Origin of the sequence: Enterococcus cecorum DSM 20682 = ATCC 43198, assembly GCF_000407565.1 — a bacterium.
GTDB lineage: Bacteria > Bacillota > Bacilli > Lactobacillales > Enterococcaceae > Enterococcus_E > Enterococcus_E cecorum.
This window is the reverse complement of record NZ_ASWI01000004.1, coordinates 851374-909044: the sequence shown is the minus strand read 5'-3', so window position 1 is coordinate 909044 and position 57671 is coordinate 851374. Positions and strand designations below refer to the sequence as shown.

Annotated in this window: 49 protein-coding genes and 1 other RNA gene (2 of these 50 only partly in view); 9 read left to right on the top strand and 41 right to left on the bottom strand. The window is 35.1% G+C overall.

Annotation, left to right across the window (positions count from 1 at the left end):
• The 5 genes from pheT to I567_RS10420 form a co-directional block, all read right to left on the bottom strand.
• Nucleotides 1-1630: the 5' portion of a phenylalanine--tRNA ligase subunit beta gene (gene pheT / locus I567_RS10440; RefSeq protein WP_016252188.1), read on the bottom strand. The gene continues 791 nt to the left of window position 1, outside the view; 1630 of the gene's 2421 nt are visible here — the first part of the coding sequence; its start codon is at nt 1628-1630; its stop codon lies beyond the left edge, outside the window.
• A gap of 4 nt (nt 1631-1634) precedes the next feature.
• Nucleotides 1635-2678, bottom strand: coding sequence for a phenylalanine--tRNA ligase subunit alpha (gene pheS, locus I567_RS10435; protein WP_016252187.1), 1044 nt, complete (start codon nt 2676-2678; stop codon nt 1635-1637).
• A 426-nt stretch (nt 2679-3104) separates the two neighbouring features.
• Nucleotides 3105-4043: a DUF1002 domain-containing protein gene (locus I567_RS10430; protein ID WP_026209967.1), complete on the bottom strand. Its 939-nt coding sequence runs from the start codon at nt 4041-4043 to the stop codon at nt 3105-3107.
• Nucleotides 4044-4131: 88 nt separating this feature from the next.
• Nucleotides 4132-7800, bottom strand: coding sequence for a helicase-exonuclease AddAB subunit AddA (gene addA, locus I567_RS10425; RefSeq protein ID WP_016252185.1), 3669 nt, complete (start codon nt 7798-7800; stop codon nt 4132-4134).
• Nucleotides 7793-11356, bottom strand: coding sequence for a PD-(D/E)XK nuclease family protein (locus I567_RS10420; protein WP_231940232.1), 3564 nt, complete (start codon nt 11354-11356; stop codon nt 7793-7795). Before I567_RS10420 ends, addA begins: the two co-directional genes overlap by 8 nt.
• 152 nt (nt 11357-11508) lie before the next feature.
• On the opposite strand from I567_RS10420, the gene I567_RS10415 reads away from it, so the two are divergent.
• Nucleotides 11509-12048: a DUF308 domain-containing protein gene (locus tag I567_RS10415; protein ID WP_016252183.1), complete on the top strand. Its 540-nt coding sequence runs from the start codon at nt 11509-11511 to the stop codon at nt 12046-12048.
• A gap of 109 nt (nt 12049-12157) precedes the next feature.
• On the top strand, nt 12158-12835 hold the full coding sequence (locus tag I567_RS10410; protein WP_016252182.1) for a YoaK family protein: 678 nt from the start codon (nt 12158-12160) through the stop codon (nt 12833-12835).
• A gap of 43 nt (nt 12836-12878) precedes the next feature.
• Here I567_RS10410 and alaS read toward each other — a convergent pair whose 3' ends face one another.
• From alaS to I567_RS10375, 8 genes are all read right to left on the bottom strand, one after another.
• Complete coding sequence (alaS, locus tag I567_RS10405; protein WP_016252181.1) at nt 12879-15515, bottom strand: alanine--tRNA ligase; 2637 nt, start codon at nt 15513-15515, stop codon at nt 12879-12881.
• 275 nt (nt 15516-15790) lie between these two features.
• Entirely contained in the window at nt 15791-16921 is a 1131-nt protein-coding gene (locus I567_RS10400; RefSeq protein WP_016252180.1) for a hypothetical protein, read from the bottom strand.
• Nucleotides 16922-17009: 88 nt separating this feature from the next.
• On the bottom strand, nt 17010-18059 hold the full coding sequence (locus I567_RS10395; protein ID WP_016252179.1) for a DUF7278 family profilin-like fold-containing protein: 1050 nt from the start codon (nt 18057-18059) through the stop codon (nt 17010-17012).
• 127 nt (nt 18060-18186) lie between these two features.
• Nucleotides 18187-19533 carry a DEAD/DEAH box helicase gene (locus tag I567_RS10390; protein ID WP_016252178.1) on the bottom strand — a complete coding sequence of 449 codons (1347 nt, stop codon included), beginning with the start codon at nt 19531-19533 and terminating at the stop codon, nt 18187-18189.
• Nucleotides 19530-20702 carry a THUMP domain-containing class I SAM-dependent RNA methyltransferase gene (locus I567_RS10385; protein WP_016252177.1) on the bottom strand — a complete coding sequence of 391 codons (1173 nt, stop codon included), beginning with the start codon at nt 20700-20702 and terminating at the stop codon, nt 19530-19532. The genes I567_RS10390 and I567_RS10385 overlap by 4 nt, the downstream gene beginning before the upstream one ends.
• 69 nt (nt 20703-20771) lie before the next feature.
• Nucleotides 20772-21129: RNase P RNA component class B (gene rnpB, locus I567_RS12515), an RNA gene on the bottom strand.
• 14 nt (nt 21130-21143) lie between these two features.
• Nucleotides 21144-21560: a cell division regulator GpsB gene (gene gpsB / locus I567_RS10380; protein ID WP_016252176.1), complete on the bottom strand. Its 417-nt coding sequence runs from the start codon at nt 21558-21560 to the stop codon at nt 21144-21146.
• A 135-nt stretch (nt 21561-21695) separates the two neighbouring features.
• Nucleotides 21696-22241, bottom strand: coding sequence for an SLOG family protein (locus I567_RS10375; RefSeq protein WP_016252175.1), 546 nt, complete (start codon nt 22239-22241; stop codon nt 21696-21698).
• Nucleotides 22242-22298: 57 nt separating this feature from the next.
• On the opposite strand from I567_RS10375, the gene recU reads away from it, so the two are divergent.
• Nucleotides 22299-22931, top strand: coding sequence for a Holliday junction resolvase RecU (recU, locus tag I567_RS10370; RefSeq protein ID WP_016252174.1), 633 nt, complete (start codon nt 22299-22301; stop codon nt 22929-22931).
• On the top strand, nt 22909-25260 hold the full coding sequence (locus I567_RS10365; RefSeq protein WP_016252173.1) for a PBP1A family penicillin-binding protein: 2352 nt from the start codon (nt 22909-22911) through the stop codon (nt 25258-25260). Before recU ends, I567_RS10365 begins: the two co-directional genes overlap by 23 nt.
• Nucleotides 25261-25303: 43 nt before the next feature.
• On the opposite strand, the gene nth is transcribed toward I567_RS10365, so the two are convergent.
• The 7 genes from nth to I567_RS10330 all read right to left on the bottom strand — a co-directional run bounded on the left by nth (nt 25304) and on the right by I567_RS10330 (nt 31118).
• Nucleotides 25304-25951 carry an endonuclease III gene (nth, locus tag I567_RS10360; protein WP_016252172.1) on the bottom strand — a complete coding sequence of 216 codons (648 nt, stop codon included), beginning with the start codon at nt 25949-25951 and terminating at the stop codon, nt 25304-25306.
• A complete protein-coding gene (locus I567_RS10355) occupies nt 25951-26646 on the bottom strand; it encodes a DnaD domain-containing protein (RefSeq protein WP_016252171.1) in 696 nt (231 codons plus the stop codon). Before I567_RS10355 ends, nth begins: the two co-directional genes overlap by 1 nt.
• Before the next feature lie 72 nt (nt 26647-26718).
• Nucleotides 26719-27093: a RidA family protein gene (locus I567_RS10350; protein ID WP_016252170.1), complete on the bottom strand. Its 375-nt coding sequence runs from the start codon at nt 27091-27093 to the stop codon at nt 26719-26721.
• A gap of 1 nt (nt 27094) precedes the next feature.
• Nucleotides 27095-27529, bottom strand: coding sequence for a Fur family transcriptional regulator (locus I567_RS10345; RefSeq protein WP_016252169.1), 435 nt, complete (start codon nt 27527-27529; stop codon nt 27095-27097).
• 135 nt (nt 27530-27664) lie between these two features.
• A complete protein-coding gene (gene cysK / locus I567_RS10340) occupies nt 27665-28594 on the bottom strand; it encodes a cysteine synthase A (protein ID WP_016252168.1) in 930 nt (309 codons plus the stop codon).
• 177 nt (nt 28595-28771) lie between these two features.
• The gene (tkt, locus tag I567_RS10335; RefSeq protein ID WP_016252167.1) at nt 28772-30766 is read right to left on the bottom strand and encodes a transketolase; all 1995 of its coding nucleotides are present in this window, start codon (nt 30764-30766) and stop codon (nt 28772-28774) included.
• A gap of 112 nt (nt 30767-30878) precedes the next feature.
• Nucleotides 30879-31118, bottom strand: coding sequence for a DUF896 family protein (locus I567_RS10330; protein WP_016252166.1), 240 nt, complete (start codon nt 31116-31118; stop codon nt 30879-30881).
• 145 nt (nt 31119-31263) lie between these two features.
• On the opposite strand from I567_RS10330, the gene lexA reads away from it, so the two are divergent.
• Together lexA and I567_RS10320 are read left to right on the top strand one after the other, a co-directional pair.
• Nucleotides 31264-31881 carry a transcriptional repressor LexA gene (gene lexA / locus I567_RS10325; RefSeq protein WP_016252165.1) on the top strand — a complete coding sequence of 206 codons (618 nt, stop codon included), beginning with the start codon at nt 31264-31266 and terminating at the stop codon, nt 31879-31881.
• A gap of 120 nt (nt 31882-32001) precedes the next feature.
• Entirely contained in the window at nt 32002-32247 is a 246-nt protein-coding gene (locus I567_RS10320; protein ID WP_016252164.1) for a hypothetical protein, read from the top strand.
• Between the two features lie 85 nt (nt 32248-32332).
• On the opposite strand, the gene ahpF is transcribed toward I567_RS10320, so the two are convergent.
• The 9 genes from ahpF to I567_RS10275 form a co-directional block, all read right to left on the bottom strand.
• Entirely contained in the window at nt 32333-33865 is a 1533-nt protein-coding gene (ahpF, locus tag I567_RS10315; RefSeq protein ID WP_016252163.1) for an alkyl hydroperoxide reductase subunit F, read from the bottom strand.
• 17 nt (nt 33866-33882) lie between these two features.
• A complete protein-coding gene (gene ahpC, locus I567_RS10310) occupies nt 33883-34443 on the bottom strand; it encodes an alkyl hydroperoxide reductase subunit C (RefSeq protein WP_016252162.1) in 561 nt (186 codons plus the stop codon).
• Nucleotides 34444-34613: 170 nt separating this feature from the next.
• The gene (locus I567_RS10305) at nt 34614-35582 is read right to left on the bottom strand and encodes a hypothetical protein (protein WP_016252161.1); all 969 of its coding nucleotides are present in this window, start codon (nt 35580-35582) and stop codon (nt 34614-34616) included.
• Entirely contained in the window at nt 35566-36420 is an 855-nt protein-coding gene (locus I567_RS10300; protein ID WP_016252160.1) for a hypothetical protein, read from the bottom strand. Before I567_RS10300 ends, I567_RS10305 begins: the two co-directional genes overlap by 17 nt.
• A gap of 118 nt (nt 36421-36538) precedes the next feature.
• Nucleotides 36539-36721, bottom strand: a complete 183-nt coding sequence (locus I567_RS10295) for a hypothetical protein (protein WP_016252159.1) — start codon at nt 36719-36721, stop codon at nt 36539-36541.
• Nucleotides 36722-36764: 43 nt separating this feature from the next.
• Complete coding sequence (locus I567_RS10290; RefSeq protein WP_016252158.1) at nt 36765-37280, bottom strand: GNAT family N-acetyltransferase; 516 nt, start codon at nt 37278-37280, stop codon at nt 36765-36767.
• A gap of 67 nt (nt 37281-37347) precedes the next feature.
• Nucleotides 37348-38727 (bottom strand): glycoside hydrolase family 32 protein, encoded by a 1380-nt coding sequence (locus I567_RS10285; RefSeq protein ID WP_016252157.1) that lies wholly within the window; start codon nt 38725-38727, stop codon nt 37348-37350.
• Nucleotides 38728-38751: 24 nt separating this feature from the next.
• Nucleotides 38752-40146, bottom strand: coding sequence for a sucrose-specific PTS transporter subunit IIBC (locus I567_RS10280; protein WP_016252156.1), 1395 nt, complete (start codon nt 40144-40146; stop codon nt 38752-38754).
• A gap of 208 nt (nt 40147-40354) precedes the next feature.
• The gene (locus tag I567_RS10275) at nt 40355-41341 is read right to left on the bottom strand and encodes a LacI family DNA-binding transcriptional regulator (RefSeq protein WP_016252155.1); all 987 of its coding nucleotides are present in this window, start codon (nt 41339-41341) and stop codon (nt 40355-40357) included.
• Between the two features lie 111 nt (nt 41342-41452).
• Between I567_RS10275 and I567_RS10270 the strand changes: the two genes are divergently transcribed.
• The 3 genes from I567_RS10270 (at nt 41453) to sdaAA (ending at nt 43827) form a co-directional block, all read left to right on the top strand.
• Nucleotides 41453-42103, top strand: coding sequence for a hypothetical protein (locus tag I567_RS10270; protein WP_016252154.1), 651 nt, complete (start codon nt 41453-41455; stop codon nt 42101-42103).
• Nucleotides 42104-42275: 172 nt separating this feature from the next.
• Complete coding sequence (gene sdaAB, locus I567_RS10265) at nt 42276-42941, top strand: L-serine ammonia-lyase, iron-sulfur-dependent subunit beta (protein WP_016252153.1); 666 nt, start codon at nt 42276-42278, stop codon at nt 42939-42941.
• A 10-nt stretch (nt 42942-42951) separates the two neighbouring features.
• Entirely contained in the window at nt 42952-43827 is an 876-nt protein-coding gene (sdaAA, locus tag I567_RS10260) for an L-serine ammonia-lyase, iron-sulfur-dependent, subunit alpha (protein ID WP_016252152.1), read from the top strand.
• A gap of 35 nt (nt 43828-43862) precedes the next feature.
• On the opposite strand, the gene argB is transcribed toward sdaAA, so the two are convergent.
• The 12 genes from argB to nrdR all read right to left on the bottom strand — a co-directional run.
• Nucleotides 43863-44597 (bottom strand): acetylglutamate kinase, encoded by a 735-nt coding sequence (gene argB / locus I567_RS10255; protein WP_016252151.1) that lies wholly within the window; start codon nt 44595-44597, stop codon nt 43863-43865.
• Nucleotides 44598-44612: 15 nt separating this feature from the next.
• Nucleotides 44613-45809, bottom strand: a complete 1197-nt coding sequence (gene argJ, locus I567_RS10250; protein ID WP_016252150.1) for a bifunctional glutamate N-acetyltransferase/amino-acid acetyltransferase ArgJ — start codon at nt 45807-45809, stop codon at nt 44613-44615.
• 32 nt (nt 45810-45841) lie between these two features.
• The gene (gene argC / locus I567_RS10245; protein ID WP_016252149.1) at nt 45842-46867 is read right to left on the bottom strand and encodes an N-acetyl-gamma-glutamyl-phosphate reductase; all 1026 of its coding nucleotides are present in this window, start codon (nt 46865-46867) and stop codon (nt 45842-45844) included.
• Nucleotides 46868-46875: 8 nt separating this feature from the next.
• On the bottom strand, nt 46876-48012 hold the full coding sequence (locus I567_RS10240) for an acetylornithine transaminase (protein ID WP_016252148.1): 1137 nt from the start codon (nt 48010-48012) through the stop codon (nt 46876-46878).
• A 190-nt stretch (nt 48013-48202) separates the two neighbouring features.
• A complete protein-coding gene (gene clpB, locus I567_RS10235; protein ID WP_016252147.1) occupies nt 48203-50809 on the bottom strand; it encodes an ATP-dependent chaperone ClpB in 2607 nt (868 codons plus the stop codon).
• Nucleotides 50810-50967: 158 nt separating this feature from the next.
• Nucleotides 50968-51972 carry an asparaginase gene (locus I567_RS10230; protein WP_016252146.1) on the bottom strand — a complete coding sequence of 335 codons (1005 nt, stop codon included), beginning with the start codon at nt 51970-51972 and terminating at the stop codon, nt 50968-50970.
• A 75-nt stretch (nt 51973-52047) separates the two neighbouring features.
• On the bottom strand, nt 52048-53277 hold the full coding sequence (pepT, locus tag I567_RS10225) for a peptidase T (RefSeq protein WP_016252145.1): 1230 nt from the start codon (nt 53275-53277) through the stop codon (nt 52048-52050).
• Between the two features lie 12 nt (nt 53278-53289).
• On the bottom strand, nt 53290-54420 hold the full coding sequence (locus I567_RS10220; protein WP_016252144.1) for a Nif3-like dinuclear metal center hexameric protein: 1131 nt from the start codon (nt 54418-54420) through the stop codon (nt 53290-53292).
• Nucleotides 54417-55112, bottom strand: coding sequence for a tRNA (adenine(22)-N(1))-methyltransferase (locus tag I567_RS10215; protein WP_016252143.1), 696 nt, complete (start codon nt 55110-55112; stop codon nt 54417-54419). Before I567_RS10215 ends, I567_RS10220 begins: the two co-directional genes overlap by 4 nt.
• A gap of 19 nt (nt 55113-55131) precedes the next feature.
• Nucleotides 55132-56058, bottom strand: a complete 927-nt coding sequence (dnaI, locus tag I567_RS10210) for a primosomal protein DnaI (RefSeq protein ID WP_016252142.1) — start codon at nt 56056-56058, stop codon at nt 55132-55134.
• Complete coding sequence (locus tag I567_RS10205) at nt 56058-57428, bottom strand: replication initiation and membrane attachment family protein (RefSeq protein WP_016252141.1); 1371 nt, start codon at nt 57426-57428, stop codon at nt 56058-56060. The genes dnaI and I567_RS10205 overlap by 1 nt, the downstream gene beginning before the upstream one ends.
• An 11-nt stretch (nt 57429-57439) precedes the next feature.
• Nucleotides 57440-57671, bottom strand: partial view of a transcriptional regulator NrdR gene (gene nrdR / locus I567_RS10200; RefSeq protein ID WP_016252140.1) — the 3' end only. The gene runs 242 nt beyond the window's last position; the window shows 232 of its 474 coding nt (coding positions 243-474); its start codon lies off the right edge, out of view; its stop codon occupies nt 57440-57442.

Genomic DNA, 57671 nt, shown 5'->3' with positions numbered 1-57671 from the left:
AGTCTAGACGTGTCACGATGCTATCCTTAAATGTAAATTGTTTAGATTTTTCTTCAGTCGTTAATGCATAACTGATTGCTTCGTTTAATCCATCGCCTTCTAATAAAGTGCGAATTTTTCGTAAAGCTTTTTGCTCAGGAGTTAAGCTTCCTGCAACTGTTTCTCCACTAGGTAGTGTTGAAGGAAGTTGATTGTAACCATATATACGCGCCACTTCTTCAATTAAATCAGCTTCAATGCTGATATCCCAACGTCTTGGTGGCACATTCACTTGATAAGCTGTTTCGTTGCGCTCAAAAGTAAAACCAAGGGCTGTAAAAATTTCATCAACTTGGTCAACTGTTAAATCAGTTCCAAGATATTGATTGATACGTTCTAATTTGACAGCTACTGTTACATCTTTCGCATCCACACTTGAGCCAACTACTGCTCCAGCTAAGACCTCTCCACCTGCTAATTGTTGAATCATCGCAGCGGCAAAGTCACAAGCTTGACTCACAGTTGCACGGTTAATACATTTTTCAAAACGCGCAGATGATTCACTACGTAGATTAAAGGCTTTAGATGCTTTACGAATCGCAATAGGTTCAAATAAAGCAGCTTCTAAGGCAACGGTTGTAGTTGATTCAATAATTTCAGAATCTCTCCCCCCCATGACCCCTGCTAAGGCTACAGGCTCTTTTCCGTTGGTAATAACGATTTGTTCTGGCGTTAGTTCACGTGTTTCGTCATCTAAAGTAACTAGGGTTTCACCAGCTTTCGCACGACGAACAACAATTTCTTGACTATTTAGACGATCGTAGTCAAAAGCATGTAAAGGTTGACCAAATAGCATGAGTACATAGTTTGTTACATCGACAACATTATTAATTGGGCGAATTCCCGCATTCATTAAACGGTTTTGTAGCCATTGAGGACTCGGCGCAATTTTCACATTTTCAATGACACGAATTTGGTAACTTGGGGCATCATTTGTATCTTCTACGCTAACTTTGATTTTATCGCTAGCTAATTGATTACTTTCGACTAACGATAGGTCTTTGAATTGTGGTGTTTGACGATAGATGGCGCCAACTTCATAAGCCACCCCACGCATACTTAAAGCATCTGCACGGTTTGGGGTAATAGATAGTTCTATTAAATCATCATCCATATCTAAATATTTAAAGACTTGATCTCCACAAATGGCGTCTTCAGGTAAGTATTGGATACCTTCAGCATACTCTTTTGGAATGACGTTGTCCGTATAGCCGATTTCTTGTAAGGAACAAATCATACCATTGGAAACTTGGCCACGCATTTTACCTTTTTTAATTTTGACATTTCCAGCAATTCTAGAGCCTGGTAAAGCAACAATCACTTTAATGCCGGCTTTGACATTTGGTGCGCCACAAACGATTTGAGATAATTCTTCTTCACCAATATCTACTTGGCAAATAGATAGATGGTCAGAATCAGGATGTGGCACGCATTCTTTTACTTCACCAACGACAATTTTTTTCAACCCATCCATTGGTCTTGTTACTGCTTCGACTTCGATACCAGTTAATGACATTTGATCGGCTAATTCTTTCGCAGTGACTTTTGATAAATCTAAATATTCGTTTAACCATTTATATGAAACTAACATTCACTTACTCCCCCTTAAACTGACTGATAAAGCGCAAATCATTAAGATAGAAGTTACGGATATCATTGACTCCATAACGTAACATGGCGATGCGGTCTGGTCCTAAACCAAAAGCAAAACCTGAGTAAACTTCAGGATCGATTCCTGACATCTTCAAGACATTTGGATGCACCATACCTGCCCCTAAAATCTCAATCCAACCGGTGTGTTTACATACGGAGCAACCTTCACCACCACATTTGAAGCAACTAACATCGACTTCAACACTTGGTTCAGTAAATGGGAAATAGCTTGGACGTAAACGAATTTTGCGATCTGCACCAAACATTTTTTGCATAACTTCTTCTAATGTTCCTTTTAAATCAGCCATTGTAACATTCTTATCAATCACTAATCCCTCAATTTGATGGAATTGATGAGAGTGAGTCGCATCATCAGTATCACGACGGAATACTTTACCTGGTGAAATCATGCGTAATGCCCCTTTAGAGAAATCGTGTTTTTCCATGGTGCGCGCTTGTACCGGTGAAGTATGGGTACGAATTAAAATTTCATCAGAGATATAAAAAGTATCCTGCATGTCACGAGCTGGGTGATCTTTTGGTAGATTCATGCGTTCAAAGTTATAGTGATCTTGTTCCACTTCGAATCCTTCGACCACTTCGTAACCCATCCCAACAAAGATATCTTCAATTTCTTCAATAATTTGCGTTAATACATGACGCGTCCCTTGTTTCATTGGTTTACCTGGTAAGGTCACATCAATTGTTTCATCTTCTAAAGCTTTTTGTAAGGCTAGTTGTTCTAATAATTCTTTCTTTGCTTCAATTTCTTTCGTGATAATATCACGAATTTCATTGGCAAAACTACCTACTTTCGGACGTTCTTCAGCAGATAAATCTTTCATACCACGTAAAACTTCAGTGATTGGTCCTTTTTTACCTAATGTTTCTACGCGAATTTGGTTCAAACCAGCTAATTCTTTTGTTTCTTCAATTTTAGCCAAAGTCTCATGTTTGAGTGCTTCTAACTTTTCTTGTAAAGACATCAAAATTCCTCCTATAAGTTGAATCTATCAAAAAATATTGATTGAAATGAATATTAGAGCGTTGATAAAAATAAAAAACTCGCTCCTATTGAAAGGAACGAGTTGTCGTGTTACCATCCTAATTCGTAAAAGCAAATATAGTCTTTTACGCACTTAATTCGTTAACGATAAAGTTTACCGACCTAGATAACCTAGATTGACTAGAAAGTGAACTTCGCTTATTCGCCCAGCCCTTGCTTTCAGTCTATGGCAAGTCTCCCTGTTTCTGCTTGAAATAAGTTACTCTTTTTCATCATTGTCTTTTTTGATATTTAACTAATGAATAGTTTACAAGAGATTCTTTTAAATTGCAAGCAAGAATCAAAGTTTAAAAATAGTTAAATTTATTTTTTGGCAAAGACTTCAATTTCTACTAAGAGTTCAGGATCAATTAGTTGTTTGCGTAGGCTCGTCATTGCCACCTTGAAAAAGTCCTGAAATTGCTGCCCAAATATTGGCAAAGAAACTCTTGATTTTTTCCCATAACCCTTGGGATTTTGCTTCAAGTTCATTCTTTAAATTAGATAGATCAATTTCTTTACTCAAGTCTTTAAAAATATTTTTTTGATTCAGCATTGTTAGTAAATCAATAATTTTATTGACCTGTTCTTTAGTTAAGATATCTTGTAACCCTTGATTTTCTAGGGCCTGATTAACAGCTTGAGTAACAGTATCCTTATCAATTTTTTGACCTTCCGAAGCTGCTTTAGCTAGTAATTCTTTAGCTTCTTCTTGGGCCGCATTTAGTTTTTCATCAGAATAACCAGAGACATTTTGATTTTCTTGGGTGATGTCATTTAAGACTTTCATTTCTTCTTGAGCTGCTTGTGTCCGTGTAGTATCAACTGTACCACCCGCTTCTTTTACAATTTTATACACACCAGCTAAGGCACCCGAACCATCGATTGGAATCACTGAAGCCACTGTAATTTTAGCATCGGTAATTCCTGCTGTTTGAGCCGCATTTTTATACTGATTGGCGGTGATTGAAGTAATATTTGCTGGCGTTGCAATTTCTACTTCAATTCCCTCACCTTTTGCTTTTGTTTCTAAATGTACGGATGAATAGACTTTCCATTGTGCATTAAAGTCAGTTTTAGAAATATAGTTCATTAAATCATTACCATCAGTTGTGTAAATGGGTACTTCTTTCACTTGCCCGAGTGAATTTAAGGTTTGCTGTTTTTGATCGTCTGTTAACGCATTTCCTAAAGCAATAGCATTGATTGAATCAGGGACATTGCTTGTATCAGCTTCTACATATTGAGGGGTAGTAAAACCAATGCCACCAATAAGCAAGGCACAACATAGTAATCTTTTATTCATCATTAAAATCATCCTTTTGCTTTTTTTTTACAATATAGCGCGTATATCATTGATTGTCAGTAAGCGAGTTGAAAAAATTACCAAAAATTTAGAAATCTAATATTTTTTGATGTGTGAGTAAAACTAATTTTCTCTCGCTAACTGGTAATTGTAAGGCTTGACTTAAGGCTTGGCTATAAAGTTTAAGCTGACCATAATAACGTTCTTTGGCGGTTTCTTCAATATTATTTTTAAAATAGTCAGTCTTAAAATCAAAAAGAATAATTTGTTCATTTTCGATAAAATAGCCATCAACTACACCGTGTACAAGCATGTGTGATTCTTTTTCATCGAAGTCTTGAAAAATTTCATTCGCTTCTTTTAACATCGCAAAAGGTACTTCTCGTTTTAAGGACTGAGCATTTTGGATGACTCTTTGTCCTAATGTTGATTGGAAAAACCATAAGATATGCTGATAAGGTATTTTTGAGACTAGTTTTTCATCAAGAATCTGATTTTCTTTTAGTCTTTGCACTAATTGGTGTAAGGAATCTGGTGTAATAGGCTGCGTGACATCAATCAATTGCAACAACTTGTGAGTCGCACTACCAATTTCAGCACCCGTAATTTTAACTTCTTGCATAAATTTAGGTATCGCTAATTCATTTGAAGTTTTACGATAGCCTTGTGTTTCTTGTTGCCAACGATTTTGCCAAACTAATTTATTCAGCTTTTCCTCATCTGGATCTTCGTATAATCGCTTCAGTTCAGAAACGGACTGATAACTAGCTGTTTTGGTCGATAATGGATAATCATAAGCTTTGGTCATTTGCTGGATATATTCATCTAAAGCTTGATGATTCGTTGTTTCTTGCTGACTTGTCTCAGCTAAACTTTCAGGTGTATTTTGTTCTGGTGCGACAAGTTGATCAGCTTGGTAAAAATGAATGCCGAATTTAGCTGGATGTTGAATGGTCATGGCTGTTGCAATTGATTCATCTACTTCTTTGGCAAATGACTCATGGCGAATTAAACAATAGCCAATCCAGTTGATAAAAGTATCTGCATTTAATCTAAGCATCGGACTTAATACGGTGTTTTCTTGCATTGCCGCCTTTTGCCACTCATTTAGCATGGATTCTTTATCTTTGACGGTTCCGACTAAATATAATTTTTGTTCAGCACGGGTCAAAGCAACATATAATTTACGCATTTCTTCAGAGAAAGCTTTTTGTTTTTTCAATTGATTAATGACTAGATAAGGTAAAGTTGGGTATTGAATCTCTTGCTCATCTAAAAATTTCGTCCCCATCCCTAATTTTTCTTCTAGAATGTATGAATTTTTGAAGTCTTGTTGATTAAATTTCTTGGCTAAATCTACCACAAAACATACTGGAAACTCCAAACCTTTACTTTGGTGGATAGTCATAATTTGTACGGCATTTTCTTTGATTTCACTAACAGGCTTTGCTAAATCATGTTCTTTTTCTTGCATGATTTGAATAAAACGAATGAATTGATAAAGGCCCTTAAAACTACTTTGTTCATAAGACTTGGCACGACTAATAAAGCTGAGCAAATTCATTTGACGTTGCACTCCAGAAGGCATACCACCGACAAAATCTAAAAAGCCCGTATCTTGATAAATGGTCCAAAGTAGGTTTTCTAATGAATCACGCTTAGATAGATTTCGCCACTTGAGTAACTGTTGATAAAAATGAGCAATCTTTTCTTGATAGTCGCTACTTATTGATAAATTCTCTAAGAAAGCATCATAAAAACGTTCTTTCTTACTATTAATTCTTATTTGAGCTAGTTGTTTTTCATTTAAACCAACGATTGGACTTCGAAGCACAGCTACAAAAGGAATATCTTGTAACGGATTATCAATGATTTTTAATACCGCTAGAATCGTTTGGACCTCTGTAGCTTGGAAATAATTTTGGGCATCGGCTAATTGGACCGGAATATTTTTTTGCGCAAATATATCCAATAAATGGAGATGGTTTTTTCGCGTTGAAGATAAGATGACGCAATCACCATAAGTAATGTCACGAAATTTCTTTTGTTTTTTATCGTAAATTTGAAATTTTTGTTCGATTAACTCTTGGATTTTATTCGTAATCACGTGAAATTCACCTTGTGTCTTATCATCAATTCCAAATTCATCTGCCATATCATCAAGTTCGGCTTGTTTTTCATATATCAGAAGCTCGGTATGAAAATCTTCACTTGATGGAAAAGCTGTGAAGCCGAATTTTAATTGAGCCGCTTCATCATATTCGATTTGTCCGACTTTTTGATCCATTAATTGTTCAAAAATTAAATTCGTAAAGTCTAATACTTCTTTTCTAGAACGGAAATTTTCAGCTAAGATAATGCGACGTCCATCCTCGTCATGCGCAAATTGTGTATATTTTTCGATAAAAAGTGTTGGATCAGCTTGACGAAAGGCGTAAATGGATTGCTTAACATCCCCTACCATAAACATATTCCCAGGATTTTCGGCTTTTCGCACATAAGAAATAATCGTTTCTTGTAGGCGATTCACATCTTGATATTCATCTACTAAGACTTCATCAAAGGTTTGGCGATAATAATCACTTGCAATACTTACACCATCGACTTCATGACGTAAAATTGCTAAAGCGAAATGTTCTAAATCATTGAAATCAAGGACACTTTTTTGCCGTTTTAATTGCGAAAATTCTACCATAAATTCTTTCGTCAGACTCACCGCAATTTTGATCATTTCTTGACTTTTAGCAATTAATTCTAGCGTTAACTCAGGATCTGTTGGCCAAGATTTTTGCGCATTTGCGAGTAATTCTTTCGCCATTTCGCGATAAGACTTCGCTAATTGTGCCTGGTCATAGTCTGCATGATCTTTTTTCACTATTGTATACCTTGCAAACTTCATATTTTGAATTTGTTCAAAAGCTTGTGTCAATTGATTTTGTTTTAGGCTTTCGATAGGTGCTTGGATCATTGCGATATCATCTTTTAATAGCTGTTCGACTTTTTCCAAACTAGTATATTCAATCATCGTTAGGGCTTGCTCAAGGTATTTGATCATATCTGCTAAAAGAGAGAGAATATATGGTTTCGTGTATTCATTAAAGATTGGATAGTCTTCTAGTGCTTCAACCGGTTCATAACTTTCAACCATATGATTTAACCATTTATCAGGGTTATCATTGGCTCGACCAAAACGATATAAATCCAAAATGAGACGCAACATGCCCTCATCTGAACGGTCATTGCCAAATTGGTGTACAAATTGATAAAAGATATCATCTTCACTCTCATAATGGCGATTAATAACATTTTCAAGGGCTTCATCCATCAACAAAGTCTGTTCCGTCTCATCGCTAAGCAAACGAAAATTAGGATCAAGGTCAATCAAATAGTAGTATTTGCGAATAACCGATAAACAAAACGAGTGTAAGGTAGAGATATGACTCGTCGGTAAGTTCATTAACTGTTGACTAAAATGGGCTCGCTTTTGTTCATCTGACTCAGCATTAATGGCATCTTGTAGCGCTACTTGGATCCGTTCTTTCATTTCATTGGCTGCAGCTTCAGTAAAAGTCACAATTAATAAACGGTCAACGTGGCTACCAAGTTTAAGCTTTTCAATTACCCGTCGTACCAAAACAGTCGTCTTACCTGAGCCAGCCGAAGCACTGACTAATATATTATCTCCACCATCAAAAATCGCTTGCCACTGGGTATCAGTAAATAATTCATTATTAGGTTTTAAAGGAATATTAGGCATTTGGAGCATCCTCTTTCGTTAATATTTCGTCACGCACTGCTTTTTCAATGATACGATAACGATTTTCTGGTAATAAAGCATCAAATTGACAAATACTCTTAAATGGACAAGTTTGACAAGCACGTTTATTGTTGTGTAACGATGGATTAATTTCAAGTTTCCCTTCATAAATGGTATTTCCAGCTTGTTGCATATTTCGATGATTGATATCAAATAGCTGTTTCATTTCATCATTTGTATAGAATTTATTTTTACTTTGGGAAACAATACCAAGCTGACCATCTTTATTTTTACGTAATGGAAAGACATAAGAATTTTCCTTGGCTTCTAATTGTGCATCCATTACTTCAAAAGCTTGTTCTTCACTAATAAAAAGTCCTTCATACTTGTATTTTTTAAGCAAATCGGTTTCTGTTGCTTCTTCAAATTTTCTTTTTGGACGGTAAACATGTAAATAATACGCGCCCAATGGTTTAATGTCATCGCGCTTTAATTCCTCTTTCACATAGTTTATAGCCACTTCTAGATAAGTAATTAACTGCATCGAAAGACCGTTGTAGAATTCAGCCAAATCAAATTGCTTGTTGCCAGATTTATAATCAACCACACTGACATAAGCTTCTTCTGGACGATTGAAAAGATCAATCCGGTCAATTTTTCCACGTAAATGTAAATGGTGTTTGTCATTTAAATCAATTGTCAGACCTTTTGCATGAGCCTCACGAGTGCCAGCTAAATGACCAAATACAAGTTCTGTTTGTTTAAATTGCATTAAGCCACGTTCTTGTTGGTTACGAATGACCCAGTACATTTGTTTAATGGTTTTTTCTAATTGTTGACGAATATAAACCATCCGTTTTGACCTTGCAAAGATTTCGTAACGACTATCACCTAATAATTTGATTAATACTTTTTCTAAGAGTTCTGCTTGCTTTTCTTGTGTTAAAGGCTCTGTTTGTGAAATAATTTGTTGCACGATTTGGTCCAAAGCATCATGAAAGTAGCTACCAGTTAATGCTGGACTTAGTATTTGTTCTTGGCGTTCTCTAACCTTCAAGCCATAATTCAAGAAATAGCGATATTGGCAAGAATAGAAAGTTTCTAAACTAGAAATCGAGCTATATAAATTGTTTTGATATAACTGCGATGGTTGTTCAGGTGCCAGCGAGGTGGCTGTATTACGATAATTTAAACTACGAAAGATTTGTTTTGCTAATGTTGCTTGATTAGACTTAAGCAAGTAATCTTTGAGTTGTTCCCAAACAGTTGGCAGCGCTTGTTTTGATTCTTGTGTGAGTCGATATAAGACATTTAATTGACGAATCAAAGCACGTGGGCTCACAAGATAATCACTTGGAGATACTTGTGGTTGAATCGCGGTATAAGTCTCAATATTTAAGTTTAATTGTTTAGCCAAACGAGAAAGGTAAAAAGATGGTTTTAAATTTTGACTATTATCATAATTCATTGGATAAGATAAATAGACCTGTTGCGAGCCACTTAACCATGCATTATAGGCAATGAAACTCTCTTTAAGGCTTTGTGACTTACTATTTGCACCTAATTGTTGCGCATGCTCTAGTTGGTTTGCTAAAATATCTCGCTCTTCATCTGATAATAATGTTTTATTCTCAAATTTTCGTGGAAAGGCTCCTTCTTTTAACCCTAAGATAAAACTTACTTTTGTCTGATTGGCGCGAATCAACTCTAAACGGTTCACTTTCAGTTGATCAATGGTTGCTGGAATTTGACTAAACTCATAATTATCAATGGCACTAAATAAAATAGCTTCGAATAAGTCCAATTCAAATGGTGTATCTTTAAAAATATCATAAAATTGGTCAAAGATATCCATTAAGGCTTGCCAAGACTGTTCATGTAATCTTGCCTTTTCTAAATGACCATTAGCTAGTTCTTCATCTCTAAAATAAAGAATTTCACGATCAATATGACAGTCGATGAACCATTGATAAAGTGTTGTGATAGCTTCTCCAAAAGTTTGGAATGATTTGAGTTTTTGGACAAAAGGTGTTACGTTTTGTTGAAAGGCTTGTCTTAACTGATTAACTTGTAATTGTAAAGATTTGATTTCTTCACTAATATCCTTTTCATCTTCGAAATTATAATGTGGGAGTACCCAATCCTCCTCTTTTACCCAGTCATTTCCTTGATAATGATAGGCTAAAACAACATTTTCTAACTCATCAATCATTCGTCGCATTTGTAAATGACCAAGTTGCAAATCTTCTTGTTCTAATAAATCATCAAGGATAAAGAGTTCCGTTTTGAAAAAGTGCAGGACATCTGTGAAACGAAAATGATATTTATGAAAAGCAAAAAGCGATTTTAAAAGATCAGTTAAAGGATGTTGATTCATCAATTGAGGCGTATCAACAAAAAATGGAATCCCCACCTCATCAAATGTATATTGTAAAAATGGTTGATAGATCGACAAATCCGGTGCAAAAATCTGGATATCTCTTAGACGCAAATTTCCTTGCTCTTGCTGTATAAGCTGTTTAATTTTGACGGCTACTCTTCTTAACTCTTCTTGTGGATTTTCTACCCGAGCAATTGAAAAAGTTTGTGCCTGAGATATATCAAATTGAGCGTTTTGATTGGCATTCATCCATATTTGATGAATGGTTTGTTGCCATTCATTCGCGGGCTCTTTCACTTTTTCATCCAGTAATATTTTACATTGATTTTCTTTCGCCATTTCAATTAAACGTTGATAAGTCTGGCTCGTTGGATAAAAGACATCTAAAGGACTCAAAGCTTTTTTGGGATTGTCGATGAGTAAATCAATACAAAGCTGTCCGTAGCCCATGAAATGTTGTAATAATTCAAATTCCTCACTGGAGAAGTCTGAAAAGCCAGTAACAATAAATAAGGTATGACCAAACTCTGCTTTGAGTTGTTGCTTTTCATTTACTGTTAATTTTGTAGACGTTTCACTTGATAATTCAGCTAATATGTTTAGAAATTGCTGATAAACAGTTTCATAATGGAAATCAAAATCTAGACATTTTTGGACAAATGCTTGATAGATGATTTGTAATTCGGCTAGTTTGTCCGCTAATTCAGCATGCTGTGTGGATTCATTTGATACTTGTAGTTGTTGCATTTGAATTCGACCATTTTCAAATTCGTTAAATAAGTCTAGTACTTGCTGAATAAACCCTTGATTCATGATTTCACCACGATAAATACGTAATTGCTCACTCGTTTCAATCAATACCTGACGTAAAATCATTTCTTTCGTTACGGATTGTAGCGGATGATGAATGGCTACAGGAAGTTTTTGGGTATAAAACCAAGCTAATCGTTGAAAACTAAAAATTTGTAAATTCGTACTTGAAAATTCACGAGTGTTTTCAAGTTGTTGATAAGCTTTTAATATTTCAATTTCGCGTTCAAATTTATTATAGTTAGGCACAATGAAAATAACTTGATGGTTAGGCTGTGCTAAATGTTGCTGTGCTTTTTGCATTAAGCTTGTTAAATGATTGCTTGTTCCATCGCCATAAATAAACTGCAAAGTCAAAAGAACCACTCCTTTTGCGATAATTACTATTTACGATTATTATACCATAATACTTAATGGAAACGTGCGTACGAGTTATACAAAATCATACTTTTGATTTATTTCTAATTATATGTTAGTTGTGTTATAATTAAATCATCAAATATATCGAGGTGGATAAAATGAATACCTTTTTTAAAACCATCCAAGTAAATCAACTATTTCTTGGACTTGCTTATATTATCTTAGGGTTACCATTAATCATTGCGCCAAAAAACTCTTTACAGTTAGTGATTACAATTTTATCACTTGTCTTATTATTCTTTGGTGCCAAAAATTGTTATAATGCCTATCGCTTTAAACAACGAATGGGCTATTATGATAGTCGCATGAGTAGTGGGGTTGGTTTGTTGATTGCAGCATTAGTGGTCTTTTTCTTATCAAAATTATTACTTTCTTTCTTACCTTTTATTATTGGTTTGGGCGTATTGATTTCTGGTATTAGTCAATTAATGATGAATATCAACATTCAACAAGCAGTCGGTCATCATATCGGCAGCATCATTTATAGTATTTTAATCATCATTGCTGGCTTAACCATTTTGTTAAATCCGTTTACAGGTGTTTTAGTGGTTATTCAATTTGGTGGTGCTATTCTAATTGTGATGGGTATTACAGCGATTATTAATCATTTTCGTTATAAAAATTCAAATATCTTTTAAGGAGAAGCCTTCTTTTTTAGAGGGCTTTTTTTGATGAAATGAACTTGAAATTTTCAAGAAACTATTCTATTCTAAAGCTAATAAGGCATGAATTGAAGGAGTTGAAAAAATGGAAACCACATTCCATGAAAACCGCTTTGTTGGCTTACTCTTGACTTTTATTGGCGGGGGCATTGATGCATTTACGTATTATCATTTCAATACTTTCGCTGCCACACAAACAGGTAATCTCGTGTTAGCGATTATCGATGCTGTTAAGGGTGAATTTACTTTAGTAGGCGAGAAATTATTGTCCACCCTCTTTTTCTTTTTAGGGATTATCTTGACGAAATTTTTAGTGAGCTATTTTCGCAAAAAAAATCATCCATTCTGGCGTCTAGGCATTCTATATTTTGAAACACTAGTCTTTTTTATGCTAAGTTTGTTTATTGTAGATTTGCCGATTACCGTGATTACCATTATTATTTCGTTTGCTACGGCGATGCAATGGTGTAGTTTTGAACGGATTAACGGTATGAGTTATACCAGTATTATGACTACCGGTAATTTAAAATCAATGGCAACTAATTTATTCGATTATCTTGAGCATGGGAAAGAACAAAATCTACGTCAATTTTTCCATTATTTATTTGTTGTCATGTCATTTTTTGCTGGGGCTTTCACCATTGCCTTACTGAGTCATCATTATCATTTTAAAGCGATTCGGTTAACTGCTTTACTATTCTTTGGTTTAGCGCTTAGTCAAACGTACCAAATGTTCAGATTAAGAAAAATCATGAATCCATAAAAAAGAAGAAGCTCTTTGTTTTCAGAGCTTCTTCTTTTGTTTATTATGCTAAGTAGTTCGCCACTTCATTTAATGCATCCGGAATACCTGCTGGATTTTTACCACCAGCTTGGGCCATATCAGGACGGCCACCACCGCCACCACCAACTTTTGGTGCAATAGCTTTAATTAAGTCACCTGCTTTAATTCCTTTTTCTAAGCCATTTGGACTTACGGCAGCTAATAGATTCACTTTATCATCATTTTCTGTCGCTAAAACTAACACATCAGAAATGGCTTTTTGCTTCCATTGGTCGGCAAGTTGACGCAATTGATTCATATCCTTCACTTGCACTTTAGCAGCAATATATTTCACATCATTAACAACTTTGACATCTTTAAAGACATCGCTCGCTTGTTGGTTTGCTAATTTGCTTGCCAGTGCTTCATTTTCTTTTTGTACTTCACGTAATTGTTGTTGAAGTTGTTCTACTTTTGTTGTAGCTTCTTTATATTGTGGTGCTTTCACTAAACTTGCAATTTGTTTTAAGATTTGCTCTTGATTTTCAAGCAATTCATAAGCTGCTTTACTTGTTACGGCTTCAATACGACGCACACCAGCTCCGATACCTGATTCAGCAACAATCTTGAAGATACCAATTTCTTCAGTATTTGACACGTGATTTCCACCACATAATTCAATAGACCAGTCAGACACATTCACCACACGTACAAATTGGCCATATTTTTCGCCGAATAAAGCCATCGCGCCCATTTGTTTAGCAGAATCAATATCTGTTTCAATGGTTACTACAGGTAAAGCTTCCCAAATTTTCTCATTCACAATGCGTTCCATGCGAATTAATTCTTCGGGGGTTACTTGACCAAAATGCGTAAAGTCAAATCGTAAATGATCCGGTGTTACAAGAGAACCCGCTTGATTGGCATGGCTTCCTAACACTTCTTTTAATGCTTTGTGTAAAAGGTGGGTTGCAGTGTGATTTTTGATAATACGGTTGTGACGCGCTTTATCGACTACTAATTGGTAAGTTTGCCCCACAGTTAATGCTTCTTTTACTTCAAGTGCATGTAAGAATTGGCCATTTGGTGCTTTCTTGACATCAGTTACATGAGCGACCACTTGTCCACTGCCATCGATAATATCTCCGGTATCAGCAATTTGTCCACCCATTTCAGCATAAAATGGTGTTTGTGCAAAAATAGCTTGGACTTCACCTTCAGATACACTGTCGACAATCGCTTCGTCTTGAATGAGGACTAATAATTCACTTTCAGCTTCTAATACTTCATAACCGACATATTCACTTTCAACTTTAATATCAGTCAATAAGGCAGACTGAACTCCCATAGATAATTCTTTGCTACGAGCATTACGCGCACGTTCTCTTTGGGCTTTCATTTCTACTTCAAATCCCGCATGATCAATCTTAAATCCTTCATCACTGGCAATTTCTTCCGTTAATTCAACAGGGAAACCATAAGTGTCATATAGACGGAAAATATCACTACCTTGTAAAGTATCTTCGTGATTTTCTTTTAATTGGGCGATGACTTGGTTTAAGATGGCTAGACCTTCATTGATTGTTTCGTGGAAGCGTTCTTCTTCGTTTTTGATAACTTTTTCAATGAAGTCTTTTTTAGCAAGAACTTCAGGATAGTAGCTTTCCATAATTTTTCCAACAACTGGGACTAATTGATATAGAAAAGCTTGCTTAATGCCTAGTTTTTGACCATGCATGACCGCACGACGTAATAAACGACGTAAAACATAGCCTCGGCCTTCATTTGACGGTAAGGCTCCATCGCCAATTGCAAAAGATAAGGCACGAATATGGTCAGCAATTACTTTAAAGGAAATATCTGTTAATGGTGATTGTCCGTATTTAACACTACCACTTAATTTTTCCACTTCTTTAATGATTGGCATAAACAGGTCAGTCTCGAAGTTAGTTGGTGCATTTTGGACGATAGAAACCATTCGTTCAAGCCCCATCCCTGTATCAATGTTTTTATGTGGAAGTGGTTCATAAGTATCATCTGGTTTATGATTGAACTCTGAAAAGACAAGATTCCAAATTTCCAAGTAACGTTCATTTTCGCCCCCAGGATAGTTTTCTGGGTCATCTTCAGCCACATTTTTAAATTCTTGACCACGGTCATAGAAAATTTCTGTATCCGGACCACTTGGACCAGCACCAATATCCCAGAAATTATCTTCAATTTCCACGATATGATCTTTAGGTAGACCAACTTCTTCATGCCAAATACGTTTAGCTTCCGTGTCTTTTGGATAGACAGTCACATAAAGTTTTTCTGGATCAAAGGCCATCCATTCAGGTGAAGTTAAAAATTCCCAAGCCCAGTGAATGGCTTCTGTTTTGAAGTAATCACCAATTGAAAAGTTTCCTAACATTTCAAACATGGTATGGTGACGGGCTGTTTTACCCACATTTTCAATATCATTGGTACGAATGGATTTTTGAGCATTGGTAATTCTTGGATTTTCAGGAACAATTGAACCATCAAAATATTTTTTTAATGTCGCAACCCCAGAGTTAATCCATAATAGTGTTGGGTCGTTAACTGGGATTAAAGATGCACTTGGTTCGATATTGTGATCTTTTGATTTAAAAAAGTCTAAAAACATTTGGCGCACTTGAGCACTAGATAATTCTTTCATAATTCTCCTACTTTCTTTAAAATTAAAAAGACATCACTGCATGCAAGGACGAAACTCGCGGTACCACCCTGCTTGCAATGATGTCTGATCATTACCTCTTTATATCTATTAACGCTAGATTCACGTTGATATTTCTACCAATGGAATAAAGGGAGCAATATTTAACGGCTGTATCTTACTTCCACCACCATAAGACTCTCTAGAACAACTATCTTAAATACCATATCCTTTACTTTTCATAGTATAGGTAATTTTGTATAAGATGTCAATGCAAATTACTCATTCCAAGTAAAATTACCGCCATTTTCACCAATAAACTCATTATCATTTTGTGGTGTTTCTGGATCTGGTGTGGATGGTGTAGGCTCTTCACTACTACCGGTACCAGTATCAGCACCAGTATCTTGATTCCCAGGTGTTTGTTGTCCTTGATTATTTTGGTTACCTGTTCCACCCGTATTAGTGCCATTTCCTGCTGATGGATTATAATTTGATGTATTATTGCCACCATAATTATAATTTGGTGTTGTATTATCATATATCGTTGTATCTTGATTCATTGTGCCATCAGTGTTTGTAGCTGAAGCAGTTGTTGTTTCTGTTTGTGTGGTTGCTTGGGCCTGGACCATTGCCTCAATTGCTTGTAAGCCTTCAGTAAAACTATCTCTGATTTTTGGATTTTTAATTTGACCAATCAATTGTTTCACCTGATCTAAGCTTGCTTGATTTGCCTGTTCAGTCACAGTTTGATCTTTATATAATTGGTTATATAGGTCTTTAGCTTGAGTCACAGCTTTGATTTGTCCTTCAGCAATATCTAACCCTTGATTTAATGCTTTTTGATAATCATCTTTGGCATCTTTCGTATAATTTGCTTTTTTCACTTGATCAAAATCAGCTTGCTTTAAAGACGCCGTAATCAATACTTCCTTATTTTGCTTATCACCTGTCAGAAATGGATGTTCAAATAAACCATTGATTGCTTTTTGACTAGCAAATTTTTTTTGTAATGATTGGAAGTTTGTTAGTAATTGATTTACTTTATCTTTTACAGCTTGAACTTGTGATTGATAAGACGCTAGATCATCAGAATTCAAACTTTTTAGATTAGCCAAAGCTGCATTATATTCATTTTCAAAATTATTGATACTTTGTTGAATATCATCTAATTTCTTTTGATCTAGATCTTTAGCCAGGAATATCTTCTCTTTGTTTAAGTAACCTGTTGCAACTTTTTTATTCACTTGATCATATTGTTGATTCACATTTTCAACAAAATTTTCAATGACATCTTTTGATTGTGTATCTGTATGACGTTGAGAATAATTATATCCGAAAATACAAATAACAGATACAGAAACCATTAGTAAAAGTGTAATAATAATTTTCAGAATTTTTTTATCCATCCTCATCCTCCTAAAAACAACAATTACTAGATAATACTAGCATTGTCATCCCCTAAATACAAATTAAAATATTAAAAAAATTATTTAATTATTCTTCAATAATGATTGCCTTACGATAAGTATAATCTTTAGGCGAAAGAACTTCAAAAGGCGAAATAGATTTTCTAGGACGATAGTAAGTTGATAGTGGTAGATAATCTAAAAGTGGGATTTGGCAATATTCCCATTGATCTAGTTTTAATTGTTGATCAGCAGTAATCTCAAATTGCTTCAAATCTCCAGCAAAACTTAAACCAAACATATTCGGCCGACTCACGATTTTATGTATTTGGTTTTTCCAAAATGAATGGTCTTCTAACAGCTCATTCCCCCATCTAAATAATCGTCGAGTCGTACCACCTACCGCATATTCCCATTGGTCTTCGTTCATTAAATCCATGACTTCTTTTTGTAAATATTTACGTAACTCTTCTTGCGTACAGAGTTGATGTGAAAATATCGTATAGTTTTCAAGTTCAGGATTTAGTTTGGCGTAAAATTGATTTTCGTGAAATAATTCATTTGGAAACTCAAAGAATAAAGAGTCTTCGAAATTTTGTGGAGGAGTTAAGGCCTGTTTAATTTGATTTTCATACTTTACAAATTCATCTAAGGCACCAATGAATTCACCTGTTACTGCATGGTATTCTCCTAAGTAACTACAGCCGACTGGCAAGGCATATTTTGCCACTAACATTGGTGGAATATCAATCTGGCGTAAACTAGAAGTTGATTCATTAATAAAAATATCCCATTCTTCAGTTGTTTGTAATCCGTAATTTTTTTGATAGTCTTGCACTCTTTTCGTATAAATGGCATTTTTCATATCCCAATAAAAAGCAGGTAAAGGTTGTGTACCAGAATCCCAACCTAAAATAGCACCTTTTTTTCCTGGTAAAAAGACAAAAGTTTCCTCATCTAGATTTACCTCAAAAGTTTCACATTTAACACCTGCTAATTCAAACTGACTCAGAGTAATATGACTTACTTGTTTGAGGGGACTGACATAATAAGCCAGTATTTGACTAAATAAATCTCTTTTAGTGCTCACAGAATAATTTTTCCAATTTGACCAGTCCAAAGCATCGATAACCTTCATGTAATCACTCCCAAAACCTTTATACATGCTCACATTATAACATACTTGACATTAATCGGATGAATGATTTTAAAAAAATTTCGTAAAATGAAAACAGCCTCCGCATACAAATGGGAGACTGTTTAGATTATATACTTGAGTTTTTCTTATGTTTTCTTGCAGTACGTCCTTTTTGTCGACGTTCCATTTTACGTTTTTGTTTATTTGATTTCTCAATTTCTCGTTGAATTTGCTTCTTATAGCCAGGCTTAATTTTTTTCTTTTTCTTCTTCACTAAGCCAATCAATGTCGTATCTAACTCATCGCGTTTTTTTTCACGTTTTTGACGACGATTACGATCATAGGAATCAATGACCTCATCATTCTTGATTTCTTTTGGTTTGAAAGTAATACCTAGTGCTTCAATTTCATTAATTTTTCTTTCATCACTTGGTTCGTAAAGAGTTATAGCTGTGCCTGGTAATTGATTCCGTCCGGTTCTTCCTACACGATGAATAAAGAACTCTAAATCATCCGGTATCTCAGCATTGATAACATGAGATACACCTTCGATATCAATACCACGTGCAGCTAAATCGGTTGCGACAACATATTGAAAGTCTAAATTTTGAATTTGCTTCATGACGCGTTTACGTTCACGAGGTAAGATATCGCCATGAATCGTTGCGACACTTAATCCTTGGTTTTTCAAATATTGGCTGATTTCATCTACTCTTTGTTTCGTGTTCGCAAATACAATCGCCAAATAAGGGTGTCCAATTGTTAATAATTGATAAATAATTTGGTTCACGTCTTTACCTTTAGTTGAAATTAACCAGTTATCAATTGTTTCTGAAATGACCGTCTTGGGTTTAATTTCTTCAATTAAAGGATTGTTCATATATTTTCTCAAAAATGGACGTAATTTTTCAGGAATTGTAGCTGAAAATACAAGCATTTGTAAATTATCAGGCATTCTACCGGCAATTTGATCAACATCAGCTAGGAATCCTAAATCTAGAGTCATATCAGCTTCATCAACAACCATAACTTGCGTGGTATGAATCAATAAATCCCCTGAAGTGACTAAATCCAAAATTCTCCCTGGTGTACCAATAACGATATGCGGTTGTTTAGTGGCTAATCGTTCTACTTGACGTAATTTATCTGTCCCACCAACAAAATTTATAATTGAAATTTCTTCACCAGAAAAATCAGCTAATTGTTTGGCCGCTTGATAAATTTGAGTAGCTAATTCTCGACTAGGCGCTGTAATAACGGCTTGCACATTTTGTTGTTCCGAGTCTAATTGATTAAAAATCGGTAATAAAAAGGTATGAGTTTTCCCTGTTCCTGTTTGAGACTGTCCCACAACACTGCGACCAGCTTGAATGACAGGTATTAATCGTTCTTGCACTTCTGTAGGTTGTTTAAATCCCTTATCCGCAATCGCAGTCAATAAATAATCTTGTAATTGAAAGGCTGCAAAACTCATTTTATCTCCTCCTTCTTCTCTTTTCTAGGTGGCCGTGTTCCCCAATATTGGAAATAATCACATCTTAACGCCCCATTATATAGTTTTCGTTTTTTAGTTGCTTTTTGCCCATAAAATTCTTCAAAAGCTAAATCACTTGTTAATATATATTTGCTCCAAGTCGTTAGTGGTTTCATGACTTGCCCCATTTCGCGATAAAGTTTTCTAACAGTATCGCGCTCACCTAAACGCTCTCCATAAGGCGGATTCGCAACGATTACACCATATTCTTTATCTGTTTTAAAGTCTTTAACAGCTTGTTGTTTGAAGGTAATTGAATCGCTAAGTCCAGCCTCGAGTGCATTTTGTTTGGCAATTTCAATCATGTTTTCATTAATATCCATTCCCAAAATATCTAGTTCAACGTCATAGTCCGCTTGTTCATCCGCTTCAGTACGAACCTTTTCGAAAATATCCTGATCAAACCAACTCCATGTTTCGCAGACAAATTCACGATTAAAGCCAGGTGCAATATTGTGACCGATTAAAGCTGCTTCGATACATAATGTTCCAGAACCACATACTGGATCGATAAAAGGACGATCTTTTCGCCAATTCGTTAACATGATCATTGCAGCAGCCATATTTTCTTTTAACGGCGCGCCCCCTTTATCCAGACGATATCCTCGTTTAAATAAACTTGGTCCGGTGGTATCAAGTGTGAGGGTCACTTTATCTTTCAACAGAGCGACTTCTAATTTATATAATGCCCCTGTTTCAGGAAGTGGCATATGACTTGGTCGATGATAATATTCACGCAAACGATTGACAATAGCCTTTTTTGTAATCGCTTGGCAGTCAGAAACACTAAACAATTTTGATTTAATTGATTTACCTTCTACAGGAAAATTTGCATCTAAAGGTAGATAATCTTCCCAAGGTAAACTTTTTACTTTATTGAACAATTCGTCAAAACTGGTTGCTTCAAACTCGCCAACTACAATTTTGACACGATCTGCACATCTCAACCATAGATTCGTTTTAGCAATTGTCTCCATATTTCCACGAAATCTAGCACGGCCATTTTCTACTTGGCATGCAATGCCCATTTCTCGTAATTCTTTTCCGACTAATGCTTCTAACCCACTTGCTGCAGTTGCAATTAATTGAAAAGTCTGCTCTTTTTGCATAATTTCCTCCTAAATTTTACTAAAAAAAACGGCTGAACCACTGTCAGCCAAACCCTGTTTATTGTGATTTTCTATAAGCCATGTTTTGTCCTATCTTATCCAGGGAAAAAAGATATGGATAATCATCTATCTGCATTCAATGCCCCTTTGATCCGTTCATTTCCGTCCAAAAGGCGCCCCTACCATAATTTGGGTTGCTCACTCGAGGGGTTTACCCGTTTCACAATAAGATTTCTCTTATTTATCGTCACTGTTGCACGTTAAGGAATTCTCTGGCATAGAAATTTCCTTAGCCATTACTTCCGCCGTTATAGTAAAACTATACCTTAGCTTATTGTTTCGCTAAGCACGAACACTACAAGCATCGCAGCTTGTGTGAGCATGGACTTTCCTCAGGGTAAAGAATACCCCGCGATTATCCGAAAACCACAATTAAATTCATTAAAATAGACGTGTTTTGTCTAAATCATCTTCATCATCATTATTGGTATAATTAGCACTCAAACTACTTAAAGAAGATGAAGGTTCAATCGTCACTTCTTGATCTAATTTTTTACCGAAGACTTCTTTTTCAAGATTTGATAAGCGTTTAAGAATATCAAAATTTGTTACTGTTTGACTCTTTTGGCTTTCAGGTTGGATTTTTGACATTACTGCTTGACTCTTATTTAATTGGTTAATTTTAGCATTTAAACGGTCATTTTCTTCTTGTAATGCAAGGATTTCTTTATTGAAAGTTTCATAGTCTTTCATAATATTATCTAGGAATTCATCCACTTCATCTGGATCGAATCCTCTCATTTTTACTTTGAATTCTTTATTAAAAATATCAATTGCTTTGTAGTTATACTTTGCCATTATTTTCACCTCATAGTCTCTTTTGTCCACACTTCTTTTTCTATTCTATATAAAACCATAAATAAAATCAAACAATTTCTAGAAAATTTCTATTGTTTTTCATAAAAATTTAACCAAAAAGCTAATTCTTATCATTTACCTTTCTTCAAAGATGTCATTTGCAAAACTTTGTAAGTCATCCATCGAATTTAGTATTAATTCTTTTCCTGTTCGTTCCCATTCTTTCAGTAAATATTGGGATTTGCCAGGAAATTCTTTATCATAAATTGCCCACATTACATCGGCATGTGACACAATAAATTGGGTATGATTTCTTAATTGTGAAGGATCAGAATAAGTTTTCTGACTAACAAAATTGAGATAGTCTGCCTGTTGGATGACTTCTTCAAATGTTTGTTGATTATAACCTTGCCAATTTTCGCCAAAATTTTGAAAAGGTAGTAAGACACCTATCCGAATATCATATCCCTCATTTTGTAATTCAAAAGCCATCTGTGCACTCCACAATTCAACCCCTAAATTACCGCCTATGATAAACCATTGTGCACCATTATCTATTAATTGTCGTAAAGAATGTTTAATAAATTTATAAAGTATTGCTAATTTCGGGTCTTTTGCTTGAAAAATCCCTAATTCATAATTACGATATCCAGTGATGGCAATAATTTTCCGTTTTTTCATCTACACTTTTCTTTCTATTTTATTTTTTGGTATAATAGTTTCAGGAGTGTGAAATTTATGAACTTTCATTATCCCAATGGAAAAGTTTATCACAAGACAGGATGGAAGTCAGCAAAAAAATCGCCACTCACTTTTGCTAATCGTGGGATGCGTTTTGAAGAGGCTATTAATGAAAGTAATGAATATTACTTAAATAAACAAATTGCTGTCATACATAAAAAGCCCACCCCCATTCAAATTGTGAAAGTCGACTACCCCAAACGTAGTGCAGCAACAATCAAAGAAGCCTATTTTAAAGAAGCTTCAACTACAGATTATAATGGGATTTATCAAGGATATTATCTTGATTTTGAGGCAAAAGCTACCCAAAATAAAACTTCATTTCCTTTAAAAAATTTCCATTCTCATCAGATTGAGCATATGAGAAATTGTTTACTCCAAGGCGGAATTTGTTTTGTATTGCTTTATTTTAGTGCTTTGAAGCGTTGTTTTTTTCTAGATGCAAAGACATTAATTGAAAAATGGGATAGTCAAGAGCAACAGAGAAAATCGATTACGCTAAACGAAATAGAAGCAAAAGGAATTGAAATTACCATGAAAATCGCTCCTCGAATTGATTATTTAGCAGCGGTTAAACAATTTTTAGAAAATAAAGGAGAACACAGAAATGGCAAATCAAACCTCGACTAGAAAGGCCAAACACCATCAAAAAAAACCGATGAATAAGAAATCTAAGCAAAATTCAAGCGGCTCATTATTTGTGAAACTAATCGGTATTGTGTTTGCTGCTTGTCTTGTACTATTCTTAGCGGGTGTCGGTCTATTCTTTTTCTATGCAAAAGATGCGCCAGAATTAACAGACCAATCCTTAGATACGACTGTCTCATCAATCATTTATGATGCAAACGGTGAAAAAATTACAGATATTGGTGCTGAAAATCGTGAAAAAATCAGTGCAACTGAGATTCCACAACAACTTGCTGATGCGGTTGTGTCAGTGGAAGATAAAAGATTTTATAAACATATCGGTGTAGATCCAATTCGTATCGTTGGCTCACTGGTTTCTAATGTACGTTCCGGTGGATTACAAGGAGGAAGTACGTTAACACAACAATTGATTAAATTATCATTCTTCTCTACTAAAGCATCAGACCAAACTTTAAAGCGAAAAGCACAAGAAGCCGTATTAGCAATTAAATTAGAACGTATGAAATCTAAACAAGAGATATTGACTTACTATATTAATAAAGTCTATATGTCAAATGGTATTTATGGGATGCAAACTGCTTCGAAAGCTTTTTATGGTAAGCCTTTAGACCAATTAACCTTACCACAAACTGCGTTATTAGCTGGCATACCAAACGCCCCTACCTTGTTTGATCCATATGCCAATCCAGATTCAGCAAAAAAACGTAGAGACATTGTTTTGCTAACCATGTATCAAAATAAAAAAATCAGTAAATCTGACTATGAACAAGCTGTGGCAACCCCAATTAATGATGGGTTACTTACTACCCCTGCAACACAAAATGCTGATTGGAAGTATTATGATAACTACATCAAAGAAGTCATTAATGAAGTGAAATCAAAAACTGGAAAAAATATTTATACAGATGGCCTAAAAGTTTATACTAATTTAAATGTGAATGCTCAAAAACGACTATATGAAATTGTGAATTCTGAAAACTATGTCTACTATCCTGATAAAAATATGCAGGTCGCTGCGACATTAATGGATGTGCATAATGGTAAGGTTCTTGCACAGATTGGTGGACGTAATATTCCGGCTGGGACAATTTTAGGTTATAACTTAGCTGTAAGTACTTCACGAGATTTTGGCTCAACAGTTAAACCAATAACTGATTACGGTCCCGCTTTTGAATATTTAAAATACTCAACAGGAAAAACAATAGTTGATGAACCTTACACTTATGCTGGAACCAATATTCAATTAAACAACTGGGATAATCAATATTATGGCACAATGACTTTGCGTAAAGCTTTATACCTTTCAAGAAACGTTCCTGCTGCTAAACTGTTTATGGATGTAGATGTTAAAAATGTGAAGAAATTCTTGAATGGACTAAATATCGATTATTCTGATTTACAACAATTTAATGCGATTTCTAGTAATACAGGCAAGCAAGATGGTACTAAGTATGGTGTTTCTAGTCTGAAAATGGCCGCTGCTTATGCTGCTTTTGCGAATGGTGGTACTTACTATGAACCACAATATGTAAATAAAATTGTCTATCAAGATGGTACAGAAGAAGCTTTTGAAGCAGATGGTACAAAAGCAATGGAATCAACTACGGCTTATATGATTACCGATATTCTAAAAGATGTTATCACATATGGTACAGGGACAAATGCACAAATTAGTGGGTTAATTCAAGCAGGGAAAACCGGTACTTCAAACTATACAACTGAAGAATTAGCCAATATTGATACTTCAAGAGGTGCCTATCCTGATATTTCATTTGTCGGCTATACACCTAATTATTCATTAGCTGTATGGACTGGTTATAATGATCGTAAAACACCAGTAACCGATGATTCTTCACAAGTTGCCTCAGATGTGTATCGTGAGTTGATGAGCTATATGACAGATGGCAACGAAAGTAAGGATTGGAAGATGCCATCAGGACTTGTACGATATGGACGAGAATTGTATTTTACCAATTCAAAAAGCTATTCTCAAGCCAAAAAAGCGAATACGCCAACCCAGCCATCAAGTACAAAAGCTGAAAGTTCAACGACAACAGAAGAATCAAAAACTGAAGATAATCAAGCAACCACTACCTCTTCTGAAGATACAACAGCTGTAGTAGAACCGAATAATCCAGGACAAAATAATGGTGTAAATGGCAACCAAAATAATAATGGAAATGGCAACCAAAATAATAACGGAAATGGCAATACAAACAATACAACGAATAATAATGGGTCCTCTTCGCCGAATGAAAACGATAACAACGGCAATAGCAATAATGGTGCTACCAATAATAACAATCAATAATGAAAAAGACACAAGTTGTAGATTTATCTCTACAACTTGTGTCTTATTTTATACCAAGTCTTTTCTTACCTTCTTTGCAATATTGTAACAATGGACATTGGTCGCATTTTGGATTTTTCGCAGTACAATGATATCTACCAAAGAAAATCAATGTATGATGTGTTTGTACCCACTTATTTTTGGGAATTTTCTTCATTAGCGTTTCTTCTACTTCTGATACATTGGCCTCGCTTTTCACAATTGCCAATCGTTTACTCACTCTTTCAACATGGGTATCTACAGCAAGAGCCGGTACATGAAAAGCTTCTCCTAAAACAACATTTGCCGTCTTTCTCCCCACGCCTGGTAGAGCAATAAGTTCTTCTCTCGTTTGTGGCACCTCTCCATTATATTTTTCATATAATAGTTGGGCGCAAGCTTTGATATTTTTGGCTTTATTGCGATATAAGCCGATGGAGCGAATACATGCTAGCACCTCTTCAATTGGTGCATTGGCCAAATGAAAAGCATCAGGAAAGCGAGCAAATAATTGTGGTGTTGCTTTATTCACACTTACATCGGTAGTTTGGGCGCTTAATATGACAGCAATGAGTAATTGAAAAGGTGTTTGATAGTTTAATTCACACTTTGCATTAGGGAACATTTCATACATGATTGCAAGTACTTTTTGTGTTTTTTCTTTGCCTAACATCATTTTCCCTCCAACCAATTATACATAGTAATTTTAGATTTAGGTGATTTATGATTTGTAGTTTGACCATTGGAGGTAAATTTTTGCTTACGTTTATTTTGCTCTTCTTTTACTTGCTGCGGACTGGTAATATTTTTTCTTTCCCAACTTAACAAAATGCGGTCTATATAATTGAGACTATAGGCTTGATTAATAACTGCTTCTTTCAAGGCTAAATAGATTAAGTCAACTGAATAATGATCTTCCTGAAGCCACTGATTGATGCGTTGATACTCAATAGAAGATAATGTACGACCGAATTCTTCCTCAAAATGTTGAAATAATTCTTTCACTTTCATCTGTGTGGAATTTTTTTCATTTTGTTTTGAAGATTGCGTAATTAACTGCTCAATACGATCGTAAATTGGCGAAAAGTCATAACAATCTGTTTTTTTACCAGTTGAATCTTCCTTTTGCGTAATGAGAATCAATTCTTTTTGTATCAAATTATTAATGGCAGAAAATACGGTATTTAAGGGTAAATTTAATTTTTCAGCAATGACACTGGCGTCTGGAAATCGATTCCCTTCTTGTACATAACGATAAAGTTGCAACCAGATGATGAATTCTTCATTATTCATGCCTATTTTTTGGTAATAATCTAATATCAAATTACTTACGACGGTTTGTCCTGCTTCTTGGAACTCTCTAAGCAAATAGATACCTCCCTTTTTATTAAAAGTGAAAAAACTGGCTCAATGTAGTTTGAACCAGTTAGTAAAAATAAATTAATCAATTGCCGCAATAATTTCAATTTCTACTAGCAAATCTTTAGGAAGTCTAGCTACCTCAACTGCTGAACGTGCAGGTAACTTATCATTGAACATTGTTGCATATACTTCATTAAATGCGACAAAATCATCCATATTTTTCAAGAAACATGTTGTTTTTACTACGTTGTCTGGAGTAAGATTAGCAGCCTTCAATATTGCTTGAATATTTTTTAGGACTTGTGCAGTTTGTTCCTGAATATTTTGACCAACAATTTCACCTGTTTTTGGATCAAGCGGTACTTGTCCAGATGCAAATAAAAATCCGTTTGCAATTCTTGCCTGAACATATGGTCCAATGGCTTTAGGTGCATCATCTGTATGAATAATCATTTTATTTCTCTCCCTTTTTTTGACATTCTTCACAAATACCATAAACTTCTAAACGATGGCTATGGATTAAATGATTGGTAATTTTTCCCGCAGCCATCTCCACATCGTCTAAACCAGGATAAAAAAAGTCGGTAATTTTCCCACATTTTTCACAAATAACATGGTAATGTGGTTTAATTGTAAAATCAAAACGACTTGATGAATCACCATAGCTCATCTCTTTTAAGAAGCCTAAATCTGTAAATAATCTTAAATTATTATATACAGTTGCCACGCTGATACCAGGGAAACTTTCTTTGATTCCGTGGTAAATTTCTTCAGCTGTGGGATGTATATGATGATTCTCTAAATATTCTAATATAGCCATACGTTGTGAGGTTAATCGAACATTTTCTGATTCTAATTTAGAGATTGCGTGTTCTAAAGTTGTGCTCAAACGAATCCCTCCATTTCTGAAACTAATTCTATTCTACTATTAATTTGTGAAGAATGCTAGTGATTTTTAATAATTCTAAATTGTAAAAGAACAAAAAATCCAGCCAACATATTGTAGCTGGATTAAATTTGAGTATTAATCTTCAAATTGGTATAAAGCAGTTGATAAGTAACGTTCGCCATTATCTGGCAGTAACGCAACGACTTTCTTGCCTTTACCTAATTTAACAGCTAAATCGTAAGCCGCTTTTAGGGCTGCTCCAGATGAAATACCAACTAAAATGCCTTCTTTTTGACCAAAAGTACGTCCTGTAGCTAAAGCATCATCACTCTTAACAGCAATCACTTCATCATAAACGTCGGTATCTAATGTTTTAGGAACAAATCCGGTACCAATACCTTGGATTTTATGTGGACCAGCATTTTGTCCGCTTAATACAGCTGATTCTGCAGGTTCTACAGCAACGACTTTAATATCTGGATAAGCTTTTTTCAATGCGTGACCGACACCAGTAATTGTACCACCAGTTCCCACACCAGCGACAAATGCATCAGGTGCATCTTCACCAAAGGCATCGACAATTTCTTTCCCAGTTGTTTCTTCATGAATTTGAGGGTTCGCCGGATTTTCGAATTGTAATGGTAAGAAGTAGCCCTTTTCTTTTGCTAATTCGGTTGCTTTATCAATTGATCCTTTAATTCCCGCACTACCAGGAGTTAAGATTAATTTAGCGCCATAAGCTTGCATTAATTTACGACGTTCAATACTCATGGTATCAGGCATTACGATAATAACATTGTAGCCTTTTGCCGCTCCTACCATAGATAAACCAATCCCAGTATTACCAGAAGTTGGTTCAATAATCGTATCACCTGGTTTTAATTGCCCATTTTTTTCAGCGGCTTCAATCATCGCTAATGCAATACGATCTTTCACACTGCTTCCAGGGTTAAATGATTCAACCTTAACATAAATATCAGCACCATTTTCAGGAGCAAAATGATTTAGTTTGACAATTGGCGTATTTCCAATTAAATCGGTAATAGAATTATAAATTTTACTCATTACATTCACCTTCTATGCTTTTGTTGATTCTATTTTAGCGAATGAAATAGAAAAACACAAATCATTCAATTCGTTGTGATAAAGAATTTTTATCGATCAAAAGTAAGAAAAATAAATAAGGATAGCTTCAATAGCAAAACTATCCTTGTTTCTCATAAATATTTTAAATCAGTCTTATTAGAAAGATTTGAAGGTATTCACTACGTTTTCTACATTAAAGCCAAATGAATCAAGTACTAAATTACCTGGAGCAGAGGCACCAAATTCGTCAATAGAAATAATCTTACCTTTACATTTCACATATTGTCTCCAACCAAATGATGAGCCTGCTTCGATAGCAACACGTCTTTTAACGCCTCTTGGTAAAACAGCATTTTTATATTCATCACTTTGTTTTTCAAATAGTTCCATACTTGGCATAGAAACAACAGATACATCAATACCTTCTTCAGCTAATTTTGCTTGTGCTTGAACTGCAAGATTAACTTCTGATCCAGTTGCAATTAAGATACCTTCTGGCGTTTCGTTTTTAGCTGGAGAAACAACATAAGCACCTTTTGCAACCATTTCGTCTGCATGTTCTTTCGTTCCTTCAATGACTGGTAAGTTTTGACGACTTAATACTAATACAGTTGGTGTTTCAGTAGATTCCATTGCTACTTTCCAAGCTGCACGTGTTTCGTTACCATCTGCAGGACGAATCACATTCAAATTAGGCATGCTACGTAAGCTTGATAATTGTTCGATTGGTTCATGTGTTGGTCCATCTTCCCCAACAGCTACAGAGTCATGTGTTAATACATAAGTTACTGGAAGTTTTTGTAGAGCAGCTAAACGGATGGCTGGTCTTAAATAGTCGACGAATACGAAGAAAGTGCCACCGTAAACTTTTGTACCACCATGAAGTTGAATACCATTCATAGCTGCTGCCATTGCAAACTCACGAACACCAAACCAAATATTGCGGCCTTCATAACTACCAGGTTCGAAATCTTTTTCAGCAGCAACCATTGTATTATTTGAAGCACTTAAGTCAGCTGAACCACCCCAGAATGAAGGAACAGCTTTAGAGATAGCTTGAATCGTTTCTTTACTTGAGACACGACTTGCTTGAGCAGAACCAACTTCATATTTTGGTAAATCAAGATCCCATTTCACAGGAAGTTCACCGCTGAAGGCTTGTTTGAATTCTTCTGCTAATGCTGGGTAAGCTTTTTCATATGCTGCAAATAATTGATTCCAAGCTTCTTCTGCTTTTTGCCCTTTTTCGATAATTTCTTGTTGGAAACGTGTCTTTACTTCATCCGGAACTGTAAATTCAGGATATTCCCAATCATAGCTTTCTTTAGCGGCTTTGACTCCTTCTGCTCCAAGTGGTGAACCATGAACTGCAGATGTACCTTGTTTAGGTGCGCCAAAGCCAATGATTGTTTTAACTTCGATAAGTGTTGGTTGTTCAGTGTTTGCTTTAGCTTCTTCAATCGCTTTAGAAATTGCTTCTAAATCATTGCCGTCTTTAACTAAAATATGTTGCCAACCATAAGCTTCAAATCTTTGACCAACATTTTCTGTGAAGGCTTTGCTTGTTGGACCGTCTAAAGAAATATCATTTGAATCATATAGAACGATTAATTTGCCTAATTTTAAGTGTCCAGCTAATGAACTTGCTTCTTGTGAAACACCTTCCATTAAGTCACCATCACCACAGATAGCATAAGTGTAATGATCCATCACGTTGAAATGATCACGATTAAATTTAGCAGCTAGATGTGCTTCTGCCATTGCCATACCCACAGCCATTGCAATACCTTGACCTAATGGACCAGTCGTTGCTTCTACACCATCTGTATGATTGACTTCAGGATGTCCAGGTGTTTTACTTTGCCATTGACGGAAGTTTTTCAAATCATCAATAGAAACTTGATATCCAGCACAGTGTAATAAACTATATAATAAGGCTGAACCATGGCCAGCAGAAAGAATGAAACGATCACGGTCTACCCAATTTCTAGAAGTTGTTGGGTTCACTTTTAGGTGTTTTGTCCATAGTGCATAAGCCATTGGCGCAGCGCCCATAGGTAAACCAGGATGTCCAGAATTTGCTTTTTGGATAGCATCCATACTTAGTGTACGTAAAGTATTGACGCCTAATTGATCGATTGTATCAAACATAGTAATATTGCCTCCTAGCATTTTTAGTTTTTTTTACTTTAATTACGCTTACATTATAGCGAAATTTACTAAAAATAGCAATAGCTTGATGAAACCATTTTTTTATAATCAATTATCGATTATGCAACCCTTTTTGCTTTTGAATTTTTTTAAGTTTTTCAGGAGTTACATCATTTCCTTGCAAATCAACAACTTTCATCCCTTCAATATGATGACGCATCCCCCCACGGAAGGCTTCTAAGTATTCTTGACGCAATAAATGTTGCTCTTTTTGTTCTGCCTCAGTGAGACCTTCTTCTTTTTTCTTTTTTGCTAATTCATTAATTCGTTTAATTTTTTCTTCTGATAACATTCTCTTCCTCCGAATATTTGTGATAACTATATAATAATATAAATATTCCTCAAAAAGCAACAATCTAAATCAAATTACGAACGCTTGTTTGATTTAACGTTGGCAGTATGTTATAATTGTAAAAAAAGAAGAAAAGGTGATGAAAATGCCTAGATATAATGAAGAACGTCAATTGAATATTTTAAAATATATTCATGATTTCTTACAAGAAAAGAATTATCCACCAACTGTTAGAGAAATCGCCCAAGCTGTAAACTTAGCGTCATCATCCACTGTGCATGGTCATTTAGAAAGACTTGAAAAAAAAGGCTTAGTTCATCGTGATCCAACAAAACCACGAGCTTTAGAACTCACCGCACATGGTTTGGAAAAAATTGGTATCGTCAAACAACAAATTCCGATTGTTGGTGTAGTTACAGCCGGAAATCCAATCTTAGCAGTTGAACAGACCGAGGATTACTTCCCTGTTCCACCAGAATTAACGGATGAAAGTGAACCTTTATTTATGCTTACGATTCGTGGAGAAAGTATGATTAATGCAGGTATTTTAGATGGTGACCAAGTCATTGTTCGCAAACAATCATCTGCACGTAACGGTGAAATCGTGATTGCGATGACGGCAGATGATGAAGCCACTTGTAAGAGATTTTATAAAGAAGCCAATCATTTTCGTTTACAGCCTGAAAATGATTTGTTAGAACCGATTATATTAGATGAAGTAACGATTCTAGGTGTTGTAGTTGGCCTATATCGTAATTATTAATTCCTTAAAAAAATCTTCTATTTATCTATTTTAGAAGATTTTTTATTTTTTTCTTTACTTTTCGAACAAACATTCGTATAATAATGATATGCAAACAAACGTTCGAAAAGAGGGGTATTTATGAAATTTATTCGACAAATGGGCTTATTACTCATCATTTTCTTTCTCGGTCTATTCATTGGGGATTATGGCAATCATCAAATCCCTATCTATCTAGCGCCTATCGTCATATTATGGATTATGGCTTGGGATGATCGTCGTAATCGTATGTTAAAACGTAAAATGAAGCAACAAAAGAGCAAAAATCAATCCAATTATTTCTATATTTATGATCAAGAATATCCCACTGCTCATCATAGATATTAAATCTGTCGCAATATAGGTTGCGACTTTTTTTATAAAAAAACGTCTAGAGAATGGATTGCACCATTCTCTAGACGTTTGAACTTCTTTATTGACGAATTAAGTAATCGAACGCACCAAGAGCCGCTGTTGCACCAGAACCCATGGAAATAATAATCTGCTTGTAGGCTGAATCTGTGCAATCACCTGCAGCAAATACACCAGGCATACTTGTTTGACCATGTTTGTCAACAATGATTTCACCACGATTTGTAAGTTCCACTCTATCTTTTAACCATGCAGTATTTGGTACAAGACCGATTTGTACAAATACACCAGATAAATCAATATGATGTTCTTCATTCGTGGTACGATCAACATAGTTAAGCCCAGTTACTTCATCAGATCCCACAATATCTTTCGTAGCAACATTTTTCAATACGGTAATATTATCTAATTTTGCTACTCTATCTTGTAAAACTTGATCGGCTTTTAATTCTGGTAAAAATTCTAAAACATATACATGTTCAGCTAAACCCGCTAAGTCAATGGCAGCTTCAATACCTGAATTTCCCCCACCAATAACTGCTACTTTCTTACCAGTGAATAATGGACCGTCACAGTGTGGGCAATAAGTAACGCCTTTGTTGCGGAATTCTTGTTCTCCTGGCACATTCATATTACGCCATTTAGCACCTAAAGCTAATACAACAGATTTAGCTTTTAATACAGCACCATTTTCAAGTTCAACTTCCACGACATCTGTTTTACGAATATCTTTTGCGCGTTGACCTTTCATGATTTCAACTGGATATTCTTTTACATGTTGTTCGACTTGGGCCATCAATTTTGGACCTTCAGTATATGGTGTACCAATCATATTTTCAATACCGACTGTTTCCATTACCTGTCCACCAAAGTTTTCTACAACCATACCTGTACGAATACCTTTACGAGCAGCATAGATTGCCGCTGAACTACCAGAAGGACCCCCGCCGACAACAAGAACATCAAATAATCCTTTATCTTCGAATTCTTCAGCAGAACTTGGACCAGCAGCTAAATCTACAAGTTGTTCGATACTCATTCGTCCGCTCGCAAATTCTTCACCATCTAAAAAGACAGTTGGCACAGCCATAATCTTTTTAGCATCTACTTCATCTTTAAACATACCGCCCTCAATCATTGTATGACTGATATTTGGATTTAAGACTGACATAATGTTTAAAGACTGAACAACGTCAGGACAATTATGACAAGTTAAGCTAACATATGTTTCAAAGTGTAAAGGTCGATTGATTTTTTCAATACGACGAATCACATCTTCTTCAACTTTTGGTTTACGTCCACCTACTTGTAATAACGCTAAAATAAATGAAGTAAATTCGTGACCAAGTGGTAATCCTGCAAACTCAACACCACTATCTGCTTGCCCTTTTTGATTAATCATAAAAGATGGTGTACGAGTTAATGATTTATCTACTAATGAAATTTTTGGTGACATTGCTTGGATTTCATCTAGAAACTCGCGAACCTTTTGACTGTTTTCACTTTCATCTAAGTGAGCAGCAAAAACAACATCATTTTCAAGTAATTCAAGATATTGGGCTAATTGCGCTTTAATTTCAGTATCTAAAGCCATTTGACAATCCCCTTTTCTTAAATCTTACCAACTAAATCTAGACTTGGTTTAAGTGTTTCTGCTCCTTCTTTCCATTTGGCTGGGCATACTTCACCTGGATGTGTACGAACATATTGTGCTGCACGAATTTTATCAACAAGAATCGCAGCATTACGTCCAATACCATCAGAATTGATTTCAAGTGCTTGAACAATGCCATCTGGATCAATAATAAATGTTCCGCGTTGTGATAAACCTTGATCATCTAATACATCAAAACCTAATGAAATTTGATGAGATGGATCACCAATCATAATGTATTCTAATTTTGAAATAGCTTCTGAATGATCATGCCAAGCTTTGTGGGTAAAGTGTGTATCTGTTGAAACAGAGTATACTTCAACTCCTAAGCTCTTTAGCGTAGCGTATTGTTCTTGTAAGTCTTCTAATTCTGTTGGACAAACAAATGAGAAGTCTGCAGGATAGAAGCAAACAACACTCCAATGACCTTTAAAATCTTCATTTGTAACCTCGATGAATTCTCCGTTATGAAATGCATTTGCTTTGAATTCAATTACTTCTTTACCAATTAATGACATGGCTATTCCTCCAATAATTTAAATATTTGAGACAACTCTCAATATAAATATACCTAAAAATATGTTATCGGTCAACCTTTTAGTTATAATTATTATAATTTTAAAATCGATTCATATTGTAAAATCTTATATTGGTTAGAAATTTCATTTTCAATTAGATTCAATCATTCTCACTCGCTACCAATTAACAGTGGCACTAAGAATGGATAACTAGTTAAGAAATCAAGAATCGATCGTCGCTGTTGAGCAGAATCGATGGTAATTTGAGCAAACTGATTTTCATCAAGATAAAATTTTACTTTTTGCTGATGATCAAGCAGGATTTCGAAAGCCTGCTGCTCAACTAATTCAAAATCATATTCTTTGACTGACATCAATTTAATAAAGATGCGATCAATGATTAACTCTGAAACTTTTCTTTGACTAGTAAAGTTAACAATCAATTCATAGGCATTATCTAATAAACTTTGCTCAACCGTAAATCCTAATTTTTTGGCATAGAGTAAGAGCTGATTTAAGTCATGATTAAATAAAGCCAGTTGATTTCTGGATAAAATATGGTCTTCATACCATAAACGGATCAAAGAAGCCATATGATGATCAAATATTTCCACTTCTTTTGAAAGTAAATCAAAAGCTAGCAATGGAATAAATGCAGCGTTCATGCTTGGGTTTAAGACGTTTAATTGAAATTCAAAAATGAGTCTATTTTGCTCGTCTAAGCGATGGATGACTTGAAAATGCTTGGTATACCAACGATTGAAGCTATCTCCTTTTTGCAAATCAATGGCAGATAAAGGTCTAAGAAGTTCGTAGCTAATATATTCAATTAAAATTTGCTTTGCTAGAGCGGAGATTTTATATTCATCTAATACATGATGATGAAAAAGCGACAATAATTTTTCAAAATTTGCTTCCATAATCACCCGACGTAATTTCAAATCGGCGAGTTCATCTTCAGCTGCTTGAATTAATGAAAGAATTTTTTGATGATCTTTTTGTTTGGTTTCATCATAAACTGTCTGGATATTCATTTCTTCATTGACAGCGGTATAATCAAAATCTTCTCGAGTAATGGATGATTCAGAAAAATGCATCACTTCTTTTTCTTGTACTTCAAGTTTAGAATCCTTTGTCATTTGCTTGAACCTCCTCTCTTGGTAATAAATAATCAGTAATAAATTGCATTAATTCAGCTTCTAAATGATCTAAAGAAGTCGCGTATTTTTGAACTAAGCGCAATTCTTTTGTAATTAATGCCCGATGTAGCTGAATATTGAAATAATCTTGCTGATAAGCCTCTTTTCTTCTATTTAGCGTTGTATCATCATCTTTTTGGGCATTTAGCTTTTGTATATCCGCTTCTAATTGTTTTTTGGTATTCAACAATTGTAAATATTCTTCCTCGTTTTTCACACGGTTAAAAATCGTTTTTTGTTGAGACATTAGTTGAATCTGCTTATTAATTGGCAATAATTTTTTCTCTAATTCTTCTACTTCAGACTGTAATGTTAGATTTTGCACATCTAATTGATTGATTTTTTGTTCAATTTCTTTTAGTTGAGATTGATCCGTTTCGTTAAAATTACGCCATTCATTTAAGACAGTTGGCTCAATATAGATTTTAGGCACACTGACATCAACCATAATCGTTGGACGTTGATGATAATATTGTCCAATTCGATATTGTAAAAGAGTCGGACTTATTTTTTTGACGAACTGTAGATATTCAAATCTAGCTAATAAAGCATCATGTAATTTTCTAGCTAATAAGTTGTCAATTTCATGATTTTGGTTTGAGGTTTCTTTAAGTTCTTTATGCAGTTTTCCTTGATAAATGCGATAGATTTCAGCCACATTTTCAGTTTCGATTGCATGCTCAAAAGACTGCAAATCTTGTAATAATTGTCCAATATTTTTTGAGGCACTAGCTTTTACCTCACCAAAACTTGGCTGTTGCTCTTGAGATGTAGGCATAGAAAATCCCTCCTAACATTTTATATTTATTCTAACATACTTTTTATTAAATTTACATGAAATCGCTTGAAAAAAAGAACAATCTAGACCTGATGAATCAAGCCTAAATTGTTCTTTCTCACTTATCTTTAGTTCTAAAGCGAATTTGTTGTTTGTCATCTCTTGATAGAATCGTTTCTTCTTTTAAGTATTCAAAGCGTAGTTCTTTAATTTCAGGATTCTCAAGCATTTCTTCATATCCCTTAAAAATAGAACGAATATAATTTTTGTATGCTTTTTTCTTTTTTAGTCTTTTCTTCATATTGCACCGTCCTTACCTTCTTATATTAACAATATTTCAAGTATTAATCAACCTTGTCATATAACTGATAAGCGTAACGGTGTCCATCAGGGATTGGGAAGTAAATCTCACCGCAAAATTGAAATCCAGTATCTAAAATAGCTTTTTGCATACCTATATTGAGTCGATGTGTATCAATTCGAAAATCATGATACTCAAATTTTCTTCCTTGTAAAATCAATGCTTGAAGCAGCTTTTTCGCGTAGCCTTTTTGTCGAACCAATGGATTAACAGAGATACGATGAATCGATAAATAGTTATTTGTCCCCTTCCATTGACCAATAATGGCAGAATACACCGGATCAACACCAGCTTGTAATGTTCCCAGCGCCACAATTTGGCTATCATTGATTAATAAATATAGTTCCTGATTCAAAATATTAACCTGAATATTTTCTTTTGTTGGTCCATAACCATCTTGCCATTGAGTAGAACTTTGTTTGGCCAGTAATTGGATAGCTGATTCATAAATGGGTAAAATGTCTGATAGATCCTCTAATTGTGCTAATCTTAGTTGCATTTTATCCCTCCTCGTTCCTAATTATAAAAATAAAATGGTTCTAGTACAAGACTAAAACCATTTCAGATTAATGAACATTCATTGCATTTAATTGATAACCTTTAACAAATGACTGTGCGGATGTCATTTCAATTTTCTTTGAATGAGCATAAGTTGAATTAAAAAGACGTGCACTTGCCACATATCTACCCGAATTTACAAATAGTTCACTTACCGAACCATCGATAAACCAGTCAAAATTTTGTAAAGGTTCATCAAGGGTAACTTTACGGTATTCATTCTCATTTGTATACCAGTTTTTTCGTATCAAAGTTATTTCATGGGTGTCTGCTTGATATGCTAAAGTGAAAACGTCATCAATCTTAATATTAAAATCTTCTTGAACTTCTTTTTCGCAGATAAGCTCAATCATAGATGACTGTATTTCTTGCGTACCATTCAATAGCTGAATTTCTTGATTTCTTAATTGATAGATTTCATTTGCAGGATTTTGGCATAATTTATTTCCGTCTAGTGTTAACTCTCTTGGGATTGTCAAACAGTGAATCCAACCTTCTTCAATTGTTGGCATGCTCGCTTCAAATTCCGGTTGAGTGATTCCCATCCAGCCATATGATAAAATTCTATCTCCATCATAAAAGCTTTGAGGGGCATAATATTCAAATCCAAAGTCAACTTCTTGCATATCATCATCTAACAGCAAATGCCCTTCATTAAACTCTCCCAATGCATAAACTGTTTGATATATATTATGATATTGGTGACCTTGTGCTTCAATTCCTTGAGGTGAATAGATAAAAACAGCTTGATTATCAATAAATACTAAATCCGGGCACTCCCACATATAACCGATTTGAGAAAGAATATCTGGATTTATAACTAAATCACCTAAGTTTTCCCATTGTTTAGCATCAACTGAACGATAGATTAGAGTTGTCCCCGTTAAATTTTCTCTTTGGGCGCCAACAACAAGATAATAACAACGCTCTTTTTCATCATACCAAACTTTTGGATCCCGGACATGGCGCGTAAAACCTTTTGGATGTTCAAAAATCGGTCCTTGTTTTTCAAAGATAAAGCCATCTTCTGAAGTTGCTAAACATTGATAACTATGTTTTTCTCCTGCTTCATCAATGACATTGCCTGTATAATAAAGATGTAATTGATTCTCGATAATAATTGCACTACCTGAATATACCCCATCTTTATCATACCAAGCATCGGGTGCCAAAGCGATAGGCGCCCGATGCCAAGTTATAAGGTCTTCAGAGTAGATGTGCCCCCAGTGTTTATTTTTATGAATCGTATCTGTTGGATTTAATTGATAAAACACATGATAGATACCTTCAAATTTTACTAAACCATTTGGATCATTTAATAGACCAGCTAAAGGTGTAATATGATAACCAATAGGATATTTTGAATTTTTTACATTTCCATCTAACATCTGACATTTCCCTTCTAATTTCTATTAGGCGTTCTCTTGCATTTTATCACTATAACCGATTGTATAAGTTAATGCAAAAGCAACACCTACTGCCACTAAGTTAGCTAATAAATATTGGAATAATTGACCATTCAAGTATAATAATGTACCAGGGATAACAGTGATAGACATACCTGTACCTGCTAAACCTAAAATGTTAGCAACAAAACCACCTGCAGCACCACCGATTAAGCCCATAACAAAAGGTTTAACATATCTTAAGTTTACCCCGAAAATGGCCGGTTCAGTAATTCCTAAGAAAGCTGATAATGCTGATGGAAAACATAATGCTTTTAATTTTGCAGATTTTGTTTTTACACCCACAGCTAAACAAGCAGCACCTTGAGCAGCAATCGCACATGTGACAATTGCGTTGAAGGCATTTTTACCAGTATTTGCTAGTAATTGTACTTCAAGGAAGTTGAAGATGTGGTGAACTCCTGTTACGACGATTAATTGGTTTAAAAAGCCGATAATGAGACCTGCTAACCCAAGTGGTAAGTTTAATACAAATTCAGTAGCATTTAAGACAACTGTTTCAAGTGAATGGAAAACTGGTCCAATGGCTAACAATCCAAGTAAACTCATCACTAATAGTGTTAAGAATGGTGTTAATAGCAAGTCAAAAGTATCAGGAATCACTTTACGTAGACGCTGTTCTAACTTCGCCCCAAGTAATGCAGCAAAGAAGGCAGGTAATACAGTACCTTGATAACCAACAATAGGAATGAATCCCATTAACATAATTGGTTTTGCAGCACCAGAAGCAACTTCATAAGCATTTGGTAAAGCTGGGTTAACTAACATCAAACCTAATACAATACCGATAACTGGGCTACCACCGAATACTCTAAATGTTGACCAAGCAACTAAAGCTGGTAAGAAGGCAAAAGCTGTATCCGTTAACACTTGAGTATAAAGTAAGAAGTTCGGATCAATTGACTTTGGTGTCATTCCAAAAATACTCAGAATCTCTGGTTGTGTCAATAAGCCACGTAACCCCATGAATAACCCGGTAGCAACTAAAACTGGAATAATAGGAACGAAGACATCACCAAAGGTACGAATCATACGTTGGAAAACATTCCCAGATTTGGCTGCTTCCGCTTTCATTTCACCTTTAGATGATTCGCTAACGCCTAATGCAACGACCTCATCATAAATTTTGTTTACTGTACCTGTACCAAAAATAATTTGATATTGACCTGAGTTAAAGAAAGCCCCTTTAACTTTTTCGATGTTTTCGACTGTCTTACCGTCGATTTTATCTTGGTCAGTAACCATTAAACGTAGACGAGTCGCACAGTGAGCAACACTTCTGATATTTTCCTTTCCACCGACAGCATCAATAACCGCTTGTGCAATTTCACGATTTTCCATTATTTTCTTCCTTTCTTTGCGGTACCGTTCCCACATAGATCAAAAAAATAAGATAAGAGCAGAACTTTTATTTTGTGGAACCGGTCTCTTATTTACGTTTTCAGTATACACATGATTGAAATCGTTGTCAATCATTTTTTTGGATTTTTTTTAAAAAAAAATCCAAAAAAAAGAAGAAAGCGGCATTCTTTACTTTCTTCTTTTTTGACTATTCATGGTAATATCCAACGCTACCACGATGAATCATTTCTGTAGCAATGGTTGTTGTTTCGGGAATGGGTTGTTTTTTCAACATAATATCTACGCATTTTGAAGCTAATATCCCTAGTTTCTCATAATGTAAGTCCACCGTTGTCAAAGTTGGATAAACATATTCTCCTGTATCATGACCACCAAAGCCAGCAAAAGAAATTTGTTTCCCAATAGCTATACCTAATTGGTTCGCTGCTTTAATTAGACCGATGGCAATATTATCTGTAGCACAAATATATAAGGTTTCATCATTTTTTGGCAATATTTCTAGTCCTAGCTTGTAGGAATCATTCACCATAAATGTCGTTTCATACTCTTTTACGGTGGATATCCCGCTTTCTTTTAGGCCATCTATAACCCCTTGTTTACGACGAACCCCTACTTCAATATCGTGAGGACCAACACCGACATAAGCAATTTTTTTATGTCCATATTTATTTAAACCTAGTGCCATTTGTCGACCTGCAAAGTAATTATCTTGTGTTAAAGTAATTAAACGACGATCTTTTTGTCCTAGCACAAGTACTGGTGTTTTGATTTTATTGATTGCTTTCACGTGTTCATCTGTGATAGCCACGGCCATTAATACGATTGCAGCGATTTTGTTTTGTTGTAAATTATATAAACTTTCAATTTCACGTTCGATGCTTAGTTCTGAATTAACCATCATGATTTGTCGTCCACATTCTCGTTCGCTCTTTTCTAATCCAGAAAGCATACGCACTACAGAAGGTGAATCTAAACGAGGAATAATGACACCAGTGAAATTACTTCTTTGTGCCTTTAAATTCCGGGCAAATTCGTTAGGTGTATAATTGTATTTTTGTATCACTTTTTCAATTTTTTTTGCGGTTTCTTTACTTACATATCCTTCATTTAGATATCTCGAAACCGTACTTTTTGATACTTTTGCTTCTTGAGCGATTTGATTAATTGTTACCATAAGACCCCTCACAAATTTTCATTACATGAATGTATTATAACAAATATTGTCTTCAGATTAAAACATTATTCATCAGTTGTGCTATAATTTGAGTGAACGGAGGTAAGTATCATGAGAAAAATTTTAAAAGGATATACATTCATCGCATTCATTATCGTAGCTTTTAATGTGTATGAATGTATTTTTCAAAAAGTGAGTATGAAATCAGGTATCATTTTTATTATTGAGGGCTTATTAGGGATTATTCTGATTTATGCCCCTTTCCTATTTAAAAAATGGTTTAAAATCTCTTTTCCGAATGAATTGATTTTTATGTATTGGTTCTTCATCTTGATCTCGGTCTTTTTAGGAACTTGCTTACATTTAATTTCTTACTTTAAATATTATGATAAATTATTGCATTTCAGTAGCCCAATTGTATTAACCTTTCTTGGATATGGCATTCTTACCTATTTCCTAGAAAAGTCAAGAAGTCAATACCCTTCTATTTGGTTTTTTATGATATTTGGTTTTGCGTTTGCACAGATGTGTGGGGTTTTATGGGAATTTTGGGAATTTCTATGTGATCAATTTTTAGGACTGAATTTACAACGTTACCTATTTCATGGGCAACCTTTAATTGGACGTAAAGCATTACTTGATACCATGGGCGATTTATTTGTTAATACTTGTGGTAGTTTGATTGCTAGTGTATATGCCTATTTACGAGCAAAAAAAACAAGCATTCAGTATTTCAAAAACTTTAAAATTCATATTCACTAATTTAGTTATCTTATGTTGCTATGTATGCTTCTCCTTTTCTTGTCTAACCTTGTGTTTCCAATGATATAAAATTAGGAAATATCAAAGGTTTGCTAAAATTTTTCACATCATTAAACATTTTGATTATGTTGTGTTATACTAATAAAACTGAAATATAAAGGAGATTTTCGTTATGGAACATTTAAAGTATCGTAGCGTTTTTGATATTATTGGACCGGTCATGGTTGGACCAAGTAGCTCTCATACGGCAGGGGCTGCACGCATTGGAAAAATTGTAAGAACTATTTTTGGCGAACAACCAGAGAGTGTCGATATTTTTCTATTTGAATCCTTTGCCAAAACCTATCGTGGCCATGGAACTGATATTGCCCTTGTTGGTGGATTATTAGGGATGGAGCCTGATGATGAAAGATTAAGTGATTCATTGAAAATTGCTCATGAAAATGGCATGGAAGTACTATTCGTGCCTAAAAAAGAAAAAGCTGAGCATCCAAATTTAGTTAAAATGTTGCTAAAAAAAGGAAAACGTCAAATGACTGTAACTGGTATTTCCATTGGTGGCGGAAATATCCAAATTTCTGAGTTGGATGGCTTTAAGATTTCATTAACAATGGGAACGCCTACGATTATTACCGTCCATCAAGATGTGCCAGGTATTATTGCTCAAGTAACAAAACTATTATCTGATATGAATGTAAATATTGGTACGATGACTGTTACGCGTGAGTCTAAAGGTGAAAAAGCAATTATGATTATTGAAATTGATGAGCGCCATCCAGATATTTGCCAAAAACTACGTCAATTGTCACACATTGATTCTGTGACCTATTTTGATTAGGAGGATTTGCATGTTTTATTCAATTGAAGATATTATTCAACAAAGTAAGAATTATAAAAGTGTGGCTGAATTAATGATTGCCACAGAGATTGAATTAACCGGACGCTCTAGAGAACAAATTATTGCTTTAATGAAGAAAAATTTGGAAGTGATGAAGCATTCTGTTCAGCAAGGAATTGATGGCGTTACCTCTGTTACCGGGTTAACAGGAAAAGACGCGACCAAGCTAAATGATTATATTTTAAAAGGTGATATTTACTCAGGTTCGACAATTTTAGGTGCCGTGCGTAATGCGATTGCGGTAAATGAAGTTAATGCGAAGATGGGCTTAATTTGTGCCACTCCTACTGCTGGTAGTGCTGGGATTGTTCCTGGTGTATTGATGGCTGTTAGTGAAAGCTTGCAATTAACTGAACACCAACAATTAGATTACTTATTTACTGCTGGTGCTTTTGGATTAGTGATTGCGAATAACGCTTCGATTGCTGGTGCTGAAGGTGGCTGTCAGGCTGAAGTTGGCTCTGCAAGTGCGATGGCTTCCGCAGCTTTAGTTTGTTTAAAAGGTGGCTCAGCGCAACAAGCAGCTCATGCCTTAGCGATTACCTTAAAAAATATGTTAGGCTTAATTTGTGATCCAGTCGCGGGTTTAGTCGAAGTCCCTTGTGTGAAAAGAAATGCATTAGGTGCGAGTCAAGCGATGATTTCAGCAGATATGGCTCTAGCAGGAATACAAAGTGTAATTCCACCAGATGAAGTTGTAGCCACGATGTATCGCGTGGGTCGTCAAATGCCATCTATTTTTAAAGAAACTGCAGAAGGTGGCTTAGCAACGAGTCCGACTGGATTAAAATTGCAAAAAGAAATTCTAGAAAGACAAACAAAATAAGAAAATGGGGTTAGGAAATTTTCCTACCCCACTTTTTATGCAGTAATTTTGGTCCCAAAGCAATGAATATTATTATTAATATTCACACTTTTTACACCGTGTAGCAAGGCATACTTTGCACTATTTAATTTTGGAATCATGCCACCAGTAATGATATTCTGATTCTTGAGCATCTCAATCTTTGATAAATTGATACGCTTCAACCATTGATTGTTTTCCTTAATTCCAGGCACATCAGTCAATAAAAACAATTCATCCGCTTGAATACTACTTGCTATCTTACAAGCGACTTCATCAGCATTAATATTTAACCATTGGCCGTCTTTTGTAATGCCTAGAGGAGCAATCACAGGTATTTTGCGATGATTCATTTGCAGTTTTAACAATTGATGATTGATTGCCGTTACTTGGCCAACATAACCTAATTCCGCATAATTGATGACTTTTCCCTGTATGAGTTGATCGCAACCAGCATGAAGGCTCACTGGTTGCAAACCTTCCTTTTGAAATAAGGAAACTAATCTAGGTTGTACTTGACCTAATAGCGCCATTTTGGTTAGCTCAAGTGTTGTTTCATCCGTTACTCTTAAGCCGTTTTTGATTTGGCGTTTAATCTGAAATTGTTCCATTAGTTCAGTGATATAATGTCCACCACCATGAATAATGACGATTTGAATTCCTTGTGCTTGCCATTTACGTATGGTTGAAAAAAATTGCGCATTAAGCTGATCACTTGCAACGCCACCAATTTTAACTACATATGTTTTCATGATTCTGACCTCCTATTATGTGTGGTACAATGCATTGATTTTGACATATCCATAAGTCAAATCGCATCCCCAAGCTTTTCCTTGCGCAACTCCATCATGCATGTTGACTTTAATCGTGATCTCTGCTTGTTTTAATTTTTCACTCAGTTGATCAGCTGAAAAATCTGTTGGTACACCAAAGGCAAAAACTAGCGTATCTTCCAAATATATTTCAATTTGATTACTGTCAAAATCGATGCCGCTATAGCCCAACGCACATAGGATTCTTCCCCAATTTGGATCTTGACCAAATATTGCACTTTTGACCAAACTTGAACCGACAACTGATTTTGCAAGCATACGTGCAGAGTATTCATCTACGGCATTTTCAACTTGAACCTCAATCAGTTTCGTTGCTCCCTCACCATCTTTAGCAATTGATTTTGCTAAATCGGTGAAAACAGCTTGTAAAACATTTTTGAATTGTTGGTAGGCTAGCGACCCTTTTTGTATTTCAGCATTTTTCGCCTCACCATTTGCTAAGACAAGTACCATATCATTTGTGGAAGTATCGCCATCCACAGTAATTTGATTAAAAGTAATTTCAGTCAGCTCACTTAGTAATTCTTGTAGTAAATCACTGGAAATATTCGCATCAGTGGTAATAAAACTAAGCATGGTAGCCATATTTGGATGAATCATACCTGAACCTTTTGCACAACCTGCTACTGTGATTGTTTTTCCATCAATTTCTTCTTGGTAGGCACTTACCTTCTGACACGTATCGGTTGTCAAAATTGCTTCTTGAAAATTTTCAGCAGCGCAGTCTTGATTATTTGCCAACAATTCTAAGCCAGCTTCGATTTGAAACATCTGTAAATGCTTGCCAATAATTCCTGTAGAGGCAACTGCGACTTGAGCAGCGTCAATATTTAAATGTTCAGCGGTTTTTTCACACATTGTTATAGCATCTTGATAGCCTTGATTACCTGTGCAAGCATTGGCATTTCCTGAATTAACAATAATTGCTTGTAAGGATTTATTTTTGAGCTTTTCTTTTGTCACTAATACTGGTGCTGTTTTGACTTGATTAGTCGTAAATACGCCAGCACACTGAGCGGGGACTGTTGAAATAATCCAACCGATATCTTTACGCTTTCTTTTTAACCCACAATGGATACCATCCGCTTTAAAACCTTTAGGACTTGCAATATTTCCATTTATTTTCTTCATAACCAACCTTCTCCTTTTATCAATAAACCTTTTTATATAAAATTAGGCATTTGTTTTAACCCGCATGTTTCGTCTAATCCTGCCCATAGGTTAAAATTCTGAATAGCTTGACCACTTGCACCTTTGATCAAATTATCAATCACAGCGACAAGCGTTAAGATGCCTGTACATTCATTATAAATATAACCAATGTCACAAAAGTTCGAACCAATCACTTGATGTAAATCTGGCAACTTTTGATGATGATTGATGCGAACAAAATATTTATCAGCATAACAATTTTCATAAGCTGTTTTAATATGTGAAAGGTCAACATTTTGTTTCAATTTAACATAAGCTGATACAAAAATTCCTCTAGAGACTGGTATAAGACTTGTCGTGAATTGGATACTTTGTAATTGATTGTCAAACTGTTGTAAGAATTGAATGATTTCAGGTATATGCTGATGTTGATTGACCTTGTACATACTCATATTGTTATAAACATTCACAAAATGACTGCTTTGGCTCAATCCTTTGCCTGCACCTGATAATCCTGATTTTGCGTCCACAATAATCGAATCCGTTCGAATAATTTGAGCTTTGACTAGTGGTGCTAAAAGTAAATTAGTTGCCGTGGCATAGCATCCTGGATTGGCGATGAGCATCGATTTGTTTGTTTGAAATTCAGGTAAAGAATAATTGGCTTGCATTAAAATATCTGGATTAGCTGGTTCTTTTTTATACCATTTTCGATAACTTTCCCCATTTTTTAATCGTAAATCACCCGAAAGATCAATTACTGGAAAGCCGTTATCTACAAAAGGTTTAACTAAATCCTTACTTACTCCAGAAGGTGTTGCAAAAAAGACAAGATCATTTTGAGCCATGATATTTTTTGCATCGAATGCTTGAATTTTCGCATTTAATGGTAAAAAATGAGGAAATTCTTCTGTTAAGTAGGATGCTTTCTTCCCACTACGATGAAGGGTTCCGATTTCTAAATAGGGATGTTGTTCAATAAGACGCATTAACTCCACACCCGTATAACCAGTTATACCTACAATTGCTGCTTTCATCCAATCACCTACCCCACTAAAACTTTCGCTATTTTATCTAATGCAAAATCGACTTCTTCTTGACTGATTGTTAAAGGAGGCAATAACCGTAAGACATTTTTACCGGCTTTTAAAGTAAGAACACCTTCTTTTTCAAGTTGAAGCATCACATGTTGCAATACATATTCATCTGTTAATTCAATTCCTATCATTAAGCCTTTTCCTCTAATATCTATCAGTTTATTAGATTGAATATGCGCTAAACCATCAAAAAATTGCTGACTACGCATTTTAACATTTTCTACTATTTCAGCAGATTGCACATAATCTAAAACTTGATTAGCAACACTTAAAGCTAATTTATTGCCTCCGAACGTACTTCCGTGACTACCAGGAGAAAAAGCATTGGCATATTTTTTATTTGCTAACATTGCGCCCACCGGCAATCCATTGGCTAAAGCTTTTGCACTGGTAATAATATCAGGAGTAATACCATATTGTTCATAAACAAATAACGAACCGCATCGACCAATCCCTGTTTGCACTTCATCCACAATAAGCAAGGTGCCATTTTGTTGGCAAAGATGTGCTAATTCCTTTATCCACCCTTGATAAGCGACATGAATCCCACTTTCTCCTTGGATTAATTCCACAATCACCGCTGCCACTTTCTCATCTAAGGCTTCTTTTAATTCATCAATTTCATTGAATGGAAAGTAAGCCACATCTTGTAACATCAAACCAAAACCTGCCTGAATGTTAGCTTGTCCGGTCACACTCATTGAACCAAACGTACGACCATGAAAAGATTGCCAAAAGCTAATAATTTTATTACGACCAGTTGCTTTTTTTGCTAATTTAATGGCGGCTTCATTGGCTTCTGTCCCACTATTACAAAAGAAAGCCACATAATCTTTTTGATTGGCTAATTTACATGCGACTTGCTCTTGAATCTCACTATGATATAAATTCGGCATATGCCAAATATTATTGATTTGTTGGAGTAAAGCTTTTTTTAATTCAGGATGATTATGTCCTAGATTTGTAACACCAATCCCACTTGTTAAATCAAGATACTCCTGATTATTTTGATCATAAACTTTACAACCATTACCTTTTATAATTTCGAAATCTTTTCTACTATAATTTGGAAATAACCAACTCATAACCAACACTCCCTTGCAATGTTGTGTATAAATATACAACATTATTCCGCTTTTTTCAAGTGTTTTATGTATATTTTTACATTATTATCTGCAGAAGTTGTTAATTTTTCTAGAATATTTGGGTATTTAGTTAAAATTATGCATAAAAATAGACTAGTCTAAAAAACTAGACTAGTCTAAAATCGTATAATTATTCTTCTGTTAACGATTCGGTTTCAAAGGATAATTGATTATTTTGCAAAGTTACAGTCACTTTACTTTTTGGCATCACCTTACCGGCAATAATTTCTTTGGCAAGTGGTGTTTCAATTTCTTTGGTAATATATCGTTTTAATGGTCGAGCACCAAAAGAAGGTTCATAAGCATTTTGTGCAATATATGTTTTGGCTTCATCGGAAATGCTTAATTCGATTTCTTGGTGGTTTAGTCGTGTAGATAATTGTTGAACCATCTTATCAACGATTCCCTTCACATCTTCTAAACTAAGTGGGGTGAATAAAATCGTGTCATCAATACGGTTTAAGAATTCAGGTTTGAAGTGCATTCTTAAAGCTTGCATAACTTGATCAGAAACTTCTTGTGGGATAGTTCCTTCTTCAGTCACTCCTTCAAGTAACAATTGTGAACCGATATTTGAAGTCATAATCAATACGGTATTCTTGAAATCAACTAAGCGACCTTTAGAATCTGTCAATCGACCATCATCTAATACTTGTAATAAAATATTGAAGACATCTGGATGAGCCTTTTCAATTTCATCCAATAAAATAATTGTATATGGATTACGACGAACAGCTTCCGTTAATTGTCCTCCTTCTTCATAACCTACATATCCTGGAGGGGCTCCAACTAAACGAGACACTGAATGTTTTTCCATATATTCACTCATATCAATTCGTACCATATGTTCTTCAGAGTCAAATAAGTTCTCTGCTAGAGCTTTGGCAAGTTCTGTCTTACCAACCCCAGTAGGACCTAAGAAGAGGAATGAACCTAATGGGCGATTTGGATCTTGTAAACCAGCACGAGAACGTAATACCGCATCACTTACGGCATCTACGGCTTCGTTTTGACCAATCACACGTTGATGCAAGGTTTGATTTAATTTCAATAATTTTTCGCGTTCGCCTTCAACTAATTTTGTCACCGGAATACCTGTTAAACGACCGACAACAACCGCAATTTCATTTTCAGTCACGGATTCTTGAACCATTTTTAATTGATCAGAATCATTTTTACGTTCTAATTCTTTTAATTCTTTTTCTAATTGTGGAATGGTACCATGACGTAACACAGCTGCTCGTTCAAGTTCATAATTGTTTTCAGCATCTTCTAATTCATGGCGAACACGTTCAAGTTCTGCACGTTTATTAGAGATGGCATTTACTTCTTCTTTTTCAGTTTCCCATTGCAATTTCATTGAATTTACTTCTTCACGTAAATCAGCTAATTCTTCTTGCAAGTTTTCTAAACGTTTTTTAGAAGCATCATCGGTTTCTTTCTTCAAAGCAGCTTCTTCAATTTCTAATTGCATTAATCGACGCATCACTTGGTCTAGTTCCGTTGGCATAGAATTCATTTCAACTTTAATATTGGCACAAGCTTCATCGACTAAATCAATCGCTTTATCCGGCAAGAATCGGTCAGTAATATAGCGGTCTGATAAAGTTGCAGCGGCTACTAATGCATTATCGTGAATATTTACACCGTGATGTACCTCAAATCGTTCTTTCAATCCACGTAAAATCGAAATCGTATCTTCAACAGTTGGTTCTTTGACTAAAACTTTTTGGAAACGTCTTTCTAAAGCTTTATCTTTTTCCATATATTGACGGTATTCATCCAAGGTCGTGGCACCAATCGTATGCAATTCACCACGAGCAAGCATTGGTTTTAATAAGTTACCGGCATCCATACTACCTTCTGTCTTACCTGCACCAACAATATTATGGATTTCATCGATAAATAGAATAATTCGCCCGTCAGATTTTTTCACTTCATCTAATACGGCTTTCAATCTTTCTTCAAATTCACCACGATATTTAGCCCCAGCAATTAATAACCCCATATCTAGTGAGTAGACAGTTTTATCCTTTAAGTTTTCAGGAACATCTTTTTTAACAATACGTTGGGCTAAACCTTCAACAATCGCCGTTTTACCAACACCGGGTTCACCAATTAATACTGGATTATTTTTGGTTTTACGAGATAAGATACGGATGACGTCACGAATTTCTTCATCACGCCCAATGACAGGATCCATATTTCCTTCTTTGACTTTTTGTACTAAGTCAATGCCGTATTTTTCTAATGCTTTATAAGTTTCTTCTTGATTTTGTGATGTCACGCGATCACCCCCACGGATATTTTCAATCGCATCCTTAACATCTTTTTCAGATAGTTGATGTTGAATCAAATACTGAGTTAATGGATGATGTTTTAATTTCATTAATGCAAGAATGACGACCTCAGTTGAAAGATATTCATCTTGGAATGCTTCTCTAATCTTATCTGCTTCAATAAACAATTGATAGAGATTTTGGCTAAAACTTTGGCCATAAGAAACATTACTCCCTTCAACTGTAGAGATTTTATCTAATTCTTGGTCAACTTTTGCTTCAAATTCATCTACATTGATACCTAAATCTTTATAAAAATTTGCCCCAAAATGATCAGTGTGCAAGAAAATTTTCCATAAATGTGCAATATCGATTTCTTGATGATGTCTAGTCATTGCAATTTGTTGGGCTTGAGCAATGGCTTGTTGCATTGTCGTTGTCATCTTTTCAATATTCATAACTCCATTCCTCCTATCGTTGAATGAAATAATTGATTACTATTGATGTACTTATTTATTCCTTTTTCTTAAGTACACATACAGTATAATTCAAAAGTCGATGAAGTTCAAACCAAAAGTTAGCACTCTTAATATATGAGTGCTATTTTTAAACTTTCTTAATATTTTTTGTTCAAAATACTATCGTGATTGATGGTTTGATAAAAATATTTTCGGATATCATCAATATTTTCATATTCTGCCATTAACCACATCAGTTTTGTTACGACTGCTTCAAACGTCATATCATACGCTTCTAGTAATTGAAAATCTTGTTTCACTTTCTTACCAACTTCATAAACTGTCATATCACTACCCTCATTGGTTACTTGTGAACTAACAATCACTAAACGATCCTTTTGATATTTATTCATCAGCTGATAAAAGCTCGCAACTAAGCTCTCTGGTATACCGCCAACACCAAAACTTTCAAGGATAATGCAACGATAATTTTCGAATGCAAATGCTAGTACTTTTGCATCTAGTCCTGGGGTAAGCTTTAAGGTAATTAAGTCTTCTTGCAATTGATGGTAAAATTTAGTTGGTTGAACAAGTGGTTGAGTTGGAATATAGCGGATAATTTGTTGATCTAAAATCACCGCAATATATGGAAAATTGATACTGGTGAAAGCATTATAACTTTTCGCTCGGACTTTTTTTGCACGGCTTCCAACAATTACTTTCCCATCAAAAACAATAACCACTTCTTGCGATAAATCATCACAAGCGTAAATAAAGCTATCTAATAAATTGACTTTCGCATCAGTGCTATCCATATCAATGGGTTTTTGTGAGCCGGTTAATACAATAGGTTTAACAGAATCTTGAATTAAATAAGATAATGCAGCTGCGGTATAAGCCAAGGTATCTGTACCATGACAAATGACAAAGCCATCATAAGTGGTATATTTTTCCTCAATCGTACGTGCTAATTCCAGCCAGTGTTTAGGGGTCATATTGGTACTATCGAGATTGAATAAAGCTAAGGTATCTACTTGACAGATTTCTTGTACTCGAGGTATGTAGGTCAATAATTCTTCAGCAGTGATTCCTGGTGTTAAACCATGTTGCGATTTTTTAGAAGCGATAGTACCGCCAGTAGTAATCATCAATATCTTCTTCATCTTGTTTTCCTTTCAACGAGAAAAATAGCGAGTGTGCAATGTAAAACTATGCATACAACACTCGCTATGACTTCATTATTTTGCATTTAATTCAGCAATTTTAACAATAACATCGGTAGCCTTTTGCATCGCTTGTAAAGATACAAATTCAAAACGTCCATGCATATTTTCGCCACCAGCAAAGATATTAGGTGTAGGAATTCCTAAATAAGAAATTTTAGAACCATCAGTCCCTCCACGAACAGGTTCAATCACCGGTACAATCGCTAATTCTTCCATCGCATTCTTAGCCAATTCTACAATGCTCATGTCTTTTTCGATTACTTCACGCATATTGTAGTATTGATCGAATAAGTTTAATTCAACACGTTCTTGATCATATTTTGCGTTGAATTTTGCAACTAAATCAACGATAAATTGTTTACGTGCTTCGAATTTTTCACGGTCATGATCACGAATGATATAAGACATCTGAGCTTCTTCAGGCGTGCCAGTGAAGCCGTGTAGATGATAAAATCCTTCATAACCTTCCGTGTGTTCAGGTACTTCTTCTTGTGGAAATTCGTTTTGGAAATCAATAGCCATTTGGATGGCGTTAATCATGGTATCCTTGGCTGTTCCTGGATGGACATTTTTACCGTGGAAAGTTAAATCAGCTTGAGCCGCATTAAAAGTTTCAAATTGTAATTCACCTACTGGACCGCCATCCATAGTGTAAGCAAAATCAACATCAAACCCTTTTGCATCAAACTTATCTGCGCCAACTCCGATTTCTTCATCCGGACCAAAAGCAACACGAATTTTTCCATGTTTGATATCAGGATTTTTGATTAAAATTTCCATTGCTGTCATAATTTCTGCAATACCAGACTTATCATCCGCCCCAAGTAAAGTTGTACCATCAGTCGTAATCAATGTTTGCCCAGCATAATTTTTCAAATTAGGAAAATCAACGGTATTTAAAGTATATTTTCCATCCTTATCTAATTGGATTGTTGAATGACCATCATAATTTTCAACAATTTGCGGATTTACATTGACTGCATTGAAATCTGCGGTATCCATATGGGCAATAAAACCAATAGAGCGTACCTCTTTATCAGTATTACTAGGTAGAGTGGCTGTTACAAAACCATTTTCTTCATTATAATAGACATCTTGCATTCCTAAGTCGGTCAACTCTTTGGCTAACTCATGGGCAAAAGCTACTTGTGTTTGGGTTGATGGTGTCGTTGTACTCATCGGATTAGAACGAGTCTCAGTTTTAACATATTTTAAAAATCTTGGTAATAAATTAGAATACATAATAAAACTCCTTTATATTATTTCAAATGGATCAGTATTAACGGTCGAAACCATTAAATCAACCTGCCATTTATTTGCTGTTTTCCATTGTTCATATTTTTCTTTCAACTTATCTGCAAAAAGAACTTCAATATGATGACCTGGATCAAGAACAATTAATCCTGACTCTTGCATATCGTGAGCCGTGTGATAATAGACATCTCCTGTAATATAGACATCCGCTCCTTTGGCTAAAGCATCTCGATACAGTTTTTCCGCACTTCCCCCACAAATCGCCACTTTTGAAATAAGTTGTCGCTTGCTTATGTGGCTTGCTTTGATAACTTTCAAATGCTTTAAATGAAAAGCTGATTTTACTCGATCGATAAAAGTTGATAATTCAAGTGGTTCAGCTAAATGACCAATCCTTCCAATCCCTTCAACTTTTGTACCGTTTGAAGCCGGATTTAAATCATAAACTTCAAAAGCTGGTTCTTCGTAAGGATGGACGCGATACATTGTTTGTAAAACACTCGGCAAATATTGATTTTCAACAATAAATTCTACCTTTTCTTCAGCAACAATGCTCAATTGCTCAGCTTGCCCAATAGTTGGATTGGCTTGTACAGATGGGATAAAACGTCCTTGTCCGTTACTAGTATAACTCATGTGATGATAATTTCCTAACATTCCAGCTTTAGCTTCTCCTAAAGCTTGACGTAGCTGATCAGCATGTGTTCTTGGGACATAGACAATCAATTTTTTAAGGGATTTTGTCTGTGTTTTTTGTAAAATCTCTACTTCATTTAAGCCGAGTACTTCACAAAACCAATCGTTCAAACCATCTGCTACCACATCTATATTGGTATGGGCGACATAAACGTTGATGTGATTTTGTAAGATATCTAAAAACATTTTTGACTGTGGATTATTATCCGTCAATTGATTGATGGGTCTGAATATTGGTGCATGTTTGGCAAAAATCAGGTCAGCGCCTATTCTGATTGCTTCTTCAACCACCTGCGGACGTACATCTAGGGTAAAAAGGACTTTTTGAATTTCCGCATCTAAAGAACCAATTTGTAAGCCGCAAAAATCTTTCTCCAAAGCTAATTCTTTCGGACAATAAGCTTCAAATGGGGCTATGAATTCTCTTAGTTTCACACTAACACTTCCTCAATTAATTTGATTTCAGCTTCTAGTTCAGTCATTTTTTCCATATGTTTTGTTGTTGCTTTTTGTAATTGTTGTAAAACCTTTTGCCTTTGCTTTAATTCTCTTTGCCATTTCTTGATGAAAATCGGTGTTTTTGCTTGCATCAAGTGTGGCCCAAATAAATATTGCGCTTCGTTCAGGCTCGTTGGCTGTGATAATTTTTTAGCAACGATAATTTCATAGATTTTTTTATTTTCTTCTAATATTTCTTCAGAGATAATAGTATATCCATTGGCTACTAAATATTTTCTTAAAGTAGCTTCTCCCACATTGGGTTGTAAAACAAGTAATTCTTCACCGGTAATTTGTTCTTTGCCTTCTAATAAAATCTGTTTAATCAAAGTACCGCCCATCCCACAGATTGTAATCGTATCAATATTATCGCTTGGTTCAATAGCGAATAATCCATCTGCTAAACGGACAGTGATTTTATCGGCTAGTCCTTGTAAAGTTACTTGATGTACAGCTGATTCATAAGGGCCTTTGACTACTTCACCACAAACGGCATAACTAATTTTATTTGCCAACATTAAACGAACAGGTAAATAAGCATGATCCGAGCCGATATCCGCTAAACGAGCTTGATTCGGGACAAATTCACCTACTTTTGCCAGTCGTTTAGATAATTGTTGTGCATTCATTTTTTCATTCCTCTCACATTTATGGATTGCGACGATTTTGGCCAATCATCATAATTTCTTGAGACAAATAGGCAATACGTTCCATGATACGCATCGCTTTAATTGGTTCTTGATCGCCCTTTTGTGTTACTGTTAAATGTCTTTCTAACTCTTTCATCGTAAAGTTAGAACTGAAAAAGGTTGGTAACATTTCCTGCATACGATATTGTAAGATAACCCCAAGGACATCATCTCGAATCCAACTACTCATGGCATCGGCTCCTATGTCATCAATCATCAAAATCGGTGCAGTCTTAATCTCATTTAATAACTGAATCATGGTATCTTTACCAATCGCTTGTTTCATCTCTACCGCAAAAGTTGGAAAATGAATTAAGGTGCTATCATAGCCATCTTCTGCTAACTTTTTGGCAATTGCTCCTAAAAGATAAGTTTTACCTACACCAAAGTTGCCTACTAAATATAATCCCTTAACAAAAGTAGATTGTTTTTGTTCATATTGTTGGATGAAATGGGCAGCTTGTTGTATTGCTTGGCTACGACCATCAGTAATTTCAAATGAGGCCAATGAAGCTTCACGTAACATTTTAGGCAGATAAAAGGTTTTGATACGTTCATTTACCTGTTGTAGTTGTTTACGTTTCAATAATTCAGGTGTAGGAGAATAAGTAACCTCAATAACATGATGTGAAATTTGCAATTTAGGCTCATACCCCGGCGCAATCATCGTGGGATCATTAGCCAAGAATTTTTCTTTCTGTTGGATATATTCATAAAGCTGACTATAACTTTTTTCAATATCTGCTTGTGTGAGTTCTGCTTGGTGTTGGTTCAAGAAACGCTGAACATCAGGATTTTCATTGATTTGTTTGACCATTTGCTGATATTCTTGAAAATAATTTCGCTTTTGAAGTATTTGTTTTAAATTTTTACCCACATCTTCCATTATTGATCACCTTCTTTGTTTAACAGTGCATCGAGTGCTTTTTTGGCAGCTGCTGTACTTTCTGGATTTTTAACTTCCTCTGGCGGATTTTTCATCCATTCAGGGACTTGCTCGGTACGCACATTACGATAATTTTGCCCCTTGCGATTTGCTTGTTGATTCCGTTGTTTATCTTTGCTTTCATCTACAATTTTGCGCACATGAATCATTGCTTGTTCTGGAAGCAAAATCTTTTTTTCTGACCAATCTGCTGCAATTGTACTTGTTAATTGGGCTGGCAAATTGGTGCGATTTTGGACGATTAAGAGATAATTAATTAAAAAATTGATCACTGGATTACTTAACGGACTGCGCTCCACTAATTCACGAACCAACCATTCCTCTTGTTTAGATGAAAAACTATTTTTAAATTGCTTTATTTCACGTAAATACTCAATCGGATAATACTCTTCACACTGAAGGATCAATTCCCAGTCCGCTTGCGTAAATCCTTGTTTTAAAAATCTCTCTTTGCGTAACTGGTTATCATCAGTTTCTGGAAGTATCGTTGCAGTATTTGAAACTTGTTCTCTTACAAGTGCTTCATGCTCAAGCGCTTTTTCATCAATTTCGCTAGTCGAAAAATTGACCGACTGCGCCAATAAATCTACCAAGGCTAGCTCGTCATAACCATAAAGCGAATGAAATAAAGCTAATTTACGACAAATCTCTTCAGTAATATTTTTTCGCTGTATAAATTTTTTAGCAGCTAAATCAAATAAAAATTGCCAATCTATTGCTACATCTTTTAAGGCTAGTTGTTCAAAATTTGGGTTATTTACTTGTGAATCAAGTTTTTCTTTGTTTTTCTGTAACTCACCTAATGTATGCGAAAGTTTTTGTTGGTCAAAGGTGTAAACTTCTTTAAAACTTTTCGTTACTTCTTTAAAACCTGCTGTCGACAATGTATGTTTCGTAAAGCGTGTCACTAATCTTTGGTAATTAAGCTCACCAATTTTTTCTAAAAGTAAAAAACTTAAAACCTCATCTTTTAAAAATTGGTTGGCCAACATTGGCATGATGATTTCATAAAAGTATTGGACAGTCTGAAATTCCTCTTCCTTGCGATAAACTTTAAGCAAACCAATGCCTTCTAATTTTTCGCGTACACTTTCTAAATGACTAATCCCTAAATCAAGTGTATTACATAAATCTAGATGTAAAAAGGCGTCATCTGATTCATATTGTGCTTGTAATAAAAGTGTTTGATATAAATTTGTTGCAAAACTGCCAATAATTGGTTGGTATAGACTAGTTAAACTGGCCCACTCATCCGCATTGATGGTTTTTTTACAATAAACTTGGTAACTATCATTAGGTAAAAGTGCCACGATAATCCTCCTTATTCCTCTTTCTTCCCTTTAGCCTTTTCGACAATTTGTTGTAATTCTTCTAAAAAGACAGACATATCCTTAAATTGACGATAGACGCTTGCAAAACGAATGTAAGAAATTTCATCGATTTTGGCTAAATCTTCCATCACGTATTCGCCAATAATATTACTTGAAATTTCAGTCACACCTTTTTCACGTACACGACGTTCAACGTGATCGACAATTTTTTCCATTTGTTCC

Coding starts and splice junctions, on each gene's coding strand:
- pheS (WP_016252187.1), bottom strand. CDS start 2,678: ATGTCTTTACAAGAAAAGTTAGAAGCACTCAAACATGAGACTTTGGCT.
- I567_RS10430 (WP_026209967.1), bottom strand. CDS start 4,043: ATGAATAAAAGATTACTATGTTGTGCCTTGCTTATTGGTGGCATTGGT.
- addA (WP_016252185.1), bottom strand. CDS start 7,800: ATGCCTAATATTCCTTTAAAACCTAATAATGAATTATTTACTGATACC.
- I567_RS10415 (WP_016252183.1), top strand. CDS start 11,509: ATGAATACCTTTTTTAAAACCATCCAAGTAAATCAACTATTTCTTGGA.
- I567_RS10410 (WP_016252182.1), top strand. CDS start 12,158: ATGGAAACCACATTCCATGAAAACCGCTTTGTTGGCTTACTCTTGACT.
- alaS (WP_016252181.1), bottom strand. CDS start 15,515: ATGAAAGAATTATCTAGTGCTCAAGTGCGCCAAATGTTTTTAGACTTT.
- I567_RS10400 (WP_016252180.1), bottom strand. CDS start 16,921: ATGGATAAAAAAATTCTGAAAATTATTATTACACTTTTACTAATGGTT.
- I567_RS10395 (WP_016252179.1), bottom strand. CDS start 18,059: ATGAAGGTTATCGATGCTTTGGACTGGTCAAATTGGAAAAATTATTCT.
- I567_RS10390 (WP_016252178.1), bottom strand. CDS start 19,533: ATGAGTTTTGCAGCCTTTCAATTACAAGATTATTTATTGACTGCGATT.
- I567_RS10385 (WP_016252177.1), bottom strand. CDS start 20,702: ATGCAAAAAGAGCAGACTTTTCAATTAATTGCAACTGCAGCAAGTGGG.
- gpsB (WP_016252176.1), bottom strand. CDS start 21,560: ATGGCAAAGTATAACTACAAAGCAATTGATATTTTTAATAAAGAATTC.
- I567_RS10375 (WP_016252175.1), bottom strand. CDS start 22,241: ATGAAAAAACGGAAAATTATTGCCATCACTGGATATCGTAATTATGAA.
- recU (WP_016252174.1), top strand. CDS start 22,299: ATGAACTTTCATTATCCCAATGGAAAAGTTTATCACAAGACAGGATGG.
- I567_RS10365 (WP_016252173.1), top strand. CDS start 22,909: ATGGCAAATCAAACCTCGACTAGAAAGGCCAAACACCATCAAAAAAAA.
- nth (WP_016252172.1), bottom strand. CDS start 25,951: ATGTTAGGCAAAGAAAAAACACAAAAAGTACTTGCAATCATGTATGAA.
- I567_RS10350 (WP_016252170.1), bottom strand. CDS start 27,093: ATGATTATTCATACAGATGATGCACCTAAAGCCATTGGACCATATGTT.
- cysK (WP_016252168.1), bottom strand. CDS start 28,594: ATGAGTAAAATTTATAATTCTATTACCGATTTAATTGGAAATACGCCA.
- tkt (WP_016252167.1), bottom strand. CDS start 30,766: ATGTTTGATACAATCGATCAATTAGGCGTCAATACTTTACGTACACTA.
- I567_RS10330 (WP_016252166.1), bottom strand. CDS start 31,118: ATGTTATCAGAAGAAAAAATTAAACGAATTAATGAATTAGCAAAAAAG.
- lexA (WP_016252165.1), top strand. CDS start 31,264: ATGCCTAGATATAATGAAGAACGTCAATTGAATATTTTAAAATATATT.
- I567_RS10320 (WP_016252164.1), top strand. CDS start 32,002: ATGAAATTTATTCGACAAATGGGCTTATTACTCATCATTTTCTTTCTC.
- ahpF (WP_016252163.1), bottom strand. CDS start 33,865: ATGGCTTTAGATACTGAAATTAAAGCGCAATTAGCCCAATATCTTGAA.
- ahpC (WP_016252162.1), bottom strand. CDS start 34,443: ATGTCATTAATTGGTAAAGAAGTAATTGAATTCAAAGCAAATGCATTT.
- I567_RS10305 (WP_016252161.1), bottom strand. CDS start 35,582: ATGACAAAGGATTCTAAACTTGAAGTACAAGAAAAAGAAGTGATGCAT.
- I567_RS10300 (WP_016252160.1), bottom strand. CDS start 36,420: ATGCCTACATCTCAAGAGCAACAGCCAAGTTTTGGTGAGGTAAAAGCT.
- I567_RS10295 (WP_016252159.1), bottom strand. CDS start 36,721: ATGAAGAAAAGACTAAAAAAGAAAAAAGCATACAAAAATTATATTCGT.
- I567_RS10290 (WP_016252158.1), bottom strand. CDS start 37,280: ATGCAACTAAGATTAGCACAATTAGAGGATCTATCAGACATTTTACCC.
- I567_RS10285 (WP_016252157.1), bottom strand. CDS start 38,727: ATGTTAGATGGAAATGTAAAAAATTCAAAATATCCTATTGGTTATCAT.
- I567_RS10280 (WP_016252156.1), bottom strand. CDS start 40,146: ATGGAAAATCGTGAAATTGCACAAGCGGTTATTGATGCTGTCGGTGGA.
- I567_RS10275 (WP_016252155.1), bottom strand. CDS start 41,341: ATGGTAACAATTAATCAAATCGCTCAAGAAGCAAAAGTATCAAAAAGT.
- I567_RS10270 (WP_016252154.1), top strand. CDS start 41,453: ATGAGAAAAATTTTAAAAGGATATACATTCATCGCATTCATTATCGTA.
- sdaAB (WP_016252153.1), top strand. CDS start 42,276: ATGGAACATTTAAAGTATCGTAGCGTTTTTGATATTATTGGACCGGTC.
- sdaAA (WP_016252152.1), top strand. CDS start 42,952: ATGTTTTATTCAATTGAAGATATTATTCAACAAAGTAAGAATTATAAA.
- argB (WP_016252151.1), bottom strand. CDS start 44,597: ATGAAAACATATGTAGTTAAAATTGGTGGCGTTGCAAGTGATCAGCTT.
- argJ (WP_016252150.1), bottom strand. CDS start 45,809: ATGAAGAAAATAAATGGAAATATTGCAAGTCCTAAAGGTTTTAAAGCG.
- argC (WP_016252149.1), bottom strand. CDS start 46,867: ATGAAAGCAGCAATTGTAGGTATAACTGGTTATACGGGTGTGGAGTTA.
- I567_RS10240 (WP_016252148.1), bottom strand. CDS start 48,012: ATGAGTTGGTTATTTCCAAATTATAGTAGAAAAGATTTCGAAATTATA.
- clpB (WP_016252147.1), bottom strand. CDS start 50,809: ATGAATATTGAAAAGATGACAACGACAATGCAACAAGCCATTGCTCAA.
- I567_RS10230 (WP_016252146.1), bottom strand. CDS start 51,972: ATGAAGAAGATATTGATGATTACTACTGGCGGTACTATCGCTTCTAAA.
- pepT (WP_016252145.1), bottom strand. CDS start 53,277: ATGTATTCTAATTTATTACCAAGATTTTTAAAATATGTTAAAACTGAG.
- I567_RS10215 (WP_016252143.1), bottom strand. CDS start 55,112: ATGAATGCACAACAATTATCTAAACGACTGGCAAAAGTAGGTGAATTT.
- dnaI (WP_016252142.1), bottom strand. CDS start 56,058: ATGGAAGATGTGGGTAAAAATTTAAAACAAATACTTCAAAAGCGAAAT.